General features: G+C 43.2%; 41 protein-coding genes (1 of these 41 running past the window's edge). 26 read left to right on the top strand and 15 right to left on the bottom strand.

Going from position 1 to position 57671, the window contains the following annotated elements; translation table 11 throughout:
- The 3 genes in view from D0T50_RS09700 to D0T50_RS09690 are tightly spaced (at most 13 nt apart) and all read left to right on the top strand, a layout consistent with a single transcriptional unit that may run on beyond the window.
- On the top strand, positions 1–4791 hold the 3' portion of the coding sequence (locus D0T50_RS09700) for a leucine-rich repeat domain-containing protein (protein WP_163223334.1). It extends 678 nt beyond the left edge of the window; only the last 4791 of its 5469 coding nucleotides appear in the window; its start codon lies beyond the left edge, outside the window; the stop codon is at positions 4789–4791.
- Positions 4792–4804: 13 nt separating this feature from the next.
- A complete protein-coding gene (locus D0T50_RS09695; protein WP_163223333.1) occupies positions 4805–5047 on the top strand; it encodes a hypothetical protein in 243 nt (80 codons plus the stop codon).
- A gap of 4 nt (positions 5048–5051) precedes the next feature.
- Complete coding sequence (locus D0T50_RS09690; protein WP_163223332.1) at positions 5052–5537, top strand: N-acetylmuramoyl-L-alanine amidase; 486 nt, start codon at positions 5052–5054, stop codon at positions 5535–5537.
- On the opposite strand, the gene D0T50_RS09685 is transcribed toward D0T50_RS09690, so the two are convergent.
- On the bottom strand, positions 5502–6569 hold the full coding sequence (locus tag D0T50_RS09685; RefSeq protein WP_163223331.1) for an SGNH/GDSL hydrolase family protein: 1068 nt from the start codon (positions 6567–6569) through the stop codon (positions 5502–5504). The two genes, D0T50_RS09690 and D0T50_RS09685, sit on opposite strands and share 36 nt — an antisense overlap.
- Positions 6570–6705: 136 nt before the next feature.
- Here D0T50_RS09685 and D0T50_RS09680 point away from each other — a divergent pair, with 136 nt between their 5' ends.
- The 7 genes from D0T50_RS09680 (at position 6706) to D0T50_RS09650 (ending at position 21854) form a co-directional block, all read left to right on the top strand.
- A complete protein-coding gene (locus D0T50_RS09680) occupies positions 6706–7071 on the top strand; it encodes a BlaI/MecI/CopY family transcriptional regulator (protein WP_163223330.1) in 366 nt (121 codons plus the stop codon).
- A gap of 9 nt (positions 7072–7080) precedes the next feature.
- On the top strand, positions 7081–8787 hold the full coding sequence (locus D0T50_RS09675; protein ID WP_163223329.1) for a M56 family metallopeptidase: 1707 nt from the start codon (positions 7081–7083) through the stop codon (positions 8785–8787).
- A 175-nt stretch (positions 8788–8962) separates the two neighbouring features.
- Positions 8963–11263, top strand: a complete 2301-nt coding sequence (locus tag D0T50_RS09670) for a T9SS type A sorting domain-containing protein (protein WP_163223328.1) — start codon at positions 8963–8965, stop codon at positions 11261–11263.
- A gap of 925 nt (positions 11264–12188) precedes the next feature.
- Positions 12189–13460: a DUF3575 domain-containing protein gene (locus D0T50_RS09665; RefSeq protein WP_163223327.1), complete on the top strand. Its 1272-nt coding sequence runs from the start codon at positions 12189–12191 to the stop codon at positions 13458–13460.
- Positions 13442–15472 carry a fimbrillin family protein gene (locus D0T50_RS09660; RefSeq protein ID WP_163223326.1) on the top strand — a complete coding sequence of 677 codons (2031 nt, stop codon included), beginning with the start codon at positions 13442–13444 and terminating at the stop codon, positions 15470–15472. Before D0T50_RS09665 ends, D0T50_RS09660 begins: the two co-directional genes overlap by 19 nt.
- Positions 15473–15524: 52 nt before the next feature.
- Positions 15525–16568 carry a fimbrillin family protein gene (locus D0T50_RS09655; protein WP_163223325.1) on the top strand — a complete coding sequence of 348 codons (1044 nt, stop codon included), beginning with the start codon at positions 15525–15527 and terminating at the stop codon, positions 16566–16568.
- Positions 16569–16574: 6 nt separating this feature from the next.
- A complete protein-coding gene (locus D0T50_RS09650; protein WP_163223324.1) occupies positions 16575–21854 on the top strand; it encodes a PKD-like domain-containing protein in 5280 nt (1759 codons plus the stop codon).
- Here D0T50_RS09650 and D0T50_RS09645 read toward each other — a convergent pair.
- The 9 genes from D0T50_RS09645 to mnmA all read right to left on the bottom strand — a co-directional run bounded on the left by D0T50_RS09645 (position 21848) and on the right by mnmA (position 30765).
- On the bottom strand, positions 21848–22702 hold the full coding sequence (locus D0T50_RS09645; protein WP_163223323.1) for a glycosyltransferase: 855 nt from the start codon (positions 22700–22702) through the stop codon (positions 21848–21850). The two genes, D0T50_RS09650 and D0T50_RS09645, sit on opposite strands and share 7 nt — an antisense overlap.
- Before the next feature lie 3 nt (positions 22703–22705).
- The gene (locus D0T50_RS09640) at positions 22706–23527 is read right to left on the bottom strand and encodes a PepSY-like domain-containing protein (protein ID WP_163223322.1); all 822 of its coding nucleotides are present in this window, start codon (positions 23525–23527) and stop codon (positions 22706–22708) included.
- 279 nt (positions 23528–23806) lie between these two features.
- Positions 23807–24916, bottom strand: coding sequence for an Mrp/NBP35 family ATP-binding protein (locus D0T50_RS09635; RefSeq protein ID WP_163223321.1), 1110 nt, complete (start codon positions 24914–24916; stop codon positions 23807–23809).
- Positions 24917–24921: 5 nt separating this feature from the next.
- Complete coding sequence (gene trmB, locus D0T50_RS09630) at positions 24922–25680, bottom strand: tRNA (guanosine(46)-N7)-methyltransferase TrmB (RefSeq protein ID WP_163223320.1); 759 nt, start codon at positions 25678–25680, stop codon at positions 24922–24924.
- A 108-nt stretch (positions 25681–25788) separates the two neighbouring features.
- A complete protein-coding gene (locus tag D0T50_RS09625; protein ID WP_163223319.1) occupies positions 25789–26805 on the bottom strand; it encodes a branched-chain amino acid aminotransferase in 1017 nt (338 codons plus the stop codon).
- Between the two features lie 48 nt (positions 26806–26853).
- Positions 26854–27060, bottom strand: coding sequence for an exodeoxyribonuclease VII small subunit (gene xseB, locus D0T50_RS09620; protein WP_163223318.1), 207 nt, complete (start codon positions 27058–27060; stop codon positions 26854–26856).
- Positions 27061–27076: 16 nt separating this feature from the next.
- The gene (xseA, locus tag D0T50_RS09615; protein WP_163223317.1) at positions 27077–28309 is read right to left on the bottom strand and encodes an exodeoxyribonuclease VII large subunit; all 1233 of its coding nucleotides are present in this window, start codon (positions 28307–28309) and stop codon (positions 27077–27079) included.
- 6 nt (positions 28310–28315) lie between these two features.
- Positions 28316–29671 carry a S8 family serine peptidase gene (locus tag D0T50_RS09610; RefSeq protein ID WP_163223316.1) on the bottom strand — a complete coding sequence of 452 codons (1356 nt, stop codon included), beginning with the start codon at positions 29669–29671 and terminating at the stop codon, positions 28316–28318.
- Positions 29668–30765 (bottom strand): tRNA 2-thiouridine(34) synthase MnmA, encoded by a 1098-nt coding sequence (mnmA, locus tag D0T50_RS09605; protein ID WP_163223315.1) that lies wholly within the window; start codon positions 30763–30765, stop codon positions 29668–29670. The genes D0T50_RS09610 and mnmA overlap by 4 nt, the downstream gene beginning before the upstream one ends.
- A gap of 792 nt (positions 30766–31557) precedes the next feature.
- Here mnmA and D0T50_RS09600 point away from each other — a divergent pair.
- From D0T50_RS09600 to D0T50_RS09545, 12 genes are all read left to right on the top strand, one after another.
- Positions 31558–33153 (top strand): DUF5060 domain-containing protein, encoded by a 1596-nt coding sequence (locus tag D0T50_RS09600; protein WP_239058246.1) that lies wholly within the window; start codon positions 31558–31560, stop codon positions 33151–33153.
- A 26-nt stretch (positions 33154–33179) separates the two neighbouring features.
- The gene (locus D0T50_RS09595; protein ID WP_163223314.1) at positions 33180–34220 is read left to right on the top strand and encodes a virulence RhuM family protein; all 1041 of its coding nucleotides are present in this window, start codon (positions 33180–33182) and stop codon (positions 34218–34220) included.
- Positions 34221–34487: 267 nt separating this feature from the next.
- Positions 34488–35438: a tRNA (adenosine(37)-N6)-dimethylallyltransferase MiaA gene (gene miaA / locus D0T50_RS09590; RefSeq protein ID WP_163223313.1), complete on the top strand. Its 951-nt coding sequence runs from the start codon at positions 34488–34490 to the stop codon at positions 35436–35438.
- On the top strand, positions 35435–36364 hold the full coding sequence (locus tag D0T50_RS09585; RefSeq protein ID WP_163223312.1) for a diacylglycerol kinase family protein: 930 nt from the start codon (positions 35435–35437) through the stop codon (positions 36362–36364). Before miaA ends, D0T50_RS09585 begins: the two co-directional genes overlap by 4 nt.
- 116 nt (positions 36365–36480) lie before the next feature.
- Complete coding sequence (locus tag D0T50_RS09580; protein ID WP_163223311.1) at positions 36481–39303, top strand: pitrilysin family protein; 2823 nt, start codon at positions 36481–36483, stop codon at positions 39301–39303.
- A gap of 104 nt (positions 39304–39407) precedes the next feature.
- Positions 39408–40892, top strand: coding sequence for a DUF5687 family protein (locus D0T50_RS09575; RefSeq protein WP_163223310.1), 1485 nt, complete (start codon positions 39408–39410; stop codon positions 40890–40892).
- Positions 40893–40926: 34 nt separating this feature from the next.
- Complete coding sequence (locus D0T50_RS09570) at positions 40927–41700, top strand: ABC transporter ATP-binding protein (protein WP_163223309.1); 774 nt, start codon at positions 40927–40929, stop codon at positions 41698–41700.
- A gap of 1 nt (position 41701) precedes the next feature.
- Positions 41702–42589: a TraB/GumN family protein gene (locus D0T50_RS09565; protein ID WP_163223308.1), complete on the top strand. Its 888-nt coding sequence runs from the start codon at positions 41702–41704 to the stop codon at positions 42587–42589.
- A gap of 147 nt (positions 42590–42736) precedes the next feature.
- Entirely contained in the window at positions 42737–43054 is a 318-nt protein-coding gene (gene rplU / locus D0T50_RS09560; protein WP_163223307.1) for a 50S ribosomal protein L21, read from the top strand.
- A gap of 21 nt (positions 43055–43075) precedes the next feature.
- Positions 43076–43348 carry a 50S ribosomal protein L27 gene (rpmA, locus tag D0T50_RS09555; protein WP_163223306.1) on the top strand — a complete coding sequence of 91 codons (273 nt, stop codon included), beginning with the start codon at positions 43076–43078 and terminating at the stop codon, positions 43346–43348.
- 88 nt (positions 43349–43436) lie between these two features.
- Complete coding sequence (gene serS, locus D0T50_RS09550) at positions 43437–44714, top strand: serine--tRNA ligase (protein ID WP_163223305.1); 1278 nt, start codon at positions 43437–43439, stop codon at positions 44712–44714.
- A 136-nt stretch (positions 44715–44850) separates the two neighbouring features.
- Entirely contained in the window at positions 44851–47130 is a 2280-nt protein-coding gene (locus D0T50_RS09545; protein ID WP_163223304.1) for a bifunctional dihydroorotate dehydrogenase B NAD binding subunit/NADPH-dependent glutamate synthase, read from the top strand.
- 214 nt (positions 47131–47344) lie between these two features.
- Here the strand turns inward: D0T50_RS09545 and panD are convergent, their stop codons facing one another.
- Positions 47345–47695, bottom strand: coding sequence for an aspartate 1-decarboxylase (gene panD / locus D0T50_RS09540; RefSeq protein WP_163223303.1), 351 nt, complete (start codon positions 47693–47695; stop codon positions 47345–47347).
- Positions 47696–47706: 11 nt separating this feature from the next.
- The gene (gene panC, locus D0T50_RS09535; RefSeq protein WP_163223302.1) at positions 47707–48549 is read right to left on the bottom strand and encodes a pantoate--beta-alanine ligase; all 843 of its coding nucleotides are present in this window, start codon (positions 48547–48549) and stop codon (positions 47707–47709) included.
- 247 nt (positions 48550–48796) lie between these two features.
- On the opposite strand from panC, the gene D0T50_RS09530 reads away from it, so the two are divergent.
- Together D0T50_RS09530 and D0T50_RS09525 are read left to right on the top strand one after the other, a co-directional pair.
- Positions 48797–49618 (top strand): glycogen/starch synthase, encoded by an 822-nt coding sequence (locus tag D0T50_RS09530; protein ID WP_163223301.1) that lies wholly within the window; start codon positions 48797–48799, stop codon positions 49616–49618.
- Between the two features lie 35 nt (positions 49619–49653).
- Positions 49654–51120, top strand: coding sequence for a DUF4270 domain-containing protein (locus D0T50_RS09525; protein ID WP_163223300.1), 1467 nt, complete (start codon positions 49654–49656; stop codon positions 51118–51120).
- An 80-nt stretch (positions 51121–51200) separates the two neighbouring features.
- On the opposite strand, the gene D0T50_RS09520 is transcribed toward D0T50_RS09525, so the two are convergent.
- From D0T50_RS09520 to D0T50_RS09510, 3 genes are read right to left on the bottom strand one after another with little or no spacing between them, the layout of a single operon-like run.
- Positions 51201–52574 (bottom strand): glycoside hydrolase family 57 protein, encoded by a 1374-nt coding sequence (locus D0T50_RS09520; RefSeq protein WP_163223299.1) that lies wholly within the window; start codon positions 52572–52574, stop codon positions 51201–51203.
- Positions 52575–52593: 19 nt separating this feature from the next.
- Positions 52594–53862: a glycosyltransferase family 4 protein gene (locus D0T50_RS09515; RefSeq protein ID WP_163223298.1), complete on the bottom strand. Its 1269-nt coding sequence runs from the start codon at positions 53860–53862 to the stop codon at positions 52594–52596.
- 15 nt (positions 53863–53877) lie between these two features.
- On the bottom strand, positions 53878–55818 hold the full coding sequence (locus D0T50_RS09510) for a glycogen debranching enzyme N-terminal domain-containing protein (RefSeq protein ID WP_163223297.1): 1941 nt from the start codon (positions 55816–55818) through the stop codon (positions 53878–53880).
- A gap of 199 nt (positions 55819–56017) precedes the next feature.
- On the opposite strand from D0T50_RS09510, the gene D0T50_RS09505 reads away from it, so the two are divergent.
- Both D0T50_RS09505 and D0T50_RS09500 read left to right on the top strand, forming a co-directional pair.
- Positions 56018–56674 (top strand): rhomboid family intramembrane serine protease, encoded by a 657-nt coding sequence (locus tag D0T50_RS09505; RefSeq protein ID WP_163223296.1) that lies wholly within the window; start codon positions 56018–56020, stop codon positions 56672–56674.
- 94 nt (positions 56675–56768) lie between these two features.
- The gene (locus D0T50_RS09500; RefSeq protein ID WP_163223295.1) at positions 56769–57455 is read left to right on the top strand and encodes a Crp/Fnr family transcriptional regulator; all 687 of its coding nucleotides are present in this window, start codon (positions 56769–56771) and stop codon (positions 57453–57455) included.
- Positions 57456–57671: the final 216 nt, after the last annotated feature.

The following is a 57671-nucleotide window of genomic DNA, read 5'->3' as shown; positions in this document are numbered from 1 at the left end:
GGAGTGTACACATTGCGCGTATGGCTTACAAATGCCGATCAAAGCCTGCAAACACACACGATATCTTTTGAAGTAATGTGTGCCGTACAAGCAGGCATTTCTAAACTCCTATGCGTCAACAACAAAGCACTTCAAGCGGTGAACTGGACAGAGAATGTATTGTTCGACTTTGCCATTACCGCCGGAGACGCCGCCTATACCGGTGCCACGTTCACCATACGAAAAGAGAATGAAGTAGTGTTCCGCTCGGTCGAAGATGCCATTGCTACCGGAGAGCGACACACCTTCTCCTTCCCCATGGAGATAGAAACCGACGACGACGCGCCCTTCGATATTGAAGTAAGCATAACGGATGAAGAAAGCCCATTGACACCAATGCTTGTGTTTCCGGTAGAAAATTCCTCCGGTTACTCTGCGGTAGCAGGTGCGGCACTGTTCATCAACCCCAAAACACGTACCAACAGCCAGGCCAACCGCATGAATATAATCAATGAAACCAATGCCACCTTGATTGACACTGTGTGGAATAATATGAATTGGGGCAACGACGGATGGCAAACAGACGAGGGCGGCATCCGGGTATTGAGACTACTGGCGGGTTCTACATGCAGCATTGACTACAAGCCATTCTACAACGAAGCCGCCGGTACAGGTAAAACAATAGAGTTTGACTTCAAAGCATTTAACGTGGTAGATGGCAGTGTGCCGATAATCAATATATCGGCTGCGCACCCTACCATCGCAGCAAACTATATAGGTCTACGCATAGCTCCGAGCGAGATGTTTATGCACTCGCAAAACCGTGTTGATGACACCACACAAAATCTGCCTATCGACGATGAAGTAAGACTACGTGTTGCGCTCACTATTATGCCGCAAGCGTATGGAAACGCCGATTTGAATCTGTGTTGTCTATATATCAACGGAATCAAGAACCGGGTATTCAATTACGATGCGCGCGATTATTTTGCTCACAACGGCAACATCGTGATTGGTAGCGATTATGCAGACATTGACATTTATGGTATACGTGTGTACGATAGTGCGTTGACGAGCGAAGGAATTCATAAGAATTACATTAACCAGCTTGCTACAACAACCGAAAAAGAAGCCGAGGCAGCAGCTAACGATGTTCTTGATGGGGCAGGACAACATATTGACTTCTTTAATACCGTAGATCAATATGATTGCTTTGTATTCGACACCCCATTCCCCAGCTTCGTAGACACAGCCGCAAGAACAGGTACACTCGAAGTGTGGAAAAATGGTGCCTTAGCATTTACTGTTACTGACGTAGCGTGCGACGGACAAGGAACATCGTCAAAGAAATATTGGGAATGGAATGTGCGCTTTAGAATTGACAAAAAGCCCAACTCTGTTACAACCTATGCCGATGGCAGAACCGATAATCAGCAAATAGATATGTATCCGGGAATTACACCCAAGATGCAGAGAATTACAGCTAAGAAAAACTGGGCAAGTTCTATGCAGGACCATAAAAACGGTTCGGTGAATGCTTACAATGACTTGAGTAAAGCACTTGGTTTGAGCAATCCGGCGATGGAAAATGACCCACTTGTTCGCACAGCCGTTTATCAACAACCGATGATGGGATTTTCGAAACAAATTAACGAAGACGGCGAAACTATTTATACCTGTATGGGGCAGTTTACAATTGGTCCGGATAAAGGCGACACAGCTACATTTGGCTATAACAAGAAAGTCTACCCAAATCTGCTTGCGATAGAAGGTTCGGATAATGCCCCATTATTCACCTTGTTTAGAATACCCTGGAATGAGCCCTATGTAATTTACGATGCTGAGAATGAGAATTTTCAATACAACAACACAAAAAGCTGGGAGTTAAGTGCAGGAAACGATACTAGCGGGGCACTTTGGCGTAGCGCTTACAACTTTGTTTACACAAGTGGAATAAGGCTCAAACCTTTCAATGGCACGCTTGAAGAGCTTAATACAGCCGGGGCAGACTTCAACGAACGGAGATCGGGAGGGTACGAATACTGGATAGCCAAGACAGGAGACGCAAAGCAATACAATCTCTATTATTATGAGGCAACGGTAGGGCAGTTTATCCCCTCGGATATAGGTTCGGGCGGTATCAATCTTTACACCCAATTAGTAGATAAAGGTTATGGATTGACGGCTGCCGACCTTGCAGGAAAAAGCATTGAGGAGATAAACATGTTGTTCATTCAAGCAAGAATTCGACGATTTAAGTTAGAAGCAGGTAATTACTTCGATATTGATGATGCGATATTTCATGCTAATTTTATAGAGTTCATTGCCGGAACCGACAACCGGGCAAAAAACACCTATGCCTACAATTTTGGCACGGAAGGTGCAAAATGGAAGTGGCGACAAGACGACTTAGACACCATTCTGCCTATTGATAACCAAGGTCAAGACAAAAAGGGGTATTGGGTAGAGGTTCACGATCTCTACGATAATGGCGGCAATGTGTGGAATGGCGAAACAAGCAACTTCTGGAATCTGATAGAGCTAGCCTTCCCTAACGAAACAATTCTTGGTATGAGGGCAATGCTTTCTGCCATGGAATCATTGAGTGGCATGAGTAGCGGCACACCTTACGAACGTGTATATGGTTTCTACAAAAAATATTACCTGGGAGTAAAGAGTTGGTTCCCTGCTACGATATTCAACGCAGATGCCAAGAGATATGAAGACGCTAAAGTAGCACAACAGCAAGGGCTTTATAACCCGGATGTAGACCCCATGACACAATCGCATGGAGACTTCTTCTCGGCCGAAACGGCTTGGATGAAGAAACGCATCCTTTACATGATGTCGAAATACAATTATGGAACATTCTCGGCAAACGGAACAGATATAATAGTGGTTCGTGCTGCCGGAGATGAAATAGTGTACACACTTACGCCGGCAATCGCCATGTATCCATCCATTGCGAGTGGTACATCTATCATCAGAGGCGAACGAACGATGCCAGGCGAAAGTTGTCAGGTAGTTATTGACTTAGGGGGATCAGGCGACCAGCAGAACGCAATTCTAGGGGCTTCGTGGCTGAAGTCCATCGGGCAATGGCATGATAAAAATGTGTCGGGTACAATGTCCGTTCAAGGAAGACGGCTACAAGAGATAACACTTGGACACCCAACAGAAGAGATAACGATATCTATTACAGGATTAACAATTGCAAATTGCCCCAGTGTACGGTTGATTGACCTGCGTAGAATAGCTACCCTCACTGGTACGTTGAATATAACTTCTTGTATCCATCTCGAAGAGTTGTATCTTGATGGCACATGCCTCACACAGGTAAACTTGCCCCAAGGTGGTGGACTGAGAAAGATTAACTATCCGGCTACGAACGCTTACCTAATGCTTAAGAACTTCCCGGTACTGACATCCGAAAATGTTGATATAAGTCTATGTGCTGGAGTTATAACAGACTTCTTCGTACAAGACTGCGCTCGGATTAACCCTATCGACATGCTTGTTGCCATTATGGATGCGCAGGATGCGCAAGGCAGTAGCCATGCGCTGAAACGTGTGCGTGCAGTAGGTTTCGATGCGACATACACGGATACAGGTAGCTATATCCTTGACAGACTTGCTCAACTGGCAGGGGGAGAGTACGTAGGACTGAACGCTGATGGAATAGCAGAACAAGGCATACTGCCTGTACTCGATGGAAAGCTAACGGTGAATGCAGATGTATATGAAGATTCGCTCAATGCTATTCGTGAAGCTTTCCCGAAACTAGAATTAGTCGTTAATGGTGAGTATTATGTACGGTTTAAGGACTCTATCATAGGAGCTTATTATATTGCTAATTACGGCAATGGTATAGGCGTGATGGCTTCACAACTAGCTACAGTTAAGAATATACCCAGTTCTTTATTTAAGGGGCAGGCTATTACTTCATTCACTGAAATGAAATATATGACAGCTTGTACATCTATTCATACACAAGCTTTTTATGGCTGTTCATCCCTTACAGAAGTTGTTTTACCTCCTAATCTCAAAGAAATTGTTTATAGTGCATTTGAAGCTTCCGGTATTGAAAATATAACAATTCCAGCTTCAGTTATTTACATCCAACAGGGCGCATTTGAAGGCTGTTCTTCATTGAAGAGTGTTTATTTTGAGGAATCAGACATACCTTTAACTTTGAGATGGGCGATCTTTTCCGGCTGTACCTCTCTTACAGAAATTGATTTACCAGATAGAATAATCGCAATGGTGAACTACACTTTTAGAGGATGTACCTCTCTTAGGAGAGTACATTATCCTTCAAGTTTGCATATAACAAGTATTCCCAAATATGAATTTGAAGGATGTTTAGCTTTAGAATGTATTCCACTTACACCGTATATTACAAGCATTGGTGAGGCTGCCTTTTCAAAATGTACATCTTTGACTGATATTGATTTAACGGGAGTTAATGAGCTTCAGAAAGGATGTTTTTCTGGTTGCAGTTCATTGGTTAATGTATTGATACCACACTCAATAATCAACATACCTATCGAACTATTCTCCAATTGCTCTTCATTGCTTACGCTAGAATTACACGAAGATGTGATAAGTATTGAGACATACGTAGCAGCGCGTTGCTCTTCTTTACGTGCTTTAATTTCTCTTGCTACTATACCGCCTTCACTCGGTTCTAATCTGCTATATAACTCTAATGATGCTGTTATTTACGTTCCTGACGCTTCGGTTGATCTCTACAAAGCAGCAACAAACTGGAGCGCTTATGCAAGCAGAATACTACCATTATCACAATATTAAAGCCACATAGATTATGATACAAATAACAGACACATATTACATAGCCGATGAAGGCAAATGGTTCTCACGAGTAGCTGATTCTATGTTATTCGGGGCTGAGATTTATCTTGGGATGATTTTTCGCGACATAAATGGTAGCGTGTTATCAGAACCCATACAGGACGCAATCACGAATTACACAGAAATAGATATGCCCGAAGATTACTTCGGAAGTTTTAATATAAACCCGGAGAATAGCGAATTCGAAAACAAATAAGGTTATGAGATTTATAGATAGAATTGTTATTCACTGTGCTGCCACACGCATCACACAAGACTTTACCGAAGAACAAGTAAAAGAATCGCATATAGCTCGGGGATTTCGTACATGGGGATATCACTATTACATACGTAAGGATGGACGCATTGTAACGATGCGTCCTATAGGGCAAATGGGAGCTCATGCAATTGGCTACAACGCGGCAAGCATTGGTATATGCTACGAAGGCGGGCTAGATGCGCTAGGCAAATCGGCGGATACAAGGACAGCGGCTCAAAAAGAGTCGCTACTTAAGCTCTTGCATGAATTGATTCCCAAGTATAATATCAAGTTCTTATCGGGCCATAGAAACCTTAGCCCAGATCTTAATGGCGACGGGAAAATAGATAGTTGGGAGTGGACCAAACAATGTCCATGTTTTGATGTCTATACTGAATATTCTCAGGAGTTTTCAAAATATCAACTTTGCTACCAATGGGTAGAGTAACTCCGCATAGCGTAAGAACCCCAAGTCGGTAAAATGAATTCCGTCTACCGTAGCTTCGTAGTCATCGCCAAGCATTTTTTCGGAAGAGAGGAAGTAAATGTTCTTTTCGCCATCTTGCAGCAGGGTTTGATACAGATGGGCTATCGCTTCGTTCTTATCACGTATTTCTTTGGCAAGCTGCTGGTCGAAAAAGGCGTTGGGAAAACGTGGGTCTTCTACAAATAGAACAGGAACATCCGGACGACGCGTGCGCACTATATTATAGAAGTGACGCGCGCGTTCGTTTATCTGTTCCACCGTAGCATTGGGCACAAAGTCCAGAATATACATAGCAGCATCAACATTTGCCATGACTTCGGCTATCTCGTAATCGAGCAAGGCATTGCCGCTAAACCCAAGATTGATAAATTCGCGATTCAAACGGCGGGAAAGTATGTTAGTGTGCGCCATACCGGGACGAGTAGCACAACCTCCCTGCATGATGCTGGTACCATAACACACTACAGGTTTTTCTCGTTGGGGGAGGTCTACAAGAGGCGGGGTGATGTAAGAAAGAGAGTCTACCCCTATTTCCAAAGAGACAACTCCGTCGTACAAAGGCAGAAAGAGCAGATACTCACGCTCGGCTGGTTCCATATTTCTGATAATGGTAGCCCGGGTTACCTTACCCGAAGGTCGCCCGCTATTTACAAATTGCCATGTTCCATCTATTAAGGTATAAAGATCCAACCCTTTGATACCGGTATCGGTCATGTGGTTCATACGAAAGTTATTGAGCGACTCCCATCTTGCCGCGATGGTGGTGGAGTTGGAGCGGAAACGAATAGCAAGTCCGGCACTATTCTTACCCAGTTGCCACACAGGTTCGCGGGTTATCTGCTTCAACGAATCGGGCAAACGTTCGTAACGGGTTTCAGTTTGGTTGGTAGCCTTTCCCAGCAACGGAAATTCAGCCGCATCGTGGAAAACAAGTTGTGCGCTTGCCGACATAAAGACAAACAAGAGCGATAAGAGGAAGGTTATCTGCTTCATATTACAGTGTGTTTCAATGGTTTGCCAAAGATAATAATTCTTTTTCGAATATCTTTTGCATTAATTAACCAAGTAACGCTTGCTTTATTACGATTTGTTCGTAGCTTTGTTTCATAAACGTTTAAAGCCTATAGAAATGGAAAAGTTAACTTATCAAGAAGAAGAAGCGATGTTGTTCATCTGGGAATTGGAAAGATGCTACATCAGGGACATTGTTGCCAAGTACAAGAAACCGGCTCCACCCTACACTACTGTTGCCTCAATCGTAAAAAACTTAGGAAAAAAAGGGTATGTAAAAGCTACTCCGGTAGCAAACACCCACGAATATACACCCCTCATCAAAGAAAGCGAATATAAACGCACCTTTATGAGTGGCGTGGTAAAGAACTACTTCGAGAACTCCTATAAAGAGATGGTATCGTTCTTTGCCAAAGACAACAAAATATCCGCCGAGGACTTGCAAGAGATTCTTGGCATGATTGAAAAAGGAAAAGAAAAATAAGCCGATTATATGGACGCGCTACTGATTTATTTCGTAAAAGTGAATATGGCACTCGTGCTGTTTTACGCTTTTTACAGGTTATTTTTTCACAAGGACACCTTCTTCCGATGGCGCAGAATAACGCTGCTAGCGTTCTTCGCCGCGTCGTTGGTTTATCCGCTGCTCAACATTCAAGAATGGATGCGGGAGCAAGAGCCAATGGTAATTGTGGCAGACCTATACGCTGCCAACATCCTACCCGAAATAACAGTCAGCGCGGCAACGCCGGAAGTCGTCAATTGGAGGAACTTCATTATTGATTCCTCACAGATGCTATACGTTGGTATTGCTCTATTATTGATGCTCCGTTTTTGTATTCAGTTATTCAGTATCTTCAAAATCAGGTTCAGGGCGAAAGAAATGATCCTGCAGGGCGTTAAGGTTTACAAGCTAAGCCACGCGCAGGGACCTTTCTCCTTTTTCCGATGGATTTTTGTTCATCCCGAATCACACGAAGAGCACGCGCTGGAAGAAATTCTTGCACACGAATCGACACATGTCCGCGAATGGCACTCGGTCGATGTAGTTGTCAGCGAATTGTTTTGTGCCCTTTGTTGGTTTAATCCTTTCATTTGGTTGATAAAGAGAGAAGTGCGTAATAACCTGGAGTTCCTTGCCGACAATAAGGTATTGGAACAAGGGTATGATTGCAAAACCTACCAATATCATCTGCTTGGATTAACACATCAGAAATCAGTAGCCACCATTTATAATAATTTCAATGTGTTACCTTTAAAAAACAGAATTAAAATGATGAACAAAAAAAGAACCAAGCAAATTGCAAGAACCAAGTATCTGTTGTTTGTGCCGTTATTGGTGCTGCTACTACTCATTAGCAACATAGACAGCGTAGCCCGCAACACAAGTAATCTACTGAAGAATGTATTGCCGGAAAGCTCGGAAATAACACAAGATGCAGTGGAGACAGCTCAGCTTCCACAAGATCAGGAACCGCAAAAGAAAACAAACGACGAAGAAGAAGCCTTTGAAATAGCGGAAGTAACACCCGAATATCCTGGTGGGTTACCCGCATTGATGAGTTTTCTGAGCCAAAATGTTCAATATCCGGCTAAAGCTGCCGAAAAGAAGATAGAAGGAACAGTTACTGTGAAGTTTATCGTTAATAAAGACGGTAGTATTTCGGATGCGATTATCTTACGCGGAGTAGAACCTTCGCTGGACGCGGAAGCGCTGCGTGTTATAAACTCCATGCCCAAATGGAAACCGGGCAAGCAACGAGGAAAGGAAGTAAGAGTAAAATACACTATCCCTATACGATTCAGGATTACCCAACCGGTAAGTCAAGAGAAGAAGGTGGAAGTTGTGGCAGCAAGTATAGACAAATCGCCTGCAGACAATGATGCTGTATTTGAAGTGGTAGAAAACTCTCCTCAATACCCGGGTGGAATAAGTGCGCTAATGGAATTCTTGAATCAAAACATTAAGTACCCCCAAAAAGCAGCTGCCGAGAAGATAGAAGGTATTGTTACCGTGCAGTTTGTTGTAACCAAAGAGGGCAACATTAAAGATCCTATTGTGTTGAGAGGCGAGAATGCCGATTTAGCGGAAGAAGCCATACGCGTTGTTAAGCTAATGCCTAAATGGCAACCGGGCACACAGCGGGGAGTAGCCGTAAATGTGAAATACACCGTACCCGTTAGATTCCGTCTGAACTAAGAAGCTATTTTGAACAAAAAAAACGCCTATGCGACCAATCAATCGCATAGGCGTTTTTTGTTACCACTCAATTTTTACTCAATAAAAAACAAAATATCCACACCCCCCCAACAGAAAAACACGCAACTTTGCAGCGTACAAACGAGAATTCAATTTAATACCAATTAATGACAGTATGAAAAACAAATTATTACTATTCGTATTCGCTTTTTTTAGCATGACACAAATGTGGGCACAGGTAACCATTACCGAAGCAAGCGGTTGGCTGGAATCAGCATATGCCAAATGGCAGCCTATGGAAGGTGCCGATTTCTACCATGTATATTACAAAGAAGCTGCAGCAACTGACGACACATATCTGCAAATAGATGAAATGCTCATCAGAAAATATGCCGACTACTACAGAGCCGATGTTGTGGGACTAAAAGCCGGTAACTATATCTTGAAGATTGTTCCTACTACCGACGTTGAAGGAACGCTCATGGAAGATACTTCCAAACAAGCGGTAACTGCAAGTCTCGAAGTGAAAGCACATGTAAGAGAAGGGTTTGCATTTTCTACCAACTCTACCTACAAAACAGCTTCGGGAGCTTACAATAATGATGGAACGTTGAAAACGGGTGCAAAAGTTTTTTATGTAACGGCAAAATCTATCAACACAATCTCTACTCAGGTTATTGTAAACAGCAAAGGCGGCACAGAAACACGCACAGGTATTGTAGATATCTTAGCCGGCAAACAAAAAGGGCATGATACCACACCTATGGCATTTCGTTTTATCGGAGAGATTAAAGCAAGCGACGTAAGCGGATTGAACAGCAACAACTACATTCAGGTTAAGGGTGGTAAAGACCTCGAAATGAATTACACGTTGGAAGGTATTGGCAACGATGCCACCATCAACGGTTGGGGGATACTTGTGCGAGGTGTAGGAAACGTAGAAATACGCAATATCGGTGTGATGAACTTCACAGACGATGGTATATCACTCGACACAGACAATATTAATATATGGGTGCACCACTGCGACTTTTTCTATGGTCAAAACAAAGGTGGCGACCAAGCGAAAGGCGACGGTTCATTGGACGTGAAGTCGAATTCCAAATACGTTACCCTCTCCTTCAACCATTTCTGGGACTCGGGCAAGATGTCACTTTGTGGCATGACCAGCGAAAGTGGACCTAATTACATTACCTATCATCACAACTGGTTCGACCATTCGGACTCTCGCCACCCACGCGTGCGCACCATGACGGTACATGTGTACAATAACTATTTCGATGGCATTGCCAAGTATGGTGTAGGAGCTACAATGGGGTCGAGCGTATTCGTTGAAAACAATTATTTCAGAAATGCCACCCGCCCTATGCTTAGCTCGCTGCAAGGCACAGACATCATCAATGGTAACGGTACCTTCTCGGGAGAAAATGGGGGTATGATTAAATCCTTCGGCAACAAGATGGTAAACACCAACCGAACACTTGTTTATCATACGCAAAACAAGCTGAACGCGAAAAGCCAGTGGGATGCTATTGAAACAGCCACCCGCGATGAGAAAGTGCCCGATACGTACATTACAGTAGTGGGAGGCACTTCATACAATAACTTCGACACGGACGCAAACATCATATATGCCTATAATGTAGAGACTCCGGATAACGCCAAAGAAGCCATTACTACCTACGCAGGGAGAACAAACGGAGGCGACCTAAGATACAGCTTTACCGAAACGGATGATGCCAGCTATGATATAAATACTGCTTTAAGCAAATTAGTAGCCGGCTATAAGGGAACCGTTGTTCAAATTGGTCGCGAAGAAAGCAATACAACCCCCGATCCAGACCCAACAGATCCGGAAGAGCCTACAGACCCGGAAATTCCGGCAGGTGGAATGACACACAACTTCACAGCCAATGGATTGGAAAGCAGTTTCTTCAGCATTACCGGTAATCTTTCTACAGACAAAGGAACCGTTACCTATGGAGGAATGACACTGACACAATGCCTAAAGATGGAAAGTGCCACAGTTATTTCTTTTACCATCACCGAGGAATCTACATTAACATTGGTATTCATGACCGATGAAGGTGGTAAAAGAGTGAAAATAAACGATGTAAACAAAACAACGGATAGCTACATCTACACAATAGACCTGCCGGCTGACACATACACCATCAAGAAAGGAGATACCATGAACCTGTTCTACATGAGTGTAGCAAGCAAGAACGCAACAAGTATAAAAGATATAGCAAAAGAGAAAACAGCAATCTACCCCTCGGTTGTATCCGATTACCTGTATATCAAATCGGATGCCGAAGTAAAGAACGTCGCTGTATACAACCTATCTGGTGTAATGTTGTTCAAGGCAAATAAACATATCGACAGCATAGACATGAGCACATTTGCCTCAGGCAACTACATTGTAAAGATCATCACAAGCGAAGGAAGTACACAGAAAAAGGTTATTAAGAAGTAACCCGTTGGCAGAATTAATTTAGTGCATATTTTATCAACCCAATAGTTTAATACGCACTCCAAATGTAGTTTTATAAAGTAGGTCTTCACATTCACATATCGCTATAACTAACTGACAGTAAGCGAGTTGATTGTGAAGACCTCCTCTTTTATCCTTCACAAGGTATTCACAACCAATTTTTGACTGTTTTTGTGGTAAGAAAACACTGGGAAACAGGTCGAAAAACAGTGAGAAGTGAAGCAAAAAACAGTCGCAAAAGAAGCATTGCTTAAAGCTCTTATTTAAGTGCGCTTGTCAGCCATAGTTTCATCTCCTGTCAGCCATAGTCTCATGACCCGTCAGCCATAGTTTCATGCTCCTTCAGCCTATGGCTCATACTCCGTCAACCTATGGCTCATGGTTCATCAACCATAGTGTGAATTAATTCCGCCAACGCGTGAAGAAGTAATATTTTAACCAACATGATACACGAGGGTGCGTTGTTCTTTGACAACACCCTCGTGCTTGCGTTAAAAAAATCATTACTAAAACCCGCAAAAGTGTGGAAAATTTCCCCAAATTAGCCAATCTAAATAGCTGATTATCGCAGACTTAATAAACAGCAATACATTTTGTGTTAAAGAATAAAAAAACAGGGCGTTTCTTTTGTTGCCCTAAGTATAATTTACTTCTTTTGCAACTTGATTAATAGTCCATTATTCGTATTTGTTAATAATATTATGCATTTATACCTATCCATTTACTGTAAATAAAATTAATTCAGTAGCATTGGCTGGGGGTAACTATGGAAAACCTTGTTGTGATTTTGTGTCGTTGTGCTAACAAGAGTGGATTTCAGCGTTTCTTGACATTGTTTGTGTTTTTGTTTTCATTCTGTGCAATTGGCTTGTATGCTCAAAACGTTACAGACAAACAGAACATTTCTTTGCCAACATTAGAGAATCAGCGGATTACGATGGCGAGTGACGGGAGTGTTTTATCCGTTGCTAAGGGTAGCTACATATCCAAAGGAAACAGCAACGATACCATAACTTTGAATTATAGCAATACCTCTATTGGTGCCAATCGCCATATCTCTGTATGGAAAGGTGATAATTTCCCTTCGGCTTTTTATTTTCCCACAGGCAAACACGAGTTAATGCGTCACTATTACGACAACAACATTATGTTCAACGCGGTAGATGAGCTTTTAAAGTCTCCATATATAGTCGAAGCACTCGATTCTATTGAGATTATTGGTGCCTGTTCGCCTGTAGGTAGTGAAGAATATAATATAAAACTGGCGCAAAACCGCTGTCTGTCACTACAATCCTATTTACAACAAGCACATACCCAACTAGCAGAGGAGTTCCCCATCAAGCTCAACATCATTGGCATCGACAAGTTTGGCTACGACATGTTAAAGACACAGAAGCCTCCCTTTACCGAGAAACAAATAAGAGACAGGCTTCAATATGCGGCTATACGCCTGAAGATGAAAGACGGCTCCTACATCATCCCTGGTTCGGACAAGCAAAAGACATTTTTCAAAGCCAATCAATTGCCATCCCCTACTATAACAGAAACGCAACACGCCACTATGCGCGACACTGTATTCCTGAAAAGCGACACCATGTACATTACCACTACAGAATACGTATACCCAAGCAAACCTGTCAAAGAACGGACACCATTGCATCTGGCGATTAAGACCAACTTATTGTATGACGCGCTACTCCTCCCCAACCTGACAATTGAGTGGTATATGGGTAAGCAATGGTCATTAGCAATAGAAGGTAGCCTGAGTAGATGGACTTTTGGGCATCCTATACAGAAGCGATGGTCGCATAATATTCAAACGGCAGGCATAGAGCTACGCCATTGGTTCAAGTCGCCACATCCGCTACATGGACATGCTTTAGGCTTTTACTCCATGATGGGCAAGTACGATGTGCGCCTTTTCACTAAAGACGAAAATAGCAAAGGTTACCAAAGCGACCCAAGTTGGTCGGCAGGATTATCGTATGGATACAGCTTCCCTATTACACATAAACTGAACATGGAATTAGGAGTGGCAATTGGGTACGTGGGTGGCAAATACTATAAATATGATTATAGTATGACACATGAGCATTGGGAAAAGGAAAAGACTATCAACAGAAATTATATCGGACCTACCCGTGTAGGTGTATCGTTAGTATGGTTACCCGGCGAGTAAACAAACATATAATCACATTTATTCTCCTACTGACGGGTATCGTTGCCTGCCAGCAGAAAGAGTTGCATTCGCACCCTTTCCCTACAGGCGATATCCCTGTCAATGTAATCATTCATTGGGAGGATATATCTCGCGACATGATAACATTTCCAAGTAACATGACCGTGCACTGGTATCCACAATCGAGTTCGCTTATATCTTCCGATATGGATGTGTACGGAGGAATCGAACGACTTGATGCCACTGTATACGACGTTATGTGTATGGATTTCAACGGACACACCAACATGGCGTTCCGAAGCAAAGGCACACGAGAAAGCTTTGAAGCATACAATATGCGGGCAACAGGTATCTACAACAGCCTGGTGCCTCAACTCCCCGGGGGCGAGACGACCGTAGCCGAAACATATCCTTATCAATTCTACATTGATAGCCGTTCGCAATTTATCGACCTACAGAATATTTCTGCCGACGAAGAGGTTACTGTTCATTTTTACCCCAAGGATGTGTTGCGCGAATTTACATTCCTCATATACGATGTGATAGGAGCTCAAAACATGGTCAAAAACGGTGGAGCCATATCCGGTATGTCAGCTTCTTACTTTCCGGCAACCGGAGAATTAGCCCCAACACCATCTACTATCCTATTCTCTCGCGTGGAAGCCATCAGAGATGCTCAAAAAAGTTCGCGTTGGAGTGAACAGGAAAAAGCTCTTTTCACGGCAAAAAACCCCAGCTGGGCAAGTACAGACACCCTTGTGGGATGGACGCGCGACTGGGTAGTGGGAAAGTTTGTCACTTTTGGACCGCTCGACACTAACGATAATCGTTTTCGCCTAACCGTAGAAACAATCAACAGTGGTAACACCCGGTATTACGGTGCATGGGGATATTGGCAAGACGAATGGGAAGACACAATCGCCGAACAACTGAAAGGAGCAATGGGCGAAAATGGTACATTAGAAGAACAATTAGCATGGAGAGAGCGCAACGGTGGGTACGACATTGTGCTTTATAATGATCACCGATTATCGGTAAACGCAGACGAGGGAGATAAAGGACCTACCGACGGTGGCTTTACTATTGGCGTAGAAGACTGGGGAGAGATTATAGATGTACCAACGAGAGGAATGACCCGAAGTAACGATCACTATACTGACACACGCGCCCCGATAAACACTTATGCTACCATTCCCGATTTTGTGATAAATGGAATACATACCGATGACAGCGATTGGTCGTTTCTTTTCGACGAGCAGTACGTATACAAGCCCGAAAGTGGTTTGATATGGGATTATTACCCCAAGAAGTATTGGCCGCAAGGAGGCAAGGTAGATTTTTATGCGTACGCACCCGCGGGGATTAAAAACTTTATTACCGGGCTGAGTCACAATGGTGATGATACAACTCCACCCGTTATTGAATACGCGATGCCATACAAAGGAAGTGAGGAGCCACCACTTGGAACAGGAGAGCCAACTCCACCGCGAATTGTGAGTAACGATCAGGAAGACCTATTGGTAGCAACTTACACGTGCGAATCGCCACATACCGAAGCCATACCCTTGAATTTCCAGCACGCTTTCAGTAGAGTAACAGCGAGAGCAAAAGCAGCAAAAAACAACGATACCTACCGCATCAAAGTAGTGCGAATGGATTTGCGCAACCTTTATTCCAGAGGTAAATACAATTACGGAACGCCTACAGCAACAGTGTGGAGCGATCTATCACAGCCAGCCAGCTATCGCTTCAATCTGATAACATCAGCGGTAACCATCGAAGAAGAGTACACTACATTGGTGAGTAGTAATGATGGCATTTTTGTGATGCCGCAGGAAGTACTGGCTGGAAATGAAACTGTTGTGTACGTGGAATATGATATTTATACGGTTTCGCCTATTAACGGTGAGCAATACTATACTTCGGCAACAAAAAAACTGCCCGTTGTAGAAGGTTTTATCTTTGAGATTGGAAAGCAATACCAACTACAGATGACGTTGGATGTGCCGTAAATTTTAAATGAAATGATTAGATAACGATTATATAAATTTTAATTAAATGATTATGAAACAAAAAATTTTCTTAGGATTGTCCTTCTTGGCAACAATCGGACTATGGACAGGATGTTCAAATGATGAAGTTATTGACCTTGTGAATGAGACCAGAGCAGTGAGCTTCCATGTACAAGGGGGTACACCTGAAGTTACAAGAACAACAGGAACAACCAGCAGTTCAATTGAAGCATTCGTAGTATATGGTATTGACGATGTAGCTGTGGAAGCGGAAGGAGATACTAAAAAAAACATCTTTAATGGAGTAACCGTAGCACGCCAAACAGGCGGTTCGTTCGACTACAACCCCAAACGCTACTACAATACAGGAGCTAAAGAAGCTAATTTCGTAGCCTACTCACCTGTAGGAACAACGAGTAAATCGCCAGTCGTAACCAATCTCTTTACCGGTGCATCATTCACGCACACAGTATCTGCACCGAATGCTGACGGAAAAACAGTACAAGAAGATTTCCTTGTTGCAGGAGAAACATATACTACCATAGCCAACAAAGTGAGATTCAATTTCAAGCATGCACTGGCTCGTGTATTTGTAAAAGCAGTTAACAGTATGCCCGAGGTTGTGGTTATTGAGAAATTAATTCTTAAAAACCTATACCCTACCGGAACAATCGCAGGTACTCCTACTGCACCTGAAACCGACGCAACTACTGCTCAATGGGGATGGACATGGACTCCTGGTGATACTGACAAGATAGATTATCCCTACATCCTTGCAGCTACAGGCGTGGCCGTTCCGGTAGGAACAAGTACCGCAACTCTTGTTACATCTATGGAACAAGGCATGATGGTAATACCTCATACCACAGAACAACTTGCAGCAAATGAGAATGGCGGAAAGTTTGCTCTAGAAGTTACTTACAGCATAGGGAACCTCGATTCACAGACTGTAAGCGTTGCTCTGGGAGATTCAGACAAGTTCGAAATGGGTAAGCAGTATGCCATTAAAATTACATTTAATGCCCTAACAGCCATTAGCTTTGAAGTAGAGGTTACAGACTTCGGTAAAGACATTACAGACGTACCTACAGCCTAATAGCCCATGCGCATCGCCCAACACACCTCTCGCCTACTCCTGCCCATTTTATTAATGGGCATGGGGATAGTTATGCACGCACAAATCCCTGTTTCGAGCTTGCCTATATCCAAATTGTACGAAAGCAGTAGTACCTTCACCGTTCCTCAGGGAGTAACTTCTGTTACACTCGAAGCATGGGGTGGAGGTGGAGGTGGAGGTTACTCCAGCGACAACGGACGTGCATGTGGTGGCGGAGGTGGAGGTGCGTATTCGCGAAACGTCATTACCGTAACTCCCGGGCAAATACTTACTATAACAGTAGGAGCAGGAGGTTCGGGAGATAGTGGAACACACAATGGAGGCGACTCCTATGTTTTACTTTCTGATGGAACAACCTTAGTAAAGGCAGTAGGTGGCAAAGGAGTAGCGGACAATAGTTCTGATGGTGCGGCAGGAGGTCAAGCGTCGGATTGTGTCGGCACTGCTTACAGTGGAGGTAATGGAGGTAGTGGGAGTGGACAAGGTGGCGGTGAAGGCTCTGGCGGTGGTGGTGGCGGCGCAGGCTCTAGCGGTGCAGGAAAAACTGGTGGTAACGGAAGTTATAGAAATATTTTCGGAGGGAATGCCGGTAGCGGTGGAAACTCTACTGATGACCATGGCGGCAAAGGAGGAGATGGAGTTGGGACTGCCAACCCAGGCAGCAACGGTAGTAGTTACGGTGGCGGTGGCGGTGGGGGAAAAAGACGGAATGCACTTGGTGGCAATCCTTACCAAGGTGGCAATGGTGCACCCGGTCTTGTCCGCATTTCGGCGACATTCCCTGCACCTCCGGTAATCTCACTCTACAATGCCAATGTCAACTCTATTTGCCAAGGTGAGGTAGCGGTTAAAGCTACTGCCTCTCTCCCTGTTCTTTCGTCCAATGGTTGGGAGTGGATTATAGAGGGACAAAACACAGGTACAAAGACCAACACTCCAGAGTTCTTTACCGAAGGACTGGCTCCGGGTAGATATGCCTATAAAGTAAGAGCCTATTACGAAAGGATAAGTTGGTTTGGCGAAACGTACGATAACGTGTACGACGATTCTAAAGGTACTGCTACTTTTACGGTTATTATTGTTCCTGATGTGCAGGATAAAATAATCTCCGTCTGTAGTGGAGAAGAATTTAAAATAACTCCGTCGGCAGCACAAGGAGATGTACTGCCTGCTACACCAATCTATTCATGGAGTATACCAGCAGACATACCACAGGGGGTAACCGGAGCAGCAGCCTCCAGTACAAATCTAAGCTTTATAAGCAACACACTAGTCAATACCACCGATTCGCCCCAAACTGTTACATATATTGTTACGCCACGCTCTACATTAGGTAGCTGTCAGGGGCATACGTTTACCATAACTGTAACGGTATACCCCAAGCCGGTTATCTCTTACAAGGAAATTGACATCTGCAATGGTGAAAGTGTAAAAGACTACGACCCTGCATCGGGCACAGCCTTTGCCGGAATAACAAACTATGAGTGGATATTAACCACCACATCTCATCCGGGAGCAATCTCTAACCCTCCTCAAAGTGGATTGGGCAACAACATCAACATAGGAACACTGATAAACACCTCGCCTACCACAGCAACGCTATATTACACGGTAACACCCACAGCGATTACAAACTCCGTAGGCTGTGCGGGAACAGAGTTTACATTGGCTGTCATAGTGTACCCATGTCCCGAAATTGTTGATCCTGGTGAGATTTGTAGTGGTGAAACATTGCAGCTACAACTTAAATATCGCGACAATACAATATTCGACAATGCAAACGGAGGTACATACACCAGTTCAGACACCAGTATTGTCCAGATAGACTCCAATGGTATGCTAAGTACCGACGTAGACGAAGATGAAGAAGGCAAGGGCGGCAAAGTAACCGTTACCTACACCACCGCCAATGGCTGCGTTACCGAGAGAGAAATCACCATAACTCCGCGCACCAAATTACCGGAGATTCGTTGGGATTTCAGAGAAGTATGCCCCATTGACGAAGATATAGATCACAAACCTAACGAAAATTCCATCATAGCCACACCGTGGAATATTGAAGATGAGAATCGCGAATATTTTGCCAACCACATTGTATGGGACTCACTTGTAGTAGTAAACCATGAACCGGCATACTTACTTGATAGCAATAATAACAAGATACCGATAGTTGACGAAGAGGGCAACCAAATAATAGATGAGGAAGAAGGAGAACTATGGAAGATAGACGAAGTTGAAAACGTGAAGCACCTTGAATGGATTACATGGTATGCTGATAATAATGGAGTGAAAGGCGAACGCCTTCGTTCTGGTTTAGATCCTCTTACCGACGAAAAAATGAATAGCTTTTTTCAAAATGAGAATCACGAATACGAAGCTTATTGGGCTACCATTACCGAACCCGGAAAGTGTGAGAGCAAGCCTCGAAAGGTGGAGGTTAAGATTGCCGTGAACACATACATTACTGTTATTCCATTGAGGGGTTATGTTCAACCTGCGGGAACTGAACAACTCGACTTGATGAATTATCTAGACCTCAACCTTGACGAATCTCAGTATTTGGATTGGTATACCAGTTCGGACACCACTTCCGTTGCTAAAATAGCCAATCCTCCAGAAAAGCTTGACCCGACAAAAGCCATAGATACAACCTATTGGCTTGTTAAAGCAGATAGTTATGGTTGTCGGTCTGAGGCTACAGAGTTCCATATACAACTCGTGCCTATGCCCACAATAAGCATCACTCCCAAAGAAACACTCGTTTGTCCCAGATATCCGGTAGATGTAACTGTAACAATCAGCAATGGCACCGCACCCTATAACTTTACCATTATTAACATGAACACAGGTGTTGCCGATGAACAAAGCGAAAGAGAGGAAGCTGTCTATACATTCACAACCAGTCCGCAGGCTACGGTCAACCGCCGCATCACAAAATTCAGTGATGCTTTCACCGAGAACGTTACTTATTCCCCTTATGGTCTAAACGTTCCTGCCGTAGGATATTTCGATCAAAACACATTATCGGTTATTACCACCGAGATTACAAAGATATCACCTAATTCGGGTCCTACCTCCGGAGGTATCTACACCGGAATTCCCGAAGCTCCTATTAAGGAAGACGGTACAATAGCCATTACCGGTAGCGGTTTTAAGCCATTCGAAACGTCTTCTACACCAGAGGTTACTTTCGATGGTATCCCTGCTGATAATATTGAGGTAGTCGACAACAACACAATCTACTGTACACCCCCTCCTCATGTATCGGGTTATGTAACCGTAGCAGTAACAGCCGTCTGTGCCACCACCACACTTACCGATGGATATCGTTACGAACCTATCAACGTTTCCGATGTAATTCCCGCTTACGGGCCTGTAACGGGCAACACGGAAATTACTATCCGCGGAACCGGCTTACTGGGGACAACAGGAAGCGAAGAGTTAGTTACAGTTACCATCGCTGGTATACCAGCTAAAATAGTATCGGTTGACAATATTGAGATTAAGTGTATCACAGATGCATCAACAGTATCTATTCTAGGAGATATTGTTATCAACAACGGCATAGAGTCACGCGTATTTACCGATAGATTTACCTACTATCCCGTAAAATTTGTCGAGAACGGTTATTGGAGCGAGCCACATAAATGGGAAACCCAGACCGACTACCATATTCTTCCATATCCCGGTGCTGATGTACAGATTAATGCAAACTGCGTGCAGGATATAGATGTAGATATGGAGAGTATTACCGTTTGCCCGGGTAAAATGTACACTATCGCCTACGAAAAGATACTTAAAGCCAATGATTTCACACTGCAAGCCAATGCTTCTTTCCTCAACCAAAATCCTGCCAACAGTGGTAACATGCAAGCTGTGCGACAGAATATGGAACATCTGCTGAGCAAAGGTCGCAACTGGTATGTAAGCAGTCCTGTGCAAGGTGGCGAAATACCTCTGATAAAAGAAGCGCTTGGCAAAAGCATATCCGGAGATGATTTGGAAACAATCGCCGGAAATACATGGCGCGTAGAAAGTTACCACGAAGGAATGCATAATTGGTTACCCGAAAAAGCAGATAGTATTTTTTATACCGGTTTAGGCTATACAGCCTATTCTTCGGAAACAGATATCGCCGTAAAGTTCTCGGGTATCTATTCCGATGGCGACCAGGAAACACAATTCAATGTTACCCGACAAGATGACGGACATGAGAAACGAGGGTTCAACCTTGTGGGTAACCCTTTTCCATCATATTGGCGGTGGACATCGGAAGAAGCGAAAGAAGCCAACCTCTACAGTACAATATGGTATCGCACACAAGTAGGTGGTGTGTATGAATTCTGGTCGTACAACGCTTCGGGTGATGTAGCTGTAGCACCGGGATGGGAAAACGCAACACCTACCGGTTCATACTCTATGGCATACATAGCACCGATGCAAGCATTCTGGGTACGCTTAATAGATGGGAAGAGTTCGGGGATACTTACCTTTAAGGATAATCACCGATCGCATGCCGACCATGCAAGCAATTTCCTTAAAACCACGCGGGCAGCGAATAACAATACCGAAAAGCGTCCTTTGCTACGTCTCACCGTCAATAATGATTTCTACATTGACGAAACTGTAATATATGCCGACCCTGAAGCAAAAAAGGAATTCGATATCTACGACAGCGATAAATTATTCGCTGAACGTGGAATTGAAATATTCACCATACCCTACTCTTCTAGCCGTGAACTAACGATAAACGGGCTACCCGAAATCACAAACGGAATGGAAATACCCCTTGGCTTCCAAGCAGAAGAAGGAGGTAGTTTTAGCTTCCATGCCAAGGAGATACTGAATTTAGATACATTGGATGTATTCCTTATAGACAAATGGCGTAATACTGAAACTAATCTTCGTTGCAAAAATTATCAATTTACTTCGAGCAGCGTATCTGTTACAGATCGTTTCAGTATACGTTTCCGTCATTCTGTGGTGAGCGGATTACCCAATGAAACAGATGTAAACCAAGAGGCGAAGAATGGTAATGAGCTACTGGCGTATATCTATAATGACGGACAAATAGTTGTTGTATTGCACCTCGAAGGGAAAAAAGGAAACACGGAGAAAATCACAGTATTCGACACCACCGGACGCAAAATAGCCGAACAATCCATTGTCGTCGGCGAACGTACTATGCTCAAAAAGAAATTACCAGGAGGTACATATGTGTTGCGTGCTGCGGAGTGCACAACAAAGGTGATACTCCATCAATGAGTACCGACACCCAATAGCCAGCGAGCTGTCAAATTGATAAAGGAGAAGAAGAACAGTTCATAATCCAACTGTTTGTGCTCACAAATAGAGTCATAAACGCCGGGATATGTGGCTAGTATTTTCTTCATATTCTTATCATTCAGGTTCTCGCCCCGAAGATTATTTGTACACAATCGTTCTGTTTGCGATTCCTTTATCACATTGATATTCAGATATTTTCCTGCCGGAGCAGTCTTCGCGCCATTATGGACAGCCATCGCCCAAAACCAAAGGTCGTCGGTAGTGGGACATAAGTTCATGAATATATCTTCGCGCAATACATCGGGATGCAATACGTGTGGTGGGAATAAGGCACCTCCACCCGTAGTAGCTATGTTTCTATATTGAGGAAGCACACCCGAAAAGACGGAACGTAGCGTTCGGTAGCGACTCCAGTTGCGGTAATTCTCCACTTCATGGTTCTTAATCCTGATTCGTTTCACACGGCATCCGCATATAGCATTGGGGTGCTTGTGATGTTTCTCCACCAAGCGTTCAATGATGGTAGGCGGGTAAAGGATATCATCGTCGAAGGTTATAATAATATCGTTAGGAAAATCATGCAAGGCAGGCACCAACTTCTTAAAAGACCTGATATCATATCTACACCAACGTACTTCAAAGGATGGATTTTCGTGTATCAGGGCATGTAGTGTTTGTGGAAGCTCGCGAGCAGGAAACTGCTCGCAAGCTAAATATAAGATAACCCTGTCCGGTCGAACCGTCTGATTCAATATCGTTTGAATTGCCTGATGAACAGTACCAATTCTGCCCGGAAACGAAGTGAGGGAAGCAATAATGTTTGGCATCGTTTACAGCACGTTTCCGTTCATATCAATCTTCACAAGCACTTCTTGCTTGCCCGATTCCATTTCGAACTCATAATATTCGCTATTTGCCGTTACGTAATGATCTACATCATCAATTCTCCAAGAGCCGTATTGGGTTGTAGCCAGTGCGTTTAACACCGTTTGTGGAACATCCGCCTGACGCACTTCTGTTTTTGTATGCATCCACTCACCGTTCAGGTCGAACACTACTTCACGAGATATTTTATTGTCCACAATATCTACTTCAACCGTATTGCGTTCCTGATCGATATCTACAATGCGCGCTTGCGGATATTTCACTGCTATAAACTCTTTTATTGCCGGAAGCACAGTTGTAGGAAGATATGTACCATTTGTATCGACCATTGCTTTTACAAATACGCCATCAATGGTATAGTAAAGGTCGTACTCTTCTTTTCCTTTTTCCACTTCAATGATATAGACTGTTTCTACATCGGGCATTTCCAGCATATCCACATCGTCTACATGCCAGGTTGCGTATTCGCTTGCTTCGAAAGCACTCTTTACCGCTTGTGGAATATCTTTGTAGAGCACATCCGTTTCGGTCATTTTCCATATACCTTGTCCGCTATACCATGCTTCGGTCTCCATACCGTTTTGCTTAAAATCTGCCACATAGTATCCACTCTTCATCTCCCATTCCACACGGGTAACATCGGGGTACTGAACTTCGAATGCATTCTGAATGGTTTGATCTACTTTGATGTTGTCGTCATCGTCACTGCAGCCTACAAAGAATAGTCCCGCAACTGCTAAGGTAAACATAAATAATTTCGTTTTCATAACATGATATTTTAGTTTGATAATACATATTGTAACCGTTTTCTTGCGTTTACAATACAAAGGTTGCAGGCAAAGTTGAAATAATTCTGAAAAGAGGAAGAGGAATGGAAAGAAAATAAGAAGAAGAAAAATCTGCCTATGGCTGACGAACCATCAGCCATAAGCAGACGAAGCATGAGCCATAGGCAGACGAAGCATGAGCCATAGGCAGACGAAGCACGAGCCATAGGCTGACGGGGCGTGCGCCTATGGCTGACGACAGTCAAAGAATCTTTTTTATCAGTGTGCTTTTATTTCTACAATTTGGGTGGGCGGCTGTTCATTATTCCGCTCCTCTACATAGTTTACGACATTGTGGGCTACAGCTACAAATGCTTGTCCGGTTAATGAATTGTCGTTCAAGGCAACGGGCGATCCGTCATCACCTCCTTCGCGTATACTTTGCACAAGAGGAATTTGCCCCAATAGCGGAACATTCATCTCTTCGGCAAGTTGCTTGGCACCATCTTTACCGAAGATGTAGTATTTGTTTTCGGGAAGTTCGGCAGGGGTAAACCACGCCATGTTTTCAATGAGTCCAATGATGGGTACGTTTACTTTATCGTTGGTAAACATATTGATACCTTTACGCGCATCTGCCAGTGCTACCTCCTGTGGAGTACTTACTACGATTACACCTGTCAGTGCCAACGTTTGTACAATAGTAAGGTGGATATCGCTTGTGCCGGGAGGAAGGTCTATGAGGAAATAATCCAAATCGCCCCAATCGGCATCGGCTATGAGTTGCTTCAAGGCGTTGCTTGCCATACCGCCACGCCACAATGTGGCTTGATCAGGGTTTACAAAAAAACCTATGGAGAGAAGCTTTACGCCATATTTTTCTATGGGAATAATCAAATCGCGACCGTCTATCTCCTCCGCACATGGACGAGCATCCTCTACCCTAAACATTTTAGGCATGGATGGACCAAAGATATCTGCGTCGAGCAACCCTACTTTATAACCCATCTTCGCCAGTGCCACGGCAAGGTTTGCCGAAACGGTAGATTTGCCCACACCACCTTTGCCCGAAGATATGCCAATGACATTCTTCACTTGTGGCAACAGTTTCCCTACTTCGGGACGAGCGGTCTGCTTAAATCTTACGTTTATATTGCCAGCTATTTCCACTTCTTTGCTTACATAAGTAAGGATAGCTGTTTCGGCAGCTTTTACCACAGATTTCACAAAAGAATCAGTGGGTTTATCAAAGATTAGGGAAAAAGATACTTTCATGCCGTCTATGCGCATGTCATCATCGACCATTTCGGCTTCTACAATATTTTTACCGCTACCGGGATAACGAACGGTAGCAAGAGCATCGAGAATAAGTTTGGGATATAGTGTCATTTCTTTTAATGGTTGTGGGTTAAACCGCTACGTTTGCTACGGTTGTAACTACGATAAGAGTCGAGTTCTATTTCCACATCGGGTTCGGTAAGCGTACCGTTATGTGGAAGACAGAACTTGATGTATTTAATATTTAGTCCACGTGCAAGCCATTGTTGCTCGTAGTATGTTTTAATGTTCAGGATATCGTCCACTAAGCCTGAGTGATAGAGATCTTCGGTTATAAACTCCACGGGAAGTTTATTTTCCTCTATCATGTACTTGGTGTAGGTAAACATAAAGTTGCTATCGGTTTTGAGATGAACAATACCACCATCTTTAAGGAATTTGCGGTAACGTTCCATAAAAAAGGTTGAGGTAAGCCTCTTGGTAGCTTTCTTCATTTGCGGGTCGGAGAAGGTAAGCCATATTTCGCTCACTTCGTCTGTAGCAAAGAAACGGTCGATAATTTCGATATTGGTACGCAAAAAGGCTACATTAGTCATACCCTCATTAAGCGCTTCGGTAGCTCCGCTCCACATACGGGCACCTTTTATATCTACCGCAATAAAGTTCTTCTCGGGAAAAAGTTTGCCCAACCCCACAGTATACTCTCCTCTTCCGCACCCCAGTTCCAACACAATGGGATTGTCATTCTTAAAAAACGACCGATGCCATTGCCCTTTCATTTCAAAGGGAACGTCTTCGGCTACAGAGTAAGGATATTCAAAAACATGTGGATAGCTTGCCATATCGGCAAACTTTTGTAGTTTGTTCTTTGCCATATATAAGTGCAGCCTCTCCCCAACCCTCTCCAAAGGAGAGGGAGGAAAGCCATGCGGGAGGGGCATGGTATTTTAATATGAATAAATAAACTTTAAATTTCTAAAGTCTTACACTATCGTATTCCAACCGTGTGTATCCGGTTCGTCGCCATACTGTATACCTTGCAACTTGTTGTATAGCTTAGTACAGATAGGACCTGCTTCACCATCTTTACTGAATACGTATGATTTCTTTTCGTCAAGATCGTCGATACGCTCTATCGGACTGATAACCGCTGCTGTACCACATGCACCAGCTTCTTCGAAAGTAGCAAGTTCACTTACTTCGATAGGACGACGTTCTACAGTCATGCCCATATCTTCGGCAAGGATTGTTAAACTATCATTGGTAATAGAAGGAAGGATAGAGTCCGACTTGGGTGTGATGTAGCTATTGCCACGGATGGCGAAAAAGTTGGCTGGGCCACATTCGTCCAAGTATTTTTTCTCTTTAGCATCCAGATAAAGTACTGCCGAGTAGCCTAAGCGGTGTGCTTCGTCTCCTGCTTGCAAGCTTGCCGCATAGTTGCCACCCACCTTGATACGACCTGTTCCAAGTGGAGCCACGCGGTCAAAATGACGTAGTATAGCGTAAGGAGAAGGTTTGAAGCCGCTCTTAAAGTACGGTCCAACCGGAGTTACAAAGATAACAAGCATATATTCCGCAGCTGGTTTTACACCAACTTGTGCCGAAGTTCCAATGAGTAACGGACGAATATAGAGCGATGCTCCGCTTCCATAAGGAGGTACAAAGCGCTCGTTGAGTTCCACAACCTTTTTTACGGCTTCTACAAAACGGTCAATTGGCAGTTTTGCCATCATAATACCCTCAGATGAAGATTGTAAGCGTTTAGCATTCTCCTCAATGCGGAAGATACGAATCTTTCCGTCTTTGCCACGAAATGCTTTCAAACCTTCAAATGCTTCTTGTCCATAGTGCAGACAAGTAGCTGCCATGTGGATATTCAAGGTATCGCTACTGCTTACTTCCAATACTCCCCACTCACCGTTGCGGTAGTTAATTCTTACGTTGTAGTCAGTCGGCATATAGCCAAATGATAAACTCGACCAGTCTATTTCTTTCATAATGGTATTGTTTTATTCGTTAGTTAGATTGGACAAAATTAGCTTTATTTATTCAGTTTGCTGCTTTTCTTCCAATAATTTTTCCACTTCACCTGCTGTTTGGGTTAGTTTCTTATTACAAAATGATATAAGTTCGTTCGCCTCCCTGATTTTTTCGCTTAGCGCGTCAACCTCCAACTCTCCACTATTAATCAGAGCTACAATTTCTTCCAAACGTTCTATTGCTTGCGAATAGGTTTCTTTCTTTGTTGCCATATCTTTTCTATTGAGGTTATTTTTCTACTTTACTATGTATCTCTCCTACTGCCAGACGTGTGGTTATCACGTCGCCCTCGTGTACCTGCGTAGCAGATGTTACCGCCTTACCATTTAGGAGTGTGATACTATATCCACGCTTGAGCAACAACTCGGGCGAAGCATCCTTGATGCGTTGCGCAAGCAGTTCCAATTGGTATTTCTTATGAACCAAGAGCGCCTTAACACCAGTGGTTAGTTCCTTCTTCAGACTTGTCAGCGCATATTGCTCTTTGGACATTCGCTGATGGACTATGGCAGGAATCTGTGTGGCAAGCATCTGCAATAGTGTTCGTTCTTGCGTCAGACGATTGTATGCGCCACGCTCCAACTGCTTGGTCAGTGTATAGAGCCTTCCCGCAGCCTCTCCTACCCTATTGACAAGGTACTCGGCTGCAGCGGTGGGTGTCTTTACCCGTGTGTGCGATACGGCATCCAGCACCGTATCATCCCGTTCGTGTCCTATTCCGGTGATAATGGGCAACGGAAACTGTGCACAGGCTGCAGCCAGCAGATAGGTATCAAAGCCCGAGAGGTCGGAAGTAGCCCCACCGCCACGAATGATTACCACTACATCAAATTCTTCTTCGCGTTGCATAATCTTTTCCAGCGCGGCAAGGATGGTTTTTTCCGTGTTCTCGCCTTGCATAATGGCAGGGAAGAGTTCCGGTTGAAAGTAAAAGCCATGCGGATTGCTTACCAATTGATGACTGAAATCGCCATATCCTGCTGCTGTTGCCGACGAGATAACAGCTATGCGTTGTGGTAACACAGGCATTTCGAGTTCTTTATTCAGGGTGAGTACCCCTTCTTCTTCCAACTGCTTGAGAATTTCCCGACGACGCATAGCCATATCGCCCAGTGTGTAAGCAGGGTCTATGTCGCACACGGTCAAACTATAGCCATAGAGCTCATGAAATTCCACACGCACCTGCACCAATACCTTTATATTTGAAGCAAAGGATTGTCCCGTAGTTTCTTCAAAATAAGGTTTCAGCATACCGAACACGTTTGCCCAGATAGTACCGCGCGCTTTGGCTATGAGGCTGTTCCCCCGTGGGTCTTTCTGCACAAACTCGAGGTAACAATGACCACCATGTACACGCACATCATTCAGTTCGGCTTGCAACCAATATTCATCGGGCAAGCCTTGTGAAACGCTTTTCTTAACAAGCGCGTTGAGTTCGTATAGAGTAAACGGTTGTTGCACGGGGAGCTACTTTGCTTTAGAATATGCTTCCCGCAAGTCGGGCACGCCGTATCCGTAGATATTATCGGGATGTTCTGCGTTATCGCCCGACTGCCGCACCACCTCCAACATCTGCTTGGCGGTAAGTTGCGGAAGTGCTTGCCACAAACAAGCAATCATCCCACACATGATAGGCGAAGAAAATGATGTTCCGTTCACCAAAGTTAAATTACCATTCGTCCCCATCGTATCCGAGAATGCGCCCACTGCCATTACATCAGGTTTGATGCGATTGTCGGTTGTATTACCAACGGAAGAGAAAGGAGCCAATACTCCGTTTTTGCCAATGGCACCTACCGTTATAACATGTTCTGCATCGCCGGGAGGAGTTATCTTTTTCCACGATCCGCTACCGGCATTACCAGCGCTACATACCAAGAGCATACCTTTCTCAGCAGTGCGATTGGCGGTGCGGCTCATAAGCGACACTTTTCCATCTAAGTCGCGGTAGCGATAATCCTTTGTCTTGTCATCAAACGTATAGTAACCGAGTGAGGTATTTATTAAATCTACCCCTACACTATCGGCAAACTCGATAGCTGCAGCGGCATAATCTTCTTCTACAGGATATTCCGAATAACTATCTTCCGTGCGAAGCAACCAGTACGATGCCTCTGGTGCGGTACCAATCATCACATTGGGTTGATTCATTGCCATACAAGCAAGCACCGCCATACCGTGACTGGTTTCGGCATAGATATCCGAGTGAGGATTTACAAAGTCTTTTGTGCCCAATACGCGCACATTGGCAAGCATCGGAATAATATCGGCATTGTGAAAGCCACCGTCAATTACGGCAATCGTCATGCCCTCGCCCTTAAAGCCTGCTTCGTGTAGCTTATCGCCATTACTCATACTTATTTGTTGATAAGCCGAACCGTAAAGATTATCCGATAGTTGAATTTCTTTTACCTCAATGGAATCTCGCTTGGTAGCGAATTGTGGTTTCTTTGTCTTTTTAAGCTCCCACACCTTCATGGTGCTGGTCACAAAAGGGAAGCGGGCTATCTGGTCTATCAGCGTTGTATCATTGCAGGAAACCGTGACAAAGTTTTCCCATTTACCCATAGCCACTACCTTCACGCCAAGCGATCGGATAGCTTGCAGGTATTGCTCACTCACGGGGAGGTCTGTTTCGTCAATGGCAATCCCCTGTTTTTGTCTGCGGGCAATTGCTTTCTCCGAAAGAAACTGTTCGGGATGCTCCACGGAATACGCTGAGCCTGCCTTGTCTGCCAGCATAATGCGATACTTCAATGTATCTTGCTGCGCCGAAGCGCCAATAGCCATACAAAGCAAGGCTATCCATACTGCTTTTCTCATTTATTTATCTGTTTTTTTGAGTTTTGTTCTACAATCCACCCGATGCCTTTCTGCGAAGCTATAAACGCCCCACCCAATACACGGCGACCGCTGTAAAACACGGCCGATTGTCCGGGTGTTACCGCCGAAGCCTCCGCGAGGAAGTGTACCAACAGTCTGCCGTCTTCCAAGGTTTTCACTTCGCAAGGTATCGGTTTGCTGCGATAGCGTATGCGCACCGTCAGGTCAGTACAGGCAAAGAGTTCTTCCTCGTCTATGATACTTACCTGCTCCAGCAACATATATTCGGTTTGCAGCTGCTCGGCATCGCCCAACATCACTGTATTCTTCTCCGGATTTATACGTAATACATACGCCGGTTTCCCCAGTGCTATCTCCAGACCTTTGCGTTGACCTACGGTATAGTAGGCGTGCCCTTTATGCTCGCCCAGCTTTACGCCTTCGGTATTGACGAACCATCCGGGACCTATTTCTGTGTCAATAAGCGGGTCGTGCTCACGAAGAAAATCACGATAATCTCCTTTAATAAAACAGACCTCCATACTTTCGCCTTCGCGTGCTTTGGCTTCGAAACCTTTCTGATGTAAGTATTCGCGCACGGATGCTTTTGTATAAGTTCCCAGTGGGAAAAGACAGCGTTGCAACACTTCTTGCCCCAATCGCCAAAGGAAATAAGACTGGTCTTTTTTATTGTCGTCTCCGGCTACGATGTAGACTTTTCCGTTTCGCTGTTCCAAGCGGGTATAATGCCCGGTAGCTATCCACCGACAATTCAGCTTATCTGCCCACTCCGCCAAAACACGAAACTTAAAGAGTGGATTACACATCACGCAGGGGTTTGGCGTTCGTCCGTTGCGGTATTCATCAATAAAGTTACGAACAATTATTTGTTTGAACTCCTCGCGCTCGTCTGCCACGTGGTGTTCTATATGAATGCGGTCGGCAAGTTCGCGTGCCTCTTGAGGTTCATCGCCCCATACACGCATCGTCACACCAACTATTTCATAGCCTTGTTCTTGTAGCATCAGACAGACAGCCGAGCTATCTACTCCGCCACTCATACCTACCAGCACACGCTTGTTCGCTTCTTTCATGCTTACTTTGTTTAATGCAAAAATAGCATATTTTGGCGAGATGCGTCTGTTTTTTTCAATAAAAGATGTATTTATATCGTTATCTTCTCGGGGTGTTTTGTACACCACCCAGACCACCCCCTCTTTGCAAAAACCACTTCACAGAAAGAGGTCAAAAAGAGAAAATCGAAGCAAAAAGCACTATTGAAGGAACAAACAAGCAGAAGAGAAAGCACCACAAAACCAACAAAACATTGGTACAACACACCAAACAACACCAAGAAATCAACATTCAGAAAAACAGTGTTTTACACACCATATAACAGTCAGAAAAGGCACTGAAAACAGTCAGAATCATACACAAAAACATTGAGATAATTGAGCAAACTCACTATAGCGTCTAAACATAAAAACTCTTTAAGTAAAATTTAAAGCAACTTTTCTCTGCAACAAGAGGTAGGTAGGGTACCTACCTCTTGTTGCAGAGAAAAGTTTAAAAAATATAATACTGTAAACTGCGTTTTTTAGATTTAATGTTTATTAACCCCTGTTTTCTGAGACGAAATCCAGGCAAAAGGCAACAAAAAGAGTGACTTTGAAAAAGACAAAGAGCCGCCAGAACGCATCTACGCAAGGTGCATCTTTAGATTCAATAGAAAACCCGAACACAAAATGCACACAAAAACTATTGACAGCGCCCACAAAAGGGCTTTTGTAGAAAGTCAGCAAAATCCACATAAAAAGCCCCAAAATTAGGATTTTCAAATTCAATCCTTTGTTATATATTTGCTTGATTAAAAAAAACAGATGAACATGATGAACACCAACTCAACACTAATCGCTTTCATTAGCGCTATTATGCTGTGCGTATCTACCGCCACCGCACAAGAACAAGTAGAACAGTGGGGACGCTTTGAAGCAACCCTTGCAGGAACACCTACAGGCAATCCTTTTGTTGACGCAGACCTGCGCGCCACCTTCAGCAATGGCGAAGAACAAATTACCGTAAACGGATTTTACGATGGCGATAAAGGGTACAAAATACGCTTCATGCCACAAAAAACCGGAACATGGAGCTACACCACCCGAAGCAACATGAAGAGCCTCGACAATCAAAGCGGTTCATTTGAATGCATTCCTGCTACAGGGAATAACCACGGTATGGTAGGCGTGCGCAATACATGGGATTTTGGATACGCCGACGGCACACCCTATTATCCCTTTGGAACTACGATGTATGCCTTCGTTCATCCCAACATGGAGCGCGAAGAACAAACGTTGAAAACTCTTTCCGAGTCGCCCTTCAATAAAATCCGCATCTGCGTATTTCCCAAAACATACGACAATAACAACAACGAACCGCGCTATTTCCCTTTCCTGAAGATTGAAGGTGCCGTGCCTGATAGCCTGAACAACAACGTAGCGGTATGGGATTTCACTCGTTTCGACACCGATTTCTTCCGTCATTTAGAACGTCGTATTGATGACCTTGACCGCTTAGGAATACAGTGCGATCTCATTTTGTTTCACCCTTACGATGAGGGGCACTTTGGTTTTGACCGCATGACGCGCAGCAGCGATTTGAACTACGTGCGCTACCTCGTTGCCCGTCTGGCTTCCTTCCGTAACATTTGGTGGTCGCTTGCCAATGAGTGGGATTTCTTGAAAGCAAAAACGACAGACGACTGGGATGCTATCCTTAAAACCGTAGCCGAAAGCGACCCGTACGGGCACTTAGTATCCAACCACAACGGTAAGATATATACCAACTATCACCATCCACTCATTACACATTGCAGCATACAAAACGAATCGGCTTGCGAGGAATTCGGCAGAGCAGGACTGGTAAAAGACAGCTACCGCAAACCTGTTGTGTTCGACGAAATTTGCTACGAAGGCAACTACCCCAACCGTTGGGGAAGCCTCTCGGGCGAAGAACTCACATTCCGCTTCTGGCAAGCTGCCATTGTAGGCACTTATGCCACACACGGCGAAGTATTTACCAGTGCCGACCACATTGCCTGGACAGAGAAAGGAGCCATTCTACGGGGTACAAGCGCACCACGCATTGGTTTCCTACGAAAATTGATTGAACAAACCGGCTCACTGAAAATTATCGACAACTGGCGTTACCTGAATATTGCTAAAGCAGAAAAAGGACAAGTCGTGATTTATCTTGGTAAAGAGAAACTAAAAGAATGGGCCTTTATGGTACCTACACGCACTGCTTGGGCAAATGGAACCAAAGTGAAAGTAGAAGTACTGGACACATGGAATATGACCACAACCGAAGTTAAAGATGTATTTGTTACCGAACGCAAACAGTACGAAATAAACGATGTGAATATGAGAAAGGTGAAGCTTCCCGGCAAACCCTACATGGCGTTAGTGCTGACGGTGGTGGAGTGAAATAGGGAGAACTAAGTGTGAATAAGATGAACAAGCATAACAAAAAAAACAAGTTACAAATTCGAAATAGTACAGCTGAGTTCTTAATTTTCGCTTATCAATCAAAAGGCGATGGGATAGAAGTACGTGTACAAGACGGAACTATTTGGCTCACACAAAAGAACATGAGCTCATTATTTGATAGTTCAATAGATAATGTAGCCTTGCACATAAAAAACATTTATACCGATGGCGAGTTGGATGAAAACTCAACTACCGAGGATTTCTCGGTAGTTCAACAAGAAGGCAACCGTGAAGTTCGCAGAACAATAAAACACTACAACTTAGATGTGATTATTGCAGTTGGTTATCGTGTCAACTCAAAACGTGCAACAGCTTTTAGACAATGGGCAACAGGTATTTTGCGTGACTTTACATTAAGAGGCTATGTAATAGACCGCAAAAGAATGGAAAACGGAACCTTCCTTGATGACGATTATTTTGAACGCCTTTTAGAAGAAATACGCGAGATACGGTTATCAGAGAGACGATTTTACCAAAAAATAACTGATATTTATGCTACCTCTATGGATTATAGCCCAGAATCGTCCACAACTAAAGATTTTTTCGCAAGAGTTCAGAACAAAATGCACTATGCAGTGCACAAGCAGACTGCCGCTGAGTTAATTATTCATAGAGCCGATCATACAAAGGAAAATATGGGATTGACTTCATGGGGAAAATCACCTCATGGTAAAATTGTAAAAACAGATGTAACAATAGCCAAAAACTATCTAACGGAAAGCGAATTAGAATCTCTTGGTCGTATTGTTAATGGTTATTTGGATTTTGCCGAAGAATATGCTAAACGACGCAAACCACTCACTATGAGTGATTGGGCTAAGCATTTAGACTTAATTCTTCAAGCAAACGGAAATGACTTACTACAAGACGCGGGTAAAATAACCGCCGCTATAGCCAAACAACATGCTGAAAATGAATTTGAAAGCTATCGTTCTATCCAAGACCGTCTGTTTGAATCTGATTTTGACAAAGAGATAAAACGCATAAAAGGAGAAGTAGATTAAGAAGCATAAAAAAAGGGATCACGCCTGATCCCAACCTTGTTAACCTTAAATCTAATACTATGAAAAACACATTGCAAAGGTACGGCTTTTTTTGATACTTGCAAGCATCGTGTGCGAAAACAACGGTGTTATAACAAAGATTAAGACTTCATGCACCGATCTCTTTTCTTTTGTAAAAATAGCCTCCGAGTTACTAAAATGCTTGCATCGTACAATATTTTCGGTTCCTTTCACTATCTTTGCTGAAAGTCTAAACGCATAAGCACCATGCCGCAATACGATTTAATCACCATTTTAGGTCCTACAGCCTCCGGCAAAACACCCTTTGCCGCACATTTGGCTTACGAGCTGGATAGTGAAATAATCAGCGCGGACTCCCGGCAGCTTTACCGAAAGATGGATCTTGGCACTGGGAAAGACCTTGCGGACTACACCGTAAACGGTAGGCAAATACCCTACCACCTGATAGACATTGCCGAGCCGGGTTATAAATACAACGTTTTTGAATATCAACGCGATTTTCTAAAAGCTTTTCAGACAATTACCGCCCAGAATAAACTACCCATTCTTTGCGGTGGAACAGGTATGTATCTGGAATCGGTTCTGAAGGGATACAAATTGTTACCCGTACCCGAAAATCCGGAGTTGCGAGCATCACTGGCTGATAAAACATTGGAAGAGTTGACCGAGTTGCTCGGTAGCTACAAAACATTGCACAACCAGACCGATGTAGATACGGCAAAACGCGCCATCCGCGCCATAGAGATAGAAGAGTATTACGCTACCCACCCACGAGAACAGCGACCATTTCCCCAACTCAACAGTTTGATTGTAGGCATAGACATTGACCGCGAGCTGCGCCGTGCAAAGATAAGCAACCGCCTTAAACAACGTTTGGAGGAAGGGATGATAGAAGAAGTAACCCAACTGCTTAATAGTGGCATCGCTGCCGAAGATTTGATTTATTACGGTTTGGAATACAAATACCTCACGCTCTACGCCACAGGAGAACTCTCTTTCGAAGAAATGTTCTCCGGGTTGGAAACAGCCATTCATCAATTTGCTAAACGACAAATGACATGGTTTCGAGGCATGGAAAGGCGCGGGTTTACCATCCATTGGATAGACGCAACACTTCAGATGGAAGAAAAGATTGGTCGCGTTAAAGAACTAATCACAAGAAAAGAAGTAACTAACAAACTAAATACAGGAGAATGAGTGTAGATTCAGGAAAATGGGGAATCATCTATAATCCGAAAGCCGGAACACGAAAAGCTCACAAACGGTGGCAAGAGATTAAAGAGTACATGGACAGCAAGGGTGTATCCTACGACTATGTGCAATCCGAAGGTTTTGGATCGGTAGAGCGACTTGCGGGCATCCTGGCTAACAACGGCTACCAAACGATTGTAGTGGTAGGAGGCGACGGCGCATTAAACGATGCACTGAACGGCATCTTAGCCTCCAACGCCGAGAACAAACACGACATAGCCATTGGCATTATACCAAATGGTATTGGCAATGACTTTGCCCGTTACTGGGGTTTGGATATTGAAGAGTACAAGGCTGCGGTAGACTGCATCATAAACCACCGTAAAAAGAAAGTCGATATAGGCTACTGCCAATACTACAACGGCAAGAAGCATGTAAGACGCTTCTTCCTGAATGCAGTAAACATCGGGCTGGGAGCACGTATTGTAAAGGTTACCGACCAAACCAAACGCTTTTGGGGCGTTAAATTCATCTCCTACTTCACCGCATTCTTCTTACTTTTCTTTGAGCGAAAGTTATACCGGATGCATCTTCAAATTAACGGTGAGAATATTAAAGGACGTATTATGACTATCTGTGTAGGCAATGCTTCGGGCTACGGACAAACGCCAAGCGCTGTTCCTTACAACGGCTGGTTGGATGTTACCATTATACACCGTTTGCAACTATTGCAGATATTTACAGGCATTTGGCTATTGATACGCGGAAGAATTCTGAATCACGAACAAGTGCGCATCTACCGCACAAAGAAAGTCAAGGTATTCAGAGCACGAAGCGCGTCGGTAGATCTCGACGGGCGATTACTCCCCAAACAATTTCCGATAGAAATAGGAATAAAACCGGAGTTAATAACATTAATCATTCCCAAGTAAGAATATAGTAATTATTAAAATAGTATTTTTACCTATTGAAATAAAAAGAGCCGCTCGGTGTGATTAATTGAAACAACGAGCGACTTATTAAACAAAAACACTTTAATCACAAAGCAATGAATCATTTATTTCGAATTTCATTTGTAGCTATACTGACAGTATGCTGCAGCCTGAGCTCGGTTTTTGCTCAGCAAATGCCTCCTATTCCGGTTGACCCGAATGTACGCATCGGCAAACTGGAAAACGGATTGACGTATTATATACGCAAGAACAGCCTGCCCGAAAACAGAGCTGAGTTTTACATTGCACAGAAAGTAGGTTCTATACAGGAGAACGATGATCAAAAAGGATTGGCGCACTTCTTGGAACATATGTGTTTTAACGGTACAACCCACTATCCCGGCGACGCCTTAAAACAATATCTTGAGACAATTGGTGTGAAATTTGGCGAAAACCTCAATGCCTACACCTCTATTGACGAAACGGTTTACAACATCTCGAATGTGCCCGTTATCCGCGAAGGTGTTATTGACTCTTGTTTATTAATCCTGCACGACTGGTCTAACGACCTTACACTGGATGTAGTTGAGATAGACAAAGAAAGAGGTGTTATTCACGAAGAGTGGCGCAGCCGTATGAGTGCCAGCCAACGTATGATGGAAAAAGCACTTCCGGTTATGTTTGCCGGAACACAATACGAAGACTGCTTACCTATTGGTAAAATGGACGTAGTATTGAATTTCAAACCACAAGTATTGAGAGATTACTACGAGAAATGGTATCGTCCAGACCTGCAAGGTATCGTAGTAGTAGGCGACATTGACGTAGATATGGTTGAAGCGAAGATTAAAAAAATGTTCTCTGACATACCTGCCCAACCCGATGCTGCCGAACGCGTATACTATCCGGTAACTGATAATAAAGAACCCATTGTTGTTATTGAACAAGACAAAGAACAAGCGAATATCCAAATCCTGTTCTTCAATAAACACGAAACTGTTCCTACCGAAGAAAAAGGAAACATGGGCTATATGGTAGCTCAATACATGACAAACCTTATCAGCAATATGATTTCGGCTCGTTTAGATGAATTAAGACAATCGGCCAACCCTCCTTTTGTATATGCTGGTGCTTATGACAGCGATTTCTTCATTGCAAAGACAAAAGATGCCTTTACCGGCTATGTGATATGTAAAGAAGAGGCCATCGAAACCGGATTTGAAACATTGGCGCGCGAAATAGAAAGAGTACGTCGCTTTGGCTTCACCGAATCAGAATATACACGTGCTCGCGCTGACTATCTTCGTCAGTTGGAGTCTTCGTTCAACGAAAAAGACAAGCTCAAGAACAATCAAATCGTTAGAAATTATGTGCGTCATTTCCTCGATAATGAGCCTATTCCGGGTATTGAGAACGAATACGCTATCATGAACCAGATAGCCCCAATGATTCCGGTTGCCGCATTAAATCAAGCGGTGCAAGGAATGATAGGCGAAGAAAACAAAGTAGTAGCTTTATTTGCCCCCGCAAAAGAAGGTTTGACACTTCCTACTAAAGAAGCATTGATAAACGTATTGAATAAGATAAGTGCGGAAGAACTGACTCCATACGAAGATAAAGTATCTGACGAACCATTGATTAGCCAAGAGCCAACTCCGGGCAAAATCGTTTCCGAAAAGAAAGACGACATCTTCGGAACAACCACACTTACATTATCTAACGGTGTGAAGGTGATTGTTAAAGATACAGACTTCAAAGCCGACGAAATCATGATGAGAGGTGTAAGCGAGGGTGGTACCTCATTATTCCCCGAATCGGAAATTGAAAATATCAAAACATTGAACGCAGTAATTTCGGCAGGTGGTTTTGGTAATTTCAACCCTGTAGACATGGAAAAAGTACTTGCCGGTAAGAAAGCAAGCGTAAGATCTTCAATCTCTACCGATACAGAAATGCTTTATGGTAGCTGCTCGCCAAAGGATTTTGAAACGATGATGCAATTAACGTACCTTACGTTTACATCGCCACGCAAAGACCAAGACGCGTTCGAATCATACAAAACCCGTACAAAAGCACAGCTACAAAACCAAGAGCTACAGCCAATGGTTACTTTCATCGACTCCATCAACAGTACTATCTACAACAACCACCCACGTTCAACTCGTTTGAGTTCGGGTATGATTGACAAAGTAAACTACGACAGAGTAATTGAAATGTACAAAGACCGTTTTGCAGACGCAAGCGACTTCACCTTTGTTTTCATTGGTAACATTGACATGGAAACAGCTAAACCTTTATTCGAAATGTATCTAGGTTCGTTGCCATCTATCAACCGAAAAGAAACATTTGCCGACACAAAGATGGACCTCCGTCAAGGTATGTACAAGAACGAATTTATCAAAGAGCAAGAAACTGCTAAAGTATCTTCGTTTGTATTCTACAATGGTAAATGCGACTACAACCAAAAGAACAGAGTGTTGATGGACATCACCCGACAAATTCTTACGTTAATCTACACAGAAAAGGTTCGCGAAGACGAAGGTGGCACTTACGGTGTGAGTGTAAACGGTGGATTAGAAAAAGATCCGAAAGAAACATTCTACTTGCAAATCATGTTCGAAACTTCTCCTTCAAAGAAAGACAAACTAATGGAGATTATCTTTGCGGAAATGGATAACTTGATGAATGCAGGTCCAAGTGAGCTGAACTTGAACAAAACCAAAGAGTTTATGATCAAGAAACACCAAGAAAACCTGAAAGAAAACAGTTACTGGTTAAGTACAATCAATGAGTACGTTCTTAATGGCGTAAATATGGAAACCGGTTACGAAGAGATTGTAAACGGAGCAACCGTTGGTGACATTCAGAAATTTGCCAAGAGTTTGTTCGGTCAGAACAATCGCTCTGAAGTTTTGATGATTAGCCCTGAAAAGGAATAATCGAATAGAATAAGACTTTGACATAGCCACAGATTATCCATACATAAACTGTGTATTGTATGATCTGTGGCTATTATTGTATCAACTTACGACCCATTTCAACCATGCTTTTCAACGAATTACGCAAACACAGCAAGCTTGCCGCCAAGCGTCACCCGATGTATGACAAGAACAAATTCGGGAAGTACTTCGCCTACTTCATGGCGGTGTTCTGGATTGGTTATTTGATTTTTTTCGGAGTAACCTTCGCTAAAGGATTTGCCAATGCAGCTCCCAGCATAGAGCCGTATCATGTAATGAATAAGGGGCTTATCTACGTCCTTATACTTGACTTCTTCATGCGGTTCAGTTTCCAAAAGACACCCACCCAAGAAATGAAACCCTACCTGTTGCTGCCTATCAAACGTAAACGGTTAATTGACTTTTTGTTGATTCGTTCGGGTATTAGTGGTTTTAATTATCTGTGGTTGTTTATGTTTGTGCCCTTTGCACTGCTGACAATAACCCGTTTCTACGGCATCGCTGGTGTATTTACTTACGTCCTTGGCATTTATCTATTGATATTGCTCAACAACTACTGGTATCTCTTCTGCCGCACCCTCTTCAACGAAAACTTTTGGTGGCTATTGTTGCCGGTAAGCATATACGGAGCCTTGCTTGGTGTAGAGTTCGCTTTTGATTTTCCCTTTGCTGATTTCACCATGAACCTTGGCGAAGGATTTATTGACGGAGATATTCTCTATTTTCTCGGAGTAATTGCTTGTATTGCCTTGATGTGGTTCATAAACAGAAGTATAATACTGAGATTTGCTTATTCGGAACTCAACAAGGTGGAAGACACCAAAGTGATGACTGTATCCGAATACAAGTTCTTTGAACGTTATGGAGAGCTGGGCGAGTACCTACGCTTAGAGTTAAAGATGCTCTTTCGCAACAAACGTTGCAAGGTATCACTGCGTACCATTGCCATTATCGTTGTGTTCTTCTCGCTTATTCTTAGCTTCTCGGATGCTTACGACGGCATGTTCATGAAGAATTTTATCTCCATTTACAGCTTTGTAGCCTTCGGAACAGTGATACTCACACAAATCATGGGATTTGAAGGTAACTATATTGACGGACTGATGACGCGTAAAGAATCTATCTACACACTGCTCCGCGCCAAATATTATTTTTACTGCATCATGGTTATTATCCCCTTTATTTTAATGATACCGGCGGTAGTAATGGGCAAGCTCTCTTTGCTAGGTACCTTCGCACTTGCGTTTCTGTCTATAGGGCCTGTTTATTTTTGTCTTTTTCAAATGGCGGTATACAATAACAAGACAGTACCATTGAATGAAGGAGTTACCGGCAGACAATCATCAGGAACAGGGCTTCAGAACATCATCAGTATTTGCAGCTTTATGATTCCGATTCTGCTTGTGTACCTGTTAAATGCACTTTTCGGAGAAACAGTGGCATTGTGGATATTACTCTTCATTGGTATTGCCTTTGTGGCAACAGCCGACTTCTGGATAAAAAACATCTACAACCGCTTCATGGCACGTAGATACAGAAACATGGAAGGATTCCGCGATACAAAATAACTCAACTTTCATATTTTATTAAAAGTAAGAACACATGATTACAATAGAAAATCTACAAAAGCTATTTGGCGAGAAAAAAGCAGTAGACATAGCAACGTATAACATCGCACAAGGTGATATGATTGGCTTGGTTGGAAACAACGGTGCTGGGAAAACCACCCTTTTCCGGTTAATACTAGACCTACTCAAAGCCGATAATGGTTTGGTGAAAATAAACGATATCGACGTAAGCAAAAGCGAAGAGTGGAAAACATACACCGGTGCGTTTATTGACGAGGGTTTCCTTATTGACTATCTCACCCCCGAAGAATTCTTCTACTTCACCGGAAAGATGTACGGATTAAAAAAAGAAGAAGTAGACGAACGCTTAGTACAGTTCGAACGCTTTATGAATGGCGAGGTATTAGGACAGAAGAAATTCATCCGTAATTACTCGGCGGGTAACAAACAGAAAATCGGTATCATTTCTGCCATGCTGCATTATCCACAACTACTTATTTTGGATGAGCCGTTCAACTTCCTCGATCCGAGTTCGCAGTCTATCATCAAACACATACTGCGCAAATACAACGAGGAGACCAAAGCCACAGTACTTATCTCCAGCCACAACCTCAACCACACAATAGATATCTGTCCACGTATCGCTTTATTAGAGCATGGAGTAGTTATTCGCGACATTGCCAATAACGACAACTCGGCAGAAAAAGAACTGGAAGAGTACTTCAATGTAGATATGGTAGAAAAGGAAGAGGAAGAGATTCTTTCTGAAGAACAAGTAAACGAAGAAACTACTAACGAATTACAATAAGATGAAAAAGATTATCACGACCCTGTTTTTAGTTTGCGCAGCTGTTTGCACTCAGGCGCAACTACTATGGAAGATATCGGGCAACGACTTGGAAAAATCTTCGTATGTTTTCGGCACACACCATCTTGCGCCCTATGCCATTTTAGATAGCGTAAAAGGATACAGAGCAGCCTATAATGAGTGCGAACGCGTAATCGGCGAAGTTGCGATGAGCGAAATGAGATCACCCGAAACCATGGGGATGATGCAAAGAATGATGATGATTGATGAAGACAGCATCACACTCAAATCACTTTTCACCCCTGAAGAATACGAACTGGTAAAGAAAACCTGCCAAGAGTATGTAGGCTTGCACATAGACATGGTTCCTAAAATGAAACCGGCATACATCACCAATAATTTGGTAGTGGTGCTTTACATAAAACACATGCCCAACTATAAATCTAAAGAACAGTTGGATAGTTTCTTGCAAGAAATGGGTAGTAACCTTGGCAAACAGATTGCTGGTTTGGAAACATTAGAGTTTCAAATGAATATGCTCTTCAACAATTCTCCATTGGAAAGACAAGCTGAACTGTTGGTTTGCACCATATCGGATATTGACAATACCGTAAAACAGGCAATAGAACTAACCGATGCTTATATGAACCAGCAATTAGATAAGCTACTCGAAATAGCCTATCACAAAACAAATACCAACTGCGACCCATTGCCTGGTGAAATGGAAGCAATGATAGACAATCGCAACATGGCGTGGGCAGAGAAGCTTCCGGCTATGATGAAAGAAATGGCCAGTTTTGTAGCCGTAGGTGCCCTACACTTACCGGGAGAAAAGGGGTTGATTAACTTATTGAAAGAAGCAGGATACACAGTAGAGCCGATTTGGTAGAGCCAGTATAAAAAACAAAGGAAAAGATTTGTCCGATAAAAATAAATCTATTACTTTTGCAGCCTAATTATTCCGCACCGGGTAAACCAAGTGTTCTTTAAGCAATTAACGACCACCCGACGGAGAAACCTGTATAATAAATAACAGATGTACGCAATTGTAGAAATTAACGGTCAGCAGTTTAAAGCTGAAGCTGGAAAGAAGTTGTTCGTTCACCACATTCAAAATGGCGAAAACGGAGCAACTGTAGAGTTTGACAAAGTTCTTTTGGTAGACAAAGACGGAGCAATTACCGTTGGAGCACCAACAGTAGAAGGCGCAAAAGTAGTTTGCGAAATCGTTTCTAACTTAGTGAAAGGCGACAAAGTAATCGTATTCCACAAAAAGAGAAGAAAAGGTTATAGAAAACGCAATGGTCACCGCCAACAATTTACAGAGATTACAATTAAAGAAGTAGTAGCTTAATCAATTAAAACGTAGAAGAAAATGGCACATAAGAAAGGTGTCGGTAGTTCAAAGAACGGCCGCGAATCACATAGCAAAAGATTAGGCGTAAAGATATATGGTGGTGAAGCTTGCAAAGCTGGTAACATCATTATTCGTCAAAGAGGTACTGAATTCCACCCAGGTATTAACATGGGTATGGGTAAAGACCACACTCTTTTCGCCCTAACAGATGGTATCGTAAGCTTTAAGAAAACAAAGAACGACAAGAGAATTGTTTCCATCGTTCCTGCCGAAGAAGCTAAAGAAGCATAAGGATTTAATAAAATCTTATTTCAAAAAACAGGAGAAGGAGATATGATTTCAAGTCATATCTCCTTTTTTAGAAAAAAAAGATACATATATGCTTACAATTAAACAAATCACCGAAAACACCGAAGCGGTTATCCGTGGGTTGGGAAAGAAACACTTCAAAAATGCAGGCGAAGTGATTGAACGGGTTATCGCCGCAAACGACAAAAGGCGTAACACACAAGGAGTACTTGATGGCAATCTTGCTGAGATAAACGCACTTTCCAAATCAATCGGACAACTGATGAAAGAAGGAAAGAAAGAAGAAGCAGAGGCAGCAAAGAGCAAAGTAAGCGAACTAAAAGAAAACAGCAAAGCGCTGGAAGCTACCATGAGCGAAGCTACCACCGAATTGCAGGAACTATTATATACCATCCCCAATATCCCCAGCGAAATGGTACCCGAAGGCAAAACACCCGAAGACAACGTTGTAGAACATACGGGTGGCAAAGAGGTGGAACTTCCCGCTGATGCTAAACCACACTGGGAACTAGCAAAAGAGTATGACCTGATTGACTTTGAACTCGGTGTAAAGATTACCGGCGCAGGCTTCCCTGTATATAAAGGAAAAGGCGCTCGCTTGCAACGTTCACTTATTAACTTCTTCCTGGACGAAGCGCGAGATGCAGGATATCTGGAAATCGAGCCACCATACGTAGTAAACGAAGCATCAGGTTATGGTACAGGACAACTTCCCGATAAGGAAGGACAAATGTATCATGCAACCGAAGACAATCTATACTTAATTCCTACTGCCGAAGTGCCAGTGACTAATATCTACCGCGATGTAATCATTGACGAGAAGGAACTTCCTATAAAGAACTGCGCTTACTCGGCATGTTTCCGCAGAGAAGCAGGGTCTTATGGAAAAGATGTTCGTGGCTTGAACCGCTTACATCAGTTCAACAAGGTGGAGATTGTGCGCATTGACAAGCCCGAGCATTCTTACGAATCATTGAACGAAATGATTGCTCACGTAGAGAACTTAGTTAAGAAGCTGGAACTCCCCTATCGCATTCTTCGTCTTTGTGGCGGAGATATGAGCTTTACCTCTGCCATCACATTCGATTTTGAAGTGTACTCGGCAGCACAAAAGCGTTGGTTAGAGGTTAGCTCGGTATCTAATTTCGAATCATATCAGGCAAACAGGTTGAAGTGTCGTTACCGCACAGCCGACAAAAAGACAGAGCTATGCCACACACTGAACGGCTCGGCATTGGCATTACCACGTATTCTTGCCGCATTGCTGGAAAACAATCAAACAGACGAAGGTATTCGCATACCCGAAGCATTGATTCCATACTGTGGTTTTGATATGATAAGTAAATAATAGCTTCAATTTTATATAAAATATTGGCTAAACTCCTGACTTTTTGCAAGGTCGGGAGTTTTTTTAATTAAATAACGTATCTTTGCAGCGCGTTACCCTACTATAGAGGGTTAAATAAAGAACAAAGTGATTACGAATGAATAAGATTATCAGCAAAGAACAGTTCTCTCCAAAGGTATTCAAGTTGGAGATTGAAGCGCCACTTATTGCCAAGTCGCGCAAAGCAGGACATTTTGTAATTGTCCGGGTAGGAGAAAAAGGCGAACGTATGCCGTTAACCATTGCTGAAGCAGACACGAAGAAAGGAACTATCACGCTTGTGATTCAGGAAGTTGGGCTTTCATCATCAAGGCTTGCCGCACTAAAAGTAGGCGAATACATTACCGATGTAGTAGGTCCGCTGGGAAAAGCTACTCACGTTGATAACTTCGGCACCGTGATTTGCGCCGGAGGTGGTGTGGGTGTAGCACCGATGCTCCCCATCGTACAAGCCCTGAAAGCTGCAGGCAATAGAGTAATCACCGTACTTGCAGGACGCAATAAAGAACTCATCATACTTGAAGAGGAAATGCGCAAGAGTTCGGACGAAGTTATCATTATGACCGATGACGGTTCTTACGGTCGCAAAGGTTTGGTAACCGAAGGCATTGAAGAAGTTATTAAGCGCGAAAAAGTAAATAAATGCTTCGCTATTGGCCCTGCCATTATGATGAAGTTTGTTTGCTTACTCACCAAGAAATACGAAATCCCCACCGATGTATCGCTCAATACCATCATGGTAGACGGTACAGGTATGTGCGGCGCCTGCCGCATCACAGTAGGTGGCAAAACCAAATTTGTTTGTGTAGACGGTCCTGAATTCGACGGACATCAGGTAGATTTCGAAGAAATGCTCCTTCGTATGGGTGCTTTCAAAAAGATTGAACAAGAAGAGGTAAAAAAACTTGGTTCTTGCCAAGCTACTAATACAGAGAAAAGCCGCGATGCCGCTTGGCGCGAAGAGCTTCGTAAAAGCCTCAAAGCCAAAGAGCGTAGTAGTATTGAGCGCGTTCACATGAACGAATTGGAACCCGCATATCGCATAGCACACCGCACAGAAGAGGTAAACCGCGGACTTAGCGAGGCCCAAGCCATGAACGAAGCGAAGCGCTGTTTGGACTGTGCCAACCCCGGTTGTATTGATGGCTGTCCGGTTAACATTGACATTCCCCGTTTCATAAAAAATATAGAACGTGGCGAGTTCCTTGAAGCAGCCAAGACACTAAAAGAAACCAGTGCGCTACCTGCTGTTTGCGGACGTGTTTGTCCGCAAGAAAAGCAGTGCGAAGCTAAGTGTATCCATCTCAAAATGGGTAAAGAAGCCGTAGCCATTGGTAATCTGGAACGCTTTGCCGCCGACTATGAACGCGAAAGTGGCAAAATATCCATCCCCGAAGTAGCACCCGCTAATGGAATCAAGGTAGCCGTTATTGGCTCTGGTCCTGCCGGACTTTCCTTTGCAGGAGAAATGGCTAAGAATGGTTATAGTGTTACTGTATTTGAAGCCCTCCACGAAATTGGCGGTGTTTTGAAATATGGTATCCCCGAGTTCCGTTTGCCCAATCAAATTGTTGATGTAGAGATTGAAGGACTTGCAGGCATGGGTGTTACCTTTGTGAAAGACTGCATCGTAGGCAAAACCATTAGCATAGAAGATCTCAAAGAAGAAGGTTTCAAAGGATTCTTTGTTGCTTCAGGTGCCGGATTGCCCAACTTCATGAATATACCGGGCGAAAACCTGATTAACATCATGTCGTCCAACGAATACCTTACGCGCGTAAACCTTATGGATGCGGCAAGCCCTGACTCGGACACACCTGTTACCTTCGGTAAGAATGTAGCAGTAATAGGTGGTGGTAACACCGCAATGGACTCCGTGCGCACCGCTAAGCGTTTGGGAGCCGAGCGTGCCATGATTATCTACCGCCGTTCGGAAGAAGAAATGCCTGCGCGTATTGAAGAAGTGAAGCACGCCAAGGAAGAAGGAATAGAGTTCCTCAACCTACACAACCCTATTGAATACATCGGAAATGAAGATGGTAGCGTAAAACAAGTTGTACTACAAAAAATGGAACTCGGCGAGCCGGATGCTTCGGGCAGACGCAGGCCGGTAGAAATACCCGGTGCAACGGAGACTATCGACATTGATCTGGCAATTGTCAGCATTGGCGTTTCACCAAATCCAATTGTTCCAAGCTCTATCAAAGGACTGGAAATGGGTAAGTGGGGTACTATCAATGTAGACGAAAATATGCAATCGTCTATCCCGATGATTTATGCAGGAGGAGACATTGTGCGTGGTGGAGCTACTGTTATTCTTGCCATGGGCGATGGTCGCAAAGCGGCGGCTTCCATGCACAAGCAACTGAACAAGTAAGCCGAAGAAAAATCAGCCTATGGACGAGCGACCGTGAGACTATGGCTGAAGGGTCGCGAGACTATGGACGAAGGGTCGCGAGACTATGGCTGAAGGGTCATGAGACTATGGCTGACAACGAATGAAACTATGGCTGACGAAGCAAGAGCCATAAGCAAAAAAAAGAAGAGAGCGTTTTGCTCTCTTCTTTTTTTGTATCTGTACGATGTATGACCTACACCAACTTATTCGTTTGCGAATCGGGGAATACCACTGCCGGCTTAAACGTTTTCGCTTCTTCAAAGTCCATCTGTGCGTATGACATAATAATCACAATATCGCCCGGTTGTACCTTGCGAGCTGCCGCGCCATTCAAACAAATAGCTCCCGAGCCTCTTTCACCTTTGATTATATAAGTTTCCAAACGCTCACCGTTGTTATTGTTCACTATCTGAACCTTTTCTCCAGCTATGAGATTAGCAGCATCCATGAGGTCTTCATCAATGGTAATGCTACCAATATAATTGAGGTTTGCCTCGGTAACACGTACACAATGCAACTTCGATTTTAATACTTCAATAGTCATGCAAACGGGGGTTATTTATATTTTATATTATCTATCAGACGAACATCGCCACAGAACACGGTAATACAGCCAACGATGTATGTGGCATCTTCCCAAGCTTCGATTGGTTGTAGCGTATCTCCGTCTACCAACGAAAAGTACTCCAACTCAAGTCCGGGTGCGGCAGCTATAGAATCTTCTACAAATCGAATTGTTTCCTTTACCGAATGTTCTTTGGCAAAGGTATGGCTTTTGAATAAAGTTTGTGATATTTCTAACGCATTTTTTCGTTCTTCAGTAGACAAACGACTATTTCGACTACTCATAGCCAAGCCATCGGCTTCGCGAACAATGGGGCAACCTACAATATAAATACCGTAATCTTGCGCACGATTCATCTTGCGAATGATAGCAAGTTGCTGAAAATCTTTTTCTCCAAAATAAGCGTTATCCGGCTCTACCGCTTCGAAAAGCTTGCTCACAATCTGGCAAACGCCATTAAAATGTCCCGGACGAAACTTACCCTCCATCACTTCATCGAGTGGCGGATAGCTAAAACTGCGGGTATCAGGTGTAGGATACATTTCGGCTACCGAGGGAGCAAAAACAACATCGGCATGATTAACCTCGAGCAACCGCACATCTTCCTCCAGCGTGCGCGGATATTTCTCCAGATCATCAAGATTATTAAACTGTGTGGGATTTACAAAGATAGTAACTACTGTTACTTCATTTTCGCCAACGCTCTTCTCCACCAAAGAAATATGTCCGGCATGTAGCGCTCCCATAGTGGGTACTAAACCAATTTTTTTCTGTTGATTCCGACAATCAGCCAATACTTCTTTTAACTCTCTGATGGTATGTATTATCCTCATTTTCTTTGACTATTACCGTTGCTTTATTCTAAAAACGTTGCAAAATAAACTATTCTTTAGCACACAAAAAAGAAATAAACGAAATTAATGCAAAATCACTTCAAAAAGAGAGGACAGATGTGCCGGTTAGAGCAAAACCGTTACAAAACTATTTACTAAAGAGATAGACAACGTACTAATTAAACTTAATTCCACCTGCACTTTCAGTAGATTTTGACTATCTTTGCATATTATTTATTCGAACATTATGACAAAGGCGAAGAAAGTATTATTTATTACGCAAGAAATCACACCGTATCTACCCGAATCGGAAATGTCGACGATAGGCAGAAGCCTGCCGCAAGCTATCCAAGAAAGAGGAAGAGAAATCAGAACTTTTATGCCGAAATGGGGAACGATTAACGAGCGTCGCAATCAATTGCACGAAGTAATTCGCCTTTCGGGAATGAACCTCATCATCGACGACACCGACCATCCGCTCATCATTAAAGTAGCCTCCATCCAATCTGCTCGTATGCAGGTATATTTCATCGACAATGATGATTATTTCCAAAACCGCTTAGAACTGTGCGACAAAGATGGAAATGAATACGATGATAATGATAGCCGTGCCATTTTCTATGCGCGTGGTGTATTGGAAACCGTAAAGAAACTACGTTGGGTACCCGATGTAATACATTGCCATGGTTGGATGACTTCGCTTGTGCCGCTTTATATCAAAAAAGCGTATGCCGAAGAGCCCTCTTTCCGTAACTCCAAAGTTGTTTTCTCTATCTACGAAAATGGATTCAAGAGCAAGTACAACAAGGACTTCGCCAACAAGTTGCTGTTGAAAGGTATTGAAAAAGAAGACCTTGACACACTAACTACCAGCAGATCATTTGATTATGCTGCCGTAACAAAACTTGCTATTGACTACTCTGACGGAATCATTCAAAACAGCAAGAAGGTAAACAAAAAGCTCATTGACTATACACTGCAAAAAGAAAAGCCATTCCTTGAGTATCAAGAACCGGAAACTTATGCTGATGCTTGCAGTAGTTTCTATGATAAAATCTGGGAAATTTAAACTAATCAAATAACAACAACCTAACTTCATTGAGCATGAAAGCTAAAAATTTGTGGGTGCTACTACTAACTGTTTTTGTATCCATAGTAGGATGTGACGATAATACAGGTAGCCTAGGTTTAGATATGCTTCCTCCTGCTGATAAATTAACGGTAGACTCCAAAACCTTTGAGGTTTCTACAAAATCAGCATTAACAGGTGCTGTTTTTGCCAAAACAAACATCGGATACATAGGAAAGTTCTCTGACCCTGACTTTGGCTATTACGAAACAAGCTTCTTAACACAGTTGAACTGCGTAGACTCTTTAACATTCCCATCGGCATACGACCCCAACATTGAGTATAAAGAAGGAGAATACCTCATGGCAGGAGACTCTACCTACCTGACAGAGTTAGTTGTATACTACGACAGTTATTTTGGAGACTCATTGAATGCTTGCCGCATGAGTGTCTACGAACTTAACAAGGATTTGGATAAGAATCATTATACCAACATAAACCCCGAAGATTACTACGACGAATCCGATCTTCTTGGTCGTAAAGCCTACTCTGCTTACGATACTTCAATTTCAGATTCATTAAGAGCAACCGAAGATTATGTTCCTTATGTAAGGTTTGTCTTGTCTAAAGAAAAAGGCGAAGAGATATTAAGACTCAACCGTGAACACCCCGAATATTTCTATAATTCCAAAGCGTTTGTTAAGAATGTATTGAAAGGGTTATACATCAAGAGCGACTATGGAGACGGAACAATTCTATATGCCAACAGCGTTGCCCTTAACATTGTATATAATATGTACGAGATAGACAGTCTAGGTGGCATTGCAAAAGACACGCTGGGAACCGAGCTAATATACAGGCAATATCAAACACTAGCCTCTACTAAAGAGGTTATACAGGCAAACAGATTCTCCAACTCGGCTCTCTTAGAGGAAAAAGTAGCCGAAACGGATTGGACCTACCTGAAGTCTCCGGCAGGAATTCATACAGAAGTTACATTGCCTATCTTAGAAATTGCCGAACATCTGAAGAACGACACACTAAACACTGTAAAGTTAGTGTTTGACGGACACTACCGGGAAAGCGAAAACCAGTTTAGCATGTCTGCTCCTTCTACTATTATGATGATACGAGAATCAAAACTCAAGGACTTCTTTGAGAAGAACGAAATCTATGACAATATTTCATCATACATCGCAAACTACCAAACAACAGGAGAAGTGGCTAATCAATACATTTTCAACAACATCACCAACCTTGTTAACACCTGTATTCGCGAAAAGGACGAAGCAAAAAAAGAAGCAGGTAGCAACTGGGACGAAGCAAAATGGATAGAAGAGACCCAATGGAACAAAGTTGTATTGATTCCGGTTGTTGTTAACTACGATTCTAATAAAAATATACTAAACATGCAAAATGATATGCGACCCGGATACATAAAACTAAAAGGTGGAGCAAACGATAAACTACAAATGAAGATTTATTATACATACTTCCAGTAAGTAAAGGTGTATACGCTATAAAATAATAGAGGCGGGTTGTTCAACCCGCCTCTATTATTTTATAGCTATATCTACTATCACTATTTCTTTTTAGGAGTAGCTTTGGCTGCTTTAGGCGCTGCTTCTTTCTTTGGCTTTGTTGCCCCGGCAGCCGGATTCTTTGCTTTATCCAGCTTGATACTCAAGCGCTCCACGTCTTTATTCAACAGAGCAATCTCTTTATCTTGATTTCTTATTGTTGTAAGCAAAGAGTTGAGTTCTTCATCATCAATATCTTCGGGATACAGTGCATTAACACGCTTTATGAAGTCACCCAATACGTTCATGTAATTTGTAAAAGCATCGTACGGAGAATCATAAATACCCCTATTCAACGCTATTCCTGTATTCTTTGTAGTCATATAGCGAAGATTATTACTCGCTTGCAGGTAATCCCAATCTTGCTTGATACGGCTATTATCACTCAGCAACACACGCTCGGCAACGCTATATAGTTTACCGAAAGCCTCGCGTTGCAACACGTTGCCCAACCATGGAGTAAGGTCTCGCTCTTCGTCTACCCACGAAATAGGATATGGCACATCCAAAGCCGACACTGGTTTCAGCTTGGAGATGATTTCCGATGGCGTAGAGAAAGTAATGCCTCGCTCTTTTGCACAAGCCGGAAGCGCTTTCAGAAATTCCAGAATATTAGAGTGAAGCGGCTGATCCATACCGATAGCCGACAAACGCATAAACAAGTTAATAACCTGCTCCTCTGCCGGGAACTCGCTGATCCAGTTCATATACTTATCCGCGAACAATGGATACTCACTCCACTCTGAGTTAGAGAAGCGCAATGTGATGTCATCAGAAAGCTTGTAGTCTCTCAACAACAGTTTGAGGTTTGGTGCCTGACTGGATTGGTACACATAGTGCGGACTCTTCCAACCAAGAATACCCTTTGCTCCTTCGGTAAGCATCCCTTTGAATCCCATGCTTGCAACCACACTACCTATATCATCCGAATAAATGAGACTGGAATTGCGGAAAACCTTAGGTGCTTTGCCAAACACCATTCGCATTTTCTCACTTTGTCGCATTACTTCCTCGCGGAAACACTCCTCGTTGCCCAACGAAGAAAGCCCATGCGAATAGGGTTCGCCAAGAAACTCGCAACAACCGGTATCGTTCAACTGATGCAGCAAGTCTATTACATCGGGCGCATGCAATTCCAATAGTTCCAATGCAATACCCGACACCGACAAGGCAATCTTAAACGCTCCATTGGATGTTTTAATCATTTCGAGCAATGCAGTAAGCGCAGGTATATACGACTTAGAAGCAACTTCACTTATAGTTGTATCCGTGGCATAATCATCGTAATAGTAATGGTCGGAACCTATCTCAAAGAAGCGATATCGCTTCAGGTGTACTATTTGATGTATCTCAAAATAAAGACATATTGTTTTCATTGTCTATGTTGTTTTATTATTACCTATAATTCTTTAATACTTCATCATAAATGCCACGCACTTTGTAGCCAACCGTTTCCCATTTTATCTGGTCTACTTCTCTCTTGCCTTCCTCTTTGAGGTATTCGTACAAGGCCGGATTGGTACAGATAGAGTAAACAGCATCGGCTATAGCATGTATATCCCAGTAGTCTGTCTTGATACATTTCTCTAAAATCTCGGCACAGCCAGATTGTTTGGAGATTATAGTAGGCACACTTACCTGCATCGCTTCGAGTGGTGATATACCAAATGGTTCGGACACGGAAGGCATTATGTACACATCGCTTGCTTTCAGCACTTCGTACACCTGCTTTCCTTTCATAAAGCCCGGGAAGTGGAAACGATCGGCAATGCCCCGTTCGGCAACAAGGCGTATCATCTGATTCATCATATCTCCGCTACCCGCCATCACAAAACGAACATTCTTTGTTCGTTGAAGCACCATAGCGGCTGCCTCAACAAAGTATTCTGGTCCTTTTTGCATGGTAATACGCCCAAGGAAGGTTACTACTTTTTCTTTGGGCATCTTCTTTGCCTCTATATCCATAATTTCTTGCGACAACGGTTCTACCGCGTTGTGCACAGTGGTTACCTTGCGAGGATCCTGATGGTATTTATGAATAACCGTTTGCCGGGTAAGTTCGCTCACGCACATGATATGGTCGGCATGATCCATTCCGTTTTTCTCGATGGAGTAAACAGTAGGATTCACGCTACCACGACTGCGGTCAAAATCGGTAGCATGCACATGGATAACCAGTGGTTTGCCCGACACTTGCTTAGCATGGATGCCGGCAGGATAGGTCAACCAATCGTGCGAGTGAATTATATCAAACTCTTGCTGGCGAGCTACCACCCCGGCTACTATCGAGTAATTGTTTATCTCTTCATGAAGATTATCCGGATACTTGCCCGAGAACTCTATACAGCCCAGGTCATTGGTATGCAAGTAATTGAAGTCAGCATAAATATGGTCGCGTAAATCGTAGTAGAGTTGCGGATCCATGTAGCCACCCACACGGTTCTTCACATAATCCCACTCTACATTCCGCCACACCACAGGCGTACTATTCATTCCTACGATTCTTAAAAAACTCTGGTCTTCGTCGCCCATTGGCTTGGGAATGCAGAATGTTATCTCTAAATCATTTTGGTAGGACATTCCTTTAGTTAGCCCGTAACTTGCTGTTCCTAATCCTCCTAATATATGCGGGGGGAATTCCCATCCGAACATTAATACTTTCATAGTAATTCCTCCTGCTTATTGTTTATATTTAGACAATAACTTTAATATCCGAAGAAGCTCGGCCACATTCATAGCAAAGGAGATAGCACCTCGACCTTTGAACGGAGGATTGCCATCGAACAGTTCGGAAATAGTACCAATGCAATGCTGCGTTATTTCATCTTCAAACCCAACCAACTGGCGCTCGACGAATGAAAGTCCGCTCATTTTGTAGATACGCAAGTAAGCCTCCAAGTAGAAACCTACCAACCACGGCCACACCGTACCTTGATGATAAGCATAGTCACGTTCATTCTGTGTACCTACATAATTAGGATTATATCCGCCACTTTTCGGGCTTAACGAGCGCAACCCTTTGGGAGTGAGCAACTCTTTTGTTACAATATCAAGGATTTGTTTCTTCTGTCCGCGATCCAACGGAGAGTAATCTAGCGCAGCAGCAAACAACATATTCGGACGCACACTCCAATCCATCATGTAGCCATTAACGTAGTCGTACAGATAGCCATGCTCATTTCTGAACACATCCACAAAAGAGCGGGCAGCTGTTTCTGCATATCGTTCCAACTTGGCGGCGTATGCTTCGTTCTCATCATCACGTAGCATCTCGGCTACAAAGCACAATGCGTTATACCACAATGCGTTTATCTCTACCACATAGCCCGTACGTGGCACCACCGGTCTTCCGTTTGCCGTAGAATTCATCCAGGTAACAGCTTTATCTTCTCCATTTGTATAAAGAAGTCCGTTATCGTGCAAGAACAGGTTTTCGTGTTTGCCTTGAACTATATAGTCGATGATGTCGGTTAGTAGTTTACCATATTTCTCCCTGCAATTGGCTCTTGTGGTTTCCTTTGCATATTGTTGCAGTGCCCATATTGCCCACAAGGGCACATCGGGATGATTCATTTCGGTTATTTTACAGGGGGACGATGGGTCTTTCATAAAAGCGTATATCGCCTTTTGAGCAGTGGCCATTACCGCTTCGAACTCATCAATGTCATCGATGGCAAGCGTTAGTCCAGGTAGTGAAACGAACAAATCGCGGGCACGACACTTAAACCATGGATAGCCTGCAAGAATATAGCTTTCGCCCTCTTGCTTGCTATGGAATTGATGCGCCGAGTTCTTCAGGCAGTTGTAGAAGCTATCTCGTGGGGTTCTATCTTCTACCTCCGCATCAAAAAGTTTCTTCAACTGGCGTGTGTTTATCGGGGAGATACCTGCGGAAAAAACAATGCTTTCACCTTTCTTTATCCCTACTTCAAAATATCCGGGAACATACAAGTCTTCGCGAACAAAGTATCCACGCTCCTGTTCTTTAGGGTATTCAATGCCTCGATACCAGTCGGGTGCAAAGTGGAACTCGTTCTTTTTGTTCAGCTGCATGAAGAGTTCGGGGTAGCCGGGATACATACAGGTTTTAATACCATTCTCCACCTCTTGATATTCGCGGCTTGCGTTAGGATTCTCCACCGTATACTCGCGTACGCTTCTGAAAGCCATGAAAGGACGGAAACGCAATGTTGTGGGCGAGTGCGCCTCGACCAATGTATAACGAATCAGGATTCGGTTTTCATGGTGAATAAATATTTTCTCTTTGGTAAGAATTACTCCACCTACACGATACGTGGTAATAGGAATTTTTTCACAGTCAAACTCACGGATGTATTTATGCCCGTTGGGACTAAAATTGTTTCCCTGATATTTGTGCAAGCCCAGATTAAACTCCGCTCCATGCTGAATAACTGTTTCGTCAAGCGAGGAAAGTAACACATGGTTGTCATCATCCAAATTTGGAACCGGTATAACAAGTAATCCATGGTATTTTCTGGTATTGCAGTCTACAATTGTTGTAGAATGATAAGCTCCCGATTTATTTGTTCGCAGGATTTCCCTTGTCAGCGATTCCTCCAAATTCACCATCAGCGTCTTATCAAATCGCAAATAGCTCATTATTGTGCATTTTATAAGGTTAATTATATTATTTCTTTAAGCATTTTTCTTATTGCTTCATCAAAAGTACAAATTACAGTATGAATTAGAAACTAAAAGATGCTTTATTTTTATTTTTTGTCACTTTATTCGGGCCATTATACTGATAAAATCCATATCTTGCGTTTTAGAAAAGCATATTAGTTTTCTTCGCACACATATGAAGCCAGAGAATCAACGAATATTTTTGTCAATGGTCATACCGCTCTTCCTCATATTTATTCTTTATATGATTGAGGTTTTGGAGGTTGGTATGAAATGGGATTTTACCACACTGGGCGTTTATCCCCGCACATTCAAAGGTGTTTTTGGTATCTTTGCCCATCCATTTATACATAGCAATTTCAATCATCTTTTCTCTAACACAATACCCTTATTTTTCTTAGGTTGGTGTTTATATTTCTTTTACCGGGACATTGCCTCGTTAATTTTATTTCTGGTTTGGATTACCGGTGGTGTACTTACGTTCCTTATCGGCAAACCCGGATGGCATATTGGCGCCAGTGGCATCATTTACGGACTTGCTTTCTTTCTATTCTTCAGCGGCATACTTCGCAAGCACATTCCACTTATCGCTATTTCTTTGTTGGTAACGTTTCTCTATGGCGGATTGTTCTGGAACATGTTTCCATTCTTTGCCAAGCCCACCACCTCGTGGGAAGGTCATCTGAGTGGTGCTGTGGCAGGTATATTGTGCGCCTACGCATTCAGAATGTACGGCCCGCAAAAGCCAGAAATTTTCTCCGACGAGGAAGAGGAGGAAGAAGAGAAAGAGGAGGAGGAAGGAGAAGAACACGAAGAGCAAGAAATTGAATAAGAAACGATAAAAAACACAAAAAGGGCGGGTAAGATAGCTCAAACTATCCGTTATGTTCTTACTTTTGTACAATAATCAATGCTACAGCTATTGCATGAATACAATGTTCAACACTTTACTTCAGCTTCCGTTATTTCAAGGTCTTTGCGAAGAAGACTTCACCAAGATATTGGCTAAGGTAAAGTTACACTTCATAAAGTACAAGAAGGGAGATGTCATTATACGCGAAGATACTATCTGCGACCGACTGGTATTTCTGCTGAAAGGAGAAATAGTTTCCAATATCAGTTCTGAGAAAGAGATGCTCGTTTTTCAGGAAAGTTTCTCGGGCAAACACCTCATCGAGCCACAGTCTCTCTTTGGTTTGAACAACTTCTACACTGCTACCTATACCGCTCAAACAGAAGTCAATGTACTCTCCATCAGCAAATCTTTTGTGGTTAAGGAACTAATGAATTATGAAATTTTCCGCATAAACTTCATAAACATTATCAGCAATCGCGCACAAAACCTACAGCGTCGCATGTGGACACCAAGACCCAACTGTGTAAAAGAAAAAATCATCTACTTCTTCTTTATCCATGCCGAGAAGTTTGAAGGCAAAAAGGTGCTGAAAATAAAAATGAATGACTTGGCACACAACCTGAATGACACTCGACTGAATGTATCCAGAGCACTAAATGAGTTGCAGGAAGAAGGGCTATTGGTGCTACATCGCAAAGAAATCATTGCACCCGAGATGGAACGGTTGCTTGCTAAGGTCAACCCTATTTATAACTAAGTATAAACCGAGTCAACCAACTCTATTAATAAGACTGAAAGTAGTCAACTAAAAACGTTAACAGACTGTCTTATACGGGATTAGGTTTACACGTTTTTTCTGCATAATATTTAATTGTTTATGCAAAAATCAGTACATCGTTCCTACAGTGAGCCTTTTAAGTTAGAAGTTTTACGTGACCACTACTCCAGTGGTATGTCTTTACGTTTTACCGTC

It is taken from the genome of Bacteroides sp. 214 (genome assembly GCF_010501015.1).
Lineage (GTDB): Bacteria > Bacteroidota > Bacteroidia > Bacteroidales > Bacteroidaceae > Bacteroides.
Note: the sequence above shows the minus strand (reverse complement) of the source record. Positions and strands in the feature narration are given on the sequence as shown.

Excerpts from the sequence above, each read along its gene's own strand:
- D0T50_RS09695 (WP_163223333.1), top strand. The coding sequence starts at position 4,805 with ATGATACAAATAACAGACACATATTACATAGCCGATGAAGGCAAATGG.
- D0T50_RS09690 (WP_163223332.1), top strand. The coding sequence starts at position 5,052 with ATGAGATTTATAGATAGAATTGTTATTCACTGTGCTGCCACACGCATC.
- D0T50_RS09685 (WP_163223331.1), bottom strand. The coding sequence starts at position 6,569 with ATGAAGCAGATAACCTTCCTCTTATCGCTCTTGTTTGTCTTTATGTCG.
- D0T50_RS09680 (WP_163223330.1), top strand. The coding sequence starts at position 6,706 with ATGGAAAAGTTAACTTATCAAGAAGAAGAAGCGATGTTGTTCATCTGG.
- D0T50_RS09675 (WP_163223329.1), top strand. The coding sequence starts at position 7,081 with ATGGACGCGCTACTGATTTATTTCGTAAAAGTGAATATGGCACTCGTG.
- D0T50_RS09670 (WP_163223328.1), top strand. The coding sequence starts at position 8,963 with ATGAAAAACAAATTATTACTATTCGTATTCGCTTTTTTTAGCATGACA.
- D0T50_RS09660 (WP_163223326.1), top strand. The coding sequence starts at position 13,442 with ATGGTTACCCGGCGAGTAAACAAACATATAATCACATTTATTCTCCTA.
- D0T50_RS09655 (WP_163223325.1), top strand. The coding sequence starts at position 15,525 with ATGAAACAAAAAATTTTCTTAGGATTGTCCTTCTTGGCAACAATCGGA.
- D0T50_RS09650 (WP_163223324.1), top strand. The coding sequence starts at position 16,575 with ATGCGCATCGCCCAACACACCTCTCGCCTACTCCTGCCCATTTTATTA.
- D0T50_RS09645 (WP_163223323.1), bottom strand. The coding sequence starts at position 22,702 with ATGCCAAACATTATTGCTTCCCTCACTTCGTTTCCGGGCAGAATTGGT.
- D0T50_RS09640 (WP_163223322.1), bottom strand. The coding sequence starts at position 23,527 with ATGAAAACGAAATTATTTATGTTTACCTTAGCAGTTGCGGGACTATTC.
- D0T50_RS09635 (WP_163223321.1), bottom strand. The coding sequence starts at position 24,916 with ATGACACTATATCCCAAACTTATTCTCGATGCTCTTGCTACCGTTCGT.
- trmB (WP_163223320.1), bottom strand. The coding sequence starts at position 25,680 with ATGGCAAAGAACAAACTACAAAAGTTTGCCGATATGGCAAGCTATCCA.
- D0T50_RS09625 (WP_163223319.1), bottom strand. The coding sequence starts at position 26,805 with ATGAAAGAAATAGACTGGTCGAGTTTATCATTTGGCTATATGCCGACT.
- xseB (WP_163223318.1), bottom strand. The coding sequence starts at position 27,060 with ATGGCAACAAAGAAAGAAACCTATTCGCAAGCAATAGAACGTTTGGAA.
- D0T50_RS09610 (WP_163223316.1), bottom strand. The coding sequence starts at position 29,671 with ATGAGAAAAGCAGTATGGATAGCCTTGCTTTGTATGGCTATTGGCGCT.
- mnmA (WP_163223315.1), bottom strand. The coding sequence starts at position 30,765 with ATGAAAGAAGCGAACAAGCGTGTGCTGGTAGGTATGAGTGGCGGAGTA.
- D0T50_RS09600 (WP_239058246.1), top strand. The coding sequence starts at position 31,558 with ATGATGAACACCAACTCAACACTAATCGCTTTCATTAGCGCTATTATG.
- D0T50_RS09595 (WP_163223314.1), top strand. The coding sequence starts at position 33,180 with ATGAACAAGCATAACAAAAAAAACAAGTTACAAATTCGAAATAGTACA.
- miaA (WP_163223313.1), top strand. The coding sequence starts at position 34,488 with ATGCCGCAATACGATTTAATCACCATTTTAGGTCCTACAGCCTCCGGC.
- D0T50_RS09585 (WP_163223312.1), top strand. The coding sequence starts at position 35,435 with ATGAGTGTAGATTCAGGAAAATGGGGAATCATCTATAATCCGAAAGCC.
- D0T50_RS09580 (WP_163223311.1), top strand. The coding sequence starts at position 36,481 with ATGAATCATTTATTTCGAATTTCATTTGTAGCTATACTGACAGTATGC.
- D0T50_RS09575 (WP_163223310.1), top strand. The coding sequence starts at position 39,408 with ATGCTTTTCAACGAATTACGCAAACACAGCAAGCTTGCCGCCAAGCGT.
- D0T50_RS09570 (WP_163223309.1), top strand. The coding sequence starts at position 40,927 with ATGATTACAATAGAAAATCTACAAAAGCTATTTGGCGAGAAAAAAGCA.
- D0T50_RS09565 (WP_163223308.1), top strand. The coding sequence starts at position 41,702 with ATGAAAAAGATTATCACGACCCTGTTTTTAGTTTGCGCAGCTGTTTGC.
- rplU (WP_163223307.1), top strand. The coding sequence starts at position 42,737 with ATGTACGCAATTGTAGAAATTAACGGTCAGCAGTTTAAAGCTGAAGCT.
- rpmA (WP_163223306.1), top strand. The coding sequence starts at position 43,076 with ATGGCACATAAGAAAGGTGTCGGTAGTTCAAAGAACGGCCGCGAATCA.
- serS (WP_163223305.1), top strand. The coding sequence starts at position 43,437 with ATGCTTACAATTAAACAAATCACCGAAAACACCGAAGCGGTTATCCGT.
- D0T50_RS09545 (WP_163223304.1), top strand. The coding sequence starts at position 44,851 with ATGAATAAGATTATCAGCAAAGAACAGTTCTCTCCAAAGGTATTCAAG.
- panD (WP_163223303.1), bottom strand. The coding sequence starts at position 47,695 with ATGACTATTGAAGTATTAAAATCGAAGTTGCATTGTGTACGTGTTACC.
- panC (WP_163223302.1), bottom strand. The coding sequence starts at position 48,549 with ATGAGGATAATACATACCATCAGAGAGTTAAAAGAAGTATTGGCTGAT.
- D0T50_RS09530 (WP_163223301.1), top strand. The coding sequence starts at position 48,797 with ATGACAAAGGCGAAGAAAGTATTATTTATTACGCAAGAAATCACACCG.
- D0T50_RS09525 (WP_163223300.1), top strand. The coding sequence starts at position 49,654 with ATGAAAGCTAAAAATTTGTGGGTGCTACTACTAACTGTTTTTGTATCC.
- D0T50_RS09520 (WP_163223299.1), bottom strand. The coding sequence starts at position 52,574 with ATGAAAACAATATGTCTTTATTTTGAGATACATCAAATAGTACACCTG.
- D0T50_RS09515 (WP_163223298.1), bottom strand. The coding sequence starts at position 53,862 with ATGAAAGTATTAATGTTCGGATGGGAATTCCCCCCGCATATATTAGGA.
- D0T50_RS09510 (WP_163223297.1), bottom strand. The coding sequence starts at position 55,818 with ATGAGCTATTTGCGATTTGATAAGACGCTGATGGTGAATTTGGAGGAA.
- D0T50_RS09505 (WP_163223296.1), top strand. The coding sequence starts at position 56,018 with ATGAAGCCAGAGAATCAACGAATATTTTTGTCAATGGTCATACCGCTC.
- D0T50_RS09500 (WP_163223295.1), top strand. The coding sequence starts at position 56,769 with ATGAATACAATGTTCAACACTTTACTTCAGCTTCCGTTATTTCAAGGT.